This is a genomic window from Paraburkholderia ginsengiterrae, from assembly GCF_001645125.1.
Classification (GTDB): domain Bacteria; phylum Pseudomonadota; class Gammaproteobacteria; order Burkholderiales; family Burkholderiaceae; genus Paraburkholderia; species Paraburkholderia ginsengiterrae.
The window spans coordinates 1-56649 of the sequence record NZ_LXKA01000298.1 but is presented as its reverse complement, the minus strand read 5'-3'; the positions used below and the strand labels follow the sequence as shown (position 1 = coordinate 56649).

Sequence of the window (56649 nt, the reverse complement as noted above, 5' to 3'; positions counted from 1 at the left end):
CATAGGTGGACGTGGTGACCACGCCGCGGCCCGCGTATTCACGCAGTTTCGCAAAACGGCGGGTGCCGTCTTCGAGCGTTTGCGGCGCAGCATTGCGGCCGCCGCCGATCACCACCGCCTGGCCACGCAGTTCCGGATAGCGCAGCAGTTCGACGGACGCGTAGAACGCGTCCATGTCGAGGTGCGCGATGCGGCGGTTGGCGGAGCTCATGAATCGCGGAAACGGTGGCTAAACCGTCATATTACCGTGCGCCCTTTAAACGGACAGGCTAGGCTCGGGACGAGCCGAACAGTTCATGCCGCAACCGCTTGACGCACGCCTGGCTGAGCGCCTGTTACAGTTTGATGCCTTCAGCCTGGATGTGCAGCGTGGTTTGCATGTTAAAACCGTAGGCCTTGCCGAAGTCGACGCCGAAGTCGTCACGGTTAAACGTCGCGGTCGCTTCCGTGCCGCACACTTCGCGCTTGAGCATCGGATGCGTGATGCACTTGAACGAATCGAGCTTCAGATTGACCGGCTTGGTGATGCCGTGCATCGTCAGCGTGCCGATCACTTCCACCGGCTTGTCGCCGTCGAAGCGGATCTGCGTGCCCTTGTAGGTCGCATTCGGGTATTTCGCGGTGTCGAAGAATTTGTCCGAGGCCAGTTCCGCGTCGAGCTTGTCATTGCCGATATCCGCCGACTTCATGTCGATCGTGACGTCGACCGTGCCGGTCTTGGCCGCGCGGTCCAGCACCACGGTGCCGCTCGCCTTCGTGAACTTGCCGCGCCAGGTCGACACACCGCCCATGTGGTCGGTTTCGAAGCTCGGCGAAGTGTGCTGCGGGTCGAGTTGGTACGTGTCGGCTGCCATCGCGTTGAACGACAGGGCAGCGGCCATTGCGCCGGCGGCGATCAGAATGTTTTTCTTCAAGGTGTACTCCAGGTTGCAAAAAGTGCTGAGACGCTTCAGTAGTGAGTTATTTCTTCGAAGCGACGAGGTGAAATTTAATGACGACTTCGTCGGCGACCACCGACGTGTCTTTCCATTCGCCGGTGCCGACGTCGAACTGCGAGCGCTTGACCGGCAATGCACCGTCGAAGGTTTGCGTGGCGCCCTGGCTGGTAATGGTGACCGGCACCACGACGGTTTGCGACTTGCCCTTGATGGTGAGCTTGCCGGTGATCTTGTACTGGTTGCCGCCGGCCGGCGCGACCGCGCTGGAGACGAACGTCGCGGCCGGGTAGGTGGCGCTGTCGAACCATTCCTTGCCCTGGGCCTGCTTGTTGTAGTCGTCGGCGCCGAGGTCATAGCTGCCCGTGTCGATCGACACATTGGCGCTGCCCGCGGCCGGCCTGGCCGGATCGAAATTCAGCTGCGCCGAGAATTTCCGGAATTTGCCGTCTACCGGCACGTTCATCTGCTTCGTGGTGGCGACGACCGTGCTCTTGCTCGTGTCGATGTCGGCGTGCGCGAGGCTGGCGCCGGCCAGTGAGAGGGCCGCGATGCCTGCGAGCGTCACGCGATGAATGGAGTGGTAAAGGTTTGATTTCATGGTGGGACGCATCCTATCGAATCCGCGGGCGTTAATTGCGCACCGTTGGGAATTAGATTGGCAACATGCCGTAGTCAATGGCCCGCTGCCGGTTACGTGTTCATTCTTTCGGGTGCGAGGGTTGTCGCGTGTTGCGGGAGACCACGGATAGTAAGAAGGTCAACGGAAACTGACTAGGCCGCGAGGCGTGAACAGATCGTTCTGGCAGTGACGCTAATGTGACTGGATTAAAATGGCGCGGCGGCGGGAACGGGTGGCACGGATGCCTCCGGCAATCTGCAGAGAACATCGCACTCGCGCGCACTCAATTATTCAGGGCTCATGTTGTGACTTCCGTCTTTTTGTCTTGGGGTATTGCCGCTTTCGCCACCGCGGGCGTCATCGCCCGGCCGTTCAAATGGCCCGAGGCTGTCTGGGCCGTCGCCGGCGCGCTGCTGCTGGTGTCGCTGCGCCTCCTGCCGGTGCCGCTGGCGATCGAGGCCATCGGCAAAGGGACCGACGTCTATCTGTTTCTGTTCGGCATGATGCTGCTGTCGGAAGTGGGGCGCCGTGAAGGCCTGTTCGACTGGGTCGCCGTGTATGCCGTGAATCACGCGCAAGGGTCGCCTCGCAAGCTCTTTCTGCTCGTCTATCTGGTCGGCGTGGTCATTACCGCGTTTCTGTCAAACGACGCCACCGCTGTGGTCCTCACTCCGGCCGTGTTTGCCGCCGCCAAAAAAGCGAAGACGCATCCGCTGCCGTTGCTGTTCGTGTGCGCGTTCATCGCCAACGCCGCGAGCTTCGTGCTGCCAATCTCGAATCCGGCCAACATCGTGCTATACGGCAACCACACGCCCGCGCTCGGCGCCTGGCTGATGCGCTTCACGCTGCCTTCGCTGTTGTCGATTGTCGCCACGTATCTGATGCTGCGCTGGACCCAGCGTGACGCGCTCGCCGGCACCTGCGAGGCGAATCTCGAGCCGCTCGTCCTGTCGTCTAGCGGCCGCGTAGCCCTCGCGGGTATTGCAGTGACGGCGGTCGTGCTGCTGACCGTCTCCGCGTTCGATATCGCGCTCGGCCTGCCCACGGCGATACTCGGCACGCTGACCGCAGTGGTCGTGCTGATCCAGGAGCGCAAATCGCCGCTGCCGATGATCCGCGAAATCTCGTGGAGCGTGCTGCCGCTGGTCGCGGCGCTGTTCGTGCTGGTCGAAATGCTGGCGCATACCGGCGTTATTTCGGCTCTGGCCGAGCTGGCGCAGCGCGGCGCGCAACATGACGAGCTTGCGACCGCGGGCTGGGCGGGCAGCATCATCGCGCTCGGCAGCAATCTGATGAACAACCTGCCGGCGGGTCTGATCGCCAGTTCGACCGTGATGCAGGCGCATAGTCCGGAACGTGTGATCGACGCACTGCTGATCGGCGTCGACCTCGGCCCGAACCTGTCGATCACCGGCTCACTCGCCACGATCCTCTGGCTCAACGCGATTCGCCGCGAGGGCGAAGACGTGAGCTTCATGACGTTTCTGAAGGTGGGGGTAGTGGTGATGCTGCCGGCCCTGGTACTCGCGCTCGGCGCGCGGATGCTGACGGGTTGAGTGGGGGTGGTCGGGTTTCGACCGATACGATGAATCGGTAAATCGACCGTGGCGTATAAGGCCCGAACTGCTATCTTTGACTGACGAGTTAGCTGACCGTGGCGCCTTCGGACGCATCGTGACGAGCGAGCCGAAGCAAGTGCAGTACATGCGGAAAAACCGTGCCCGGAGGTACGTGATGAACGAAGTGACCTGGCTCGTCGTAGCTGACGGCGGCCGCGCACGTGTTTTCCAGACAGTTGGGCTCACGCTCGACTTGCAGGAAATCGAAGATATCACCAACACCGAATATACCGGCACCATGCTAACGGAGAAGGATCGCGAGAAGTTCGCGAAGCGCGTCGCCGACTATCTGGAGCGGGGCCGGTTGCATCAGGTCTATCATCGCTTGCGACTCGCCGTCGAACCCAAATTTCTCGGCATGCTGCGAGCGGATCTGAGCGGGGAGACCCGGCGGTTGATATTTGAACAGATTAGCGAAGATCTTTTGGCGCTCAACACGCGAGAGATCGAGGCGCACCTGCGGCGAGGCTGACAGACGAGGATGGGCCGGTGACCGGCGCGTCAAGTTGCGGTGTCGTCGCGGTGTTCGGCTTGTGTGGAACCGCGGGACTTCTCGATTTGACTGAACCATTGTTCCGCACGGGAACGGTCGGCGACCCACGAGCGGGACTGCTGCGAATTGAACTCACGGTCGATGAACCGGCATCCCCATTCCACCCCGTCTCTGATCGCCTCTTCTTCAGTTAGCCACTCTGGCTGAACAGTCTTCGGACGGATATCGACAATCGTTCGGGTTCCGAGACTCACGCTGACGCTTGCGACCCACGCACCGTACTCGTTGCGCTCGGGGTGCGCGACGATCTCGAATTCGCCGTACGAAACATGGCCTGCATGCATCGTGTTCTCCTTTCAATCGCGAAACCAATCGCGAAACGTCGATCTTCTGCGCAAGTGTCATCATGCCGCAATTTCGGCTGGCATGATCCGTGTCAGGATTTTAATGTTGCGTGAGTCGCCTATATTGTTCTGGTGGGTAGGCAACGGCGGCCGGCGTTCACGCTGCAACGCACTGAAAGCATACCTTGCGTGAGGGGGCAAAAATGCAGGAATTCGATTTCTACATCAACCTGAAGAAACCGACGCTCGGGCTCTACGTGCGCACGGGAGCAGGGCTCCCCGATATCGTTGACCAGGGTGACTGGCAACTCAACGGCCATGTCTGGCAAAGCGAGCTGTCCCCCGACATCCTCAAGGGACTCGAGGCCAATGGCCACGCATTTCAGGAGCTTGGCGCGTGATTGCGCGTCAGCCGTGGCGCAGGAGGGAACAATGTCAGCACAACAGGTCGCATTGAGTGATGAGTTCATCGCACAGCAACGCAAGCGCCTCGAGACAATGCGCCAGCAATTGCTGGGCGCAGAGGAAGACACGATCGCCGACCGGCGCGCGGATGAGGAGCAGCACGGCGGCGAGGCCGAGGAGTTCGAGGACGACGCGCAGGGCATGACGCAGGAAGAGGTTAACCAGTCGCTGCGTAACGTGAATGATCAGCGCATTAGCGATATCGAGCGGGCATTGCGGAAGATCGCGGAGGGCACCTATGGCCTCTCCGATGCCAGTGGCGAGCCGATACCGAAAGCCCGGCTCGAAGCCGTGCCTGAGGCCATCCTGACCGTTGCCGAGCAGGAGAGCCGCGAGGCCGGCAAGTAAAGGCTTGTCGCTGCCCAGGCGGTCATGGTGTGTCACCAATTCATATCATCGGAAAAACCAATATTTCTTTCTTCGTGACCCATCCATAGAATTCAAGGGCGTGTGTGGGGTTTCGTTATGCTAATCACGCTCGAGTTCCGTTCTGATCACGGTGAGAGATTACGATGCCAGCCCTCTGTGAAATCTGCCATGCCCGTCCCGCTGTCGCCCGTGTGACCGTTGTGCAGAACGGCGAGCGGAAATCCATGTCGATTTGCGACTACGACTACCGTCAGTTGATGCGGCACCAAAGCGCGCTCAACCCGTTCGATTCGCTACTGGGAGGCGGCGGCCTGTCGCGCTTCTTCGGCGGCGTGGGGCACGAGTCCGGGCACGACGACGAAGAGTTTGCCGCCGAGGTGCCGCGCGAATCGGTCGATGCCACCGACGCCTTCAGCGAACAGACGCTCGAATTGCTGCAGCGCGCCGCGGAGAAGGCGCACGAACTGCACCGCAATGAACTCGATACTCAGGATCTGCTTTACGTGCTCGCGGACACCGACGTGTGCACAGCGCTGCTGAAAGAACTCAAGCTCTCGCCGCAGGACATCAAGGGATACATCGATCAGCACGCGCAGACAGGAACCGCCGACCCCGACGCGCCGATCGACAGGATGACGATCTCGCCCCGCTTGAAAAAGGCGTTTCAATACGCGTTCCAGGCGTCGCGCGATCTGGGGCATTCCTATGTCGGTCCGGAGCATCTGCTCATCGGGCTCGCGGCCGTGCCGGACAGCATCGCGGGCACGCTGCTGAAGAAATATGGCGTGACGCCGGAGGCGTTGCGGCAGAAGGTCGTCAAGGTCGTGGGTAAAGGCGCGGAAGACGGTCGCGTCGACACGCCAAGCGGCACCCCCACACTCGATAAGTTCGGCCGCGACCTCACGGCCATGGCGCGGCAGGGCAAGCTCGACCCGGTGCTCGGCCGCGCGCAGGAAATCGAGAGCACGATCGAAGTGCTGGCGCGGCGCAAGAAAAACAACCCCGTGCTGATCGGCGAGCCGGGTGTCGGCAAGACCGCGATCGTCGAGGGGCTGGCGCAGCGCGTCGTCAACGGGGATGTGCCCGAAGTGCTGCGCGGCAAGCGGCTCATCGAGGTCAACATCAATTCGATGGTGGCGGGCGCGAAGTATCGTGGCGAATTCGAGGAACGCGCCAAGCAATTGATCGATGAAGTCACGGCGAAACAGGACGAACTGATTCTGTTCATCGACGAACTGCATACGATCGTGGGCGCGGGGCAAGGCGGCGGTGAAGGCGGCCTCGACATCGCGAACGTGCTTAAGCCGGCGCTCGCGCGTGGCGAGCTGAGCCTGATCGGCGCTACCACGCTCAACGAATATCAGAAGTACATTGAAAAGGACGCCGCGCTCGAGCGGCGCTTCCAGCCGGTTCTGGTGCCGGAGCCGACGGTCGAGCAGACCATTGTCATTCTGCGTGGCCTGCGCGACAAGCTCGAGGCGCACCACCAGGTGACGTTTGCCGACGATGCGTTCGTGGCCGCCGCCGAACTCTCGGACCGCTACATTACAACGCGCTTCTTGCCCGACAAGGCCATCGACCTGATCGACCAGGCGGCGGCGCGCGTGCGCATCGGCGCGACTTCGCGACCCGCGGAGATCCAGGAGCTCGAGGCCGAAATCGCCCAGCTCAAACGCGAGCAGGACTATGCATCGTCGCGCAAGCGCTTCGATGAGGCGAAGTCGTTCGAAGAACGGATCGGCGAGAAGCAGGCGAAGCTCGATGAGCAGACCGAGGCATGGCAGCGCAAGACCGGTTCGGAAACGCTCGAGGTGACCGTCGCGTCGATCGCCGAAGTCGTGTCGCGTCTCACCGGTATTCCGGTCACGGAGTTGACACAGGAAGAGCGCCAGAAGCTGATTGATATGGAGAACAAACTTCGTGAGCGCGTGGTCGGCCAGGATGACGCGGTGGTCGCCGTGAGCGATGCCGTGCGCCTGTCGCGTGCGGGGCTCGGCCAGGCAAACCGGCCTATCGCGACGCTCCTGTTCCTTGGACCCACCGGCGTCGGCAAGACCGAACTCGCGAAGGCGCTGGCCGAAACAGTGTTCGGCGACGAGCAGGCGGTGATCCGCATCGACATGTCGGAGTACATGGAGCGTCACGCGGTGGCGCGGCTGATCGGCGCGCCCCCTGGCTACGTGGGTTATGACGAGGGCGGCCAGCTGACCGAGCGCGTCCGGCGGCGCCCGTACAGCGTGATCCTGCTCGATGAGATCGAGAAGGCGCACCCCGACGTGAACAACGTGCTGCTCCAGGTGTTCGACGACGGACGCCTGACCGACGGCAAAGGCCGCGTGGTGGACTTCAGCAACACGATCATCATTGCGACGAGCAACCTCGGGGCGTCGATCATCATGGATAACCTCGAAAAGCCCGAGGCCGATCGCCAACCGGAGAAAGAGGTTCGCGAAGCATTGATGGGTGTGCTCAAGGGCCACTTCCGTCCTGAGTTCCTCAACCGCATCGACGAGATCATCGTCTTTCATGGGCTGTCGCGCGAGAATATCCGCTCGATCGTGTCGATCCAGCTCGAACGCGTGGTGCGTACCGCGGCTGCGCAGGACATTACGCTCAAGATCGACGCTACGCTGACCGATCACCTCGCCGACGCCGGTTATCGGCCGGAGTTCGGCGCACGCGAGTTGAAGCGTCAGATTCGCCAGGAACTGGAAACGCGGCTCGCGAAGGAGATTCTCGGCGATCGCCTGAAGTCTGGAGACACGGTGGAAGTAAGTTACGACAAGGAAAGCGGTGAAGTGAAGTTCAGCAGGAGCGAGGTGCCGCCCGAGGAAGCCCCCAAGACGAAAAGCGCCAAAGCCGGCAGCGGGCGTGCGACGAAGAAAGCGTCCAAAGAGACGGGCAGCGCTGGGTCGACTGCAACCGCCAACTCGAAGTAGTAATCTACGCAACAATCCGGGAGACACCGCTGCGCCAACGCTGGCGGCGTACGGACTCCCGGCCTGACCGATACACGTGTTACTGCACTGTGCTCTGCCGCCACGGGTCGATCTGTGCCTGTCGCGGTGTCTTGATCCCGCTAGACTGAAACGGCATTCAAGCTTTGCGCCGCCCACGCGGCGTAACCCCAGGCAAAACAGTCTCCAGGTCTCCTGGGGCAGTTTGTGGAGCCCACACTATGAGCACGCGACGCGAAGTTCCGGGAATCCGGCCGTATGATGCACCTGCCGGCGGTTGGGGTGCGCTCAAGGCGACAACCCAAGCCATCCGGCTGCAAATGGACAGCATCAAGGCTCCGCTCACTCTGCTGCGGACCAATCAGCCCGACGGCTTTGATTGCCCCGGGTGCGCGTGGCCCGACAAGGAGCACAAGTCCACCTTCCAGTTCTGCGAAAACGGCGCTAAAGCGGTCACCTGGGAAGCCACCAGCAAGCGGGTGCGCCCGGAGTTTTTCGCGGCGAATACCGTGTCGTCGCTGCTGGAGCGATCGGATTTCGAACTGGAGGACATGGGCCGGCTCACGCATCCGCTCGTCTACGACCGTGCAACGGACACGTTCCGCGCCGTCGAATGGGAGACGGCGTTTGGCCGGATCGGCGAAATCCTGCGCGGACTGTCGCCCGACCAGGTGGAGTTCTATACGTCCGGCCGGGCCTCGAACGAGGCTGCGTACCTCTATCAGCTGTTTGCGCGGGAACTGGGCACCAACAATTTCCCGGATTGCTCGAACATGTGCCATGAACCGACCAGCGTCGGCTTGCCGCAGTCTATCGGCATCGGCAAGGGCACCGTGTCGCTCGACGACTTCGAGAAGACCGATCTGATCATCTCGATCGGCCATAACCCGGGCACCAATCATCCGCGCATGATGGGCACGCTGTGGGAAGCGTCGCGCCGCGGCGTCCCGATCATCGTGTTCAATCCGCTGCGCGAGCGCGCGCTGGAACGCTTCCAGGACCCGCAGGCCATGCTGCAGATGGCGACCTTCGGCTCAACCCGGATCGCGTCGACCTATCATCAGGTGAAAGCCGGCGGCGACGCGGCTGCCCTCAAGGGCATTATCAAGGCGCTGCTCGCGCTCGACGCCGAGCGCGGCGACGTGCTCGACCGCGAATTCATCGACACTTATACGGAAGGATTCGACGCGCATGCCGCGGATATCGAGGCCACGTCCTGGGAGGACATCGAGGCGGAAAGCGGCCTGACCCGCGAGGAACTCGCGGACGTCGCCGACGCGTACGCGAAAGCGAAGTCGACGATCATCACGTACGGAATGGGCATCACGCAGCACAACAAGGGCACCGCGAACGTGCGCCTGATCTGCGACCTGCTGCTGATGCGCGGCAACATGGGCCGCGAAGGCGGCGGTATCTGCCCGCTGCGCGGCCACTCGAACGTGCAGGGTAACCGCACGGTCGGCATCACCGAGAAACCTTCGACGGAATTCCTCGAGAAGATCGAGGACGTGTTCGGCTTCAAGCCGCCCGCGGAGCATGGCCACGACGCAGTGGCGGCCATGCAGGCGATGGTCGCAGGCAAATCGAAGGCGCTGCTGTGCCTCGGCGGCAACTTCGCGGTCGCGCTGCCGGATTCGCAGCAGTGCTTCCCGGCCATGAAGGCGCTCGATCTGAGTGTGCATCTCGGCACCAAGCTCAACCGCTCGCACCTGCTGGTGGCGAAGGAAACGTACATTCTGCCGGTAATCGGCCGCACCGAACTCGACGTGCAGGACGGCATGGGCCAGTCGATCACCGTCGAGGATTCGATGTCGATGGTCCATGCCTCGGCCGGCAAGCTCACGCCCGCCTCCGAGTTCCTGCGCTCCGAGCCCGCCATTGTGGCCGGCATCGCGAAGGCGACGCTCCCGGACAGCAAGGTCAACTGGATGGAACTGGTCGCCGATTACGACAAGATCCGCGACCTGATCGAGAAGACGATTCCGGGCTTCGAGAACTACAACGCGCGCATTCGCGTGCCGGGCGGCTTCCGCATGCCGCTGCCGCCGACCGAGCGCATTTTCCCGACGCCGACCAGCAAGGCGATGTTCTCGGTGTACCACGGCGTGAAGGAAGACGCGCACGTGGACGGCGACGACGTACTGCGCCTCGTGACGCTGCGCAGCCACGACCAGTACAACACCACCATCTATGCGCTGGACGATCGTTACCGGGGCGTGTTCGGACGGCGTGACGTGCTGTTCATGAACGACGACGATCTGGCCGACCGTGGACTCGAACATGGCGATCTGGTGGACATCGAGACGGCGGTAGCGGGCAGGCCGCTGCGACTCGAGAAGATCACCGTGATTGCCTACGATATCGCGCCGGGTTCGGTCGGTGCCTACTACCCGGAAGCAAACGTGCTGGTGCCGCTCGACTACATCGACAAGGACAGTGGTACGCCTTCGTACAAGTCCGTGCCGGTTCGTGTGGCCCGCTCAGTGATAGTTTGATTCTGGAAGGGAGGGGCGGTCCGTCATGGAAATCTTCGATGCGTTTCACCTCGCCAGGTTGCAATTTGCGTTCACCGTTTCGTTTCATATCGTTTTCCCGGCGATCAGCATCGGCATGGCCAGTTTCCTGGCCGTGCTCGAATGGCGTTGGTTGCTAACCGGGGACGTCGCCTACAAGGACATGTTTCTGTTCTGGTCGAAGATCTTCGCGGTCGGCTTCGGCATGGGGGTGGTCTCGGGTGTGGTGATGGCCTATGAGTTCGGCACCAACTGGAGCGGATTTTCCACGGTCGCCGGCAACATCACGGGGCCGCTGCTGACCTATGAGGTGCTGACGGCGTTCTTTCTCGAGGCCGGTTTTCTCGGCGTCATGCTGTTCGGCTGGCAGCGCGTGAGTCCACGCGCGCACTTCTTCGCCACGCTGATGGTCGCGGTAGGCACCCTCATCTCGACGTTCTGGATTCTCGCGTCGAATAGCTTCATGCAGACGCCGCAAGGATACGCCGTCGAGAATGGCCGCATCGTACCGGTCGACTGGATGAAAGTGATTTTCAACCCCTCGTTTCCGTATCGCCTCGCGCACATGACTATCGCCGCGTTCATTGTCGCGGGCTTTATCGTGGCCGCCTGCGGTGCGTGGCATCTGTTGCACGGCCGGCGCGACAAACCGGTCACGCGCAGTTTCTCCATGGCGTTGTGGATGCTGCTGTTACTGACGCCGATACAGATTTTCATCGGTGACGCGCACGGACTCAACACGCGCGAATATCAGCCTGCGAAGATCGCGGCCATTGAAGGCCTATGGGAAACCGAGCATGGCGGCACCGCGCTGAACCTGGTCGGCCTGCCGGACATGAAGGCCGAGGTGACGCGATACGCGATCCAGATACCGCATTTGGGCAGCCTCATCCTGACTCATAGCTGGGACGGAGAAATTCGCGGACTGAAGGAATTTCCCGCGAAAGACCGCCCGTATTCGCCGATCGTGTTCTGGACGTTCCGGATCATGGCGGGTCTCGGCATGTTGATGCTGTTGACCGCGCTGCTCGGGCTGCTGCTGAGAGCGCGAGGGCGTCTCTACGAGACCCGGTGGTATCAGTGGTTCGTGCTGTGCATGGGGCCGTCTGGAATTATCGCGCTATTGGCCGGGTGGATCACGACGGAGGTCGGCCGCCAGCCCTGGACGGTGTATGGTGTCCTGCGTACTGAAGACTCGCTCTCGCCTATCAGCGCTCAGCAAGCAGGGGTTTCGCTGCTGATCTTCGTGCTGGTGTATTTCCTGGTGTTCGGCATGGGGATCTACTACATGTTGAAGATGATGAGGCGTGGACCGGAGGAGCACGTCAAGCGACGCGAATCCCGCAAGCATCCGGTGTTGCGCAATCGCGCCCTCGACGCACTGGGAGAGGAGTGACCGCCATGCAGATCGATCTTCCCGTGGTGTGGGCCGCGATTATCGGACTCGGTGTTTTCATTTACGTGATGCTGGACGGATTCGATCTCGGCATCGGCCTGCTGTTTCCATTTTTCGAGGAGAAGGGCGATCGGCAAGTGATGCTCAACACCATCGCGCCGGTGTGGGACGGTAACGAAACGTTCCTCGTACTCGGCGGCGCGGGGCTTTACGGGGCGTTCCCGGTGGTCTATTCGACGCTCCTGCCGGCGAACTATCTGCCGCTCATCCTGATGGTCGTGGGCCTGATCTTCCGCGGCGCCGCTTTCGAGTTGCGTGCCAAGGCCACCCGCACCCAGCATGCCTGGGATATGGCTTTTATCTGCGGTTCCGCGCTCGCGGCGCTATGCCAGGGCATTGTGCTGGGGTCGCTGCTGCAAGGCATCAAGATCGCCGATGACCGTTTCGTCGGCGGCCCGTTCGACTGGCTCTCGCCGTTCAGCCTGTTCTGCGGAATCGGCGTGCTGTTCACGTATGCGACGCTCGGCGCCGGCTGGCTCATCCTGAAGACGGAGGGCGAGCTGCAGCGCAAGATGCGTCAGGTAATGAAGCCGCTCGTGATCGTCCTGCTCGGCGTAATGGCCGTGGTGAGTCTCTGGACCGTGATTGGTTTGCCCGCGGTTGCGCATCGCTGGTTTGGAAGCGGCAATCTAGGATGGTTCCTGCCGGTGCCGATCCTCGTGGTCGCGTGTATCTGGGGCATCTTCCGGTCGCTGCGGATGCAGCATGAAGCGATCCCGTTCATCCTCTCGCTTGCGCTGTGTTTTCTCGGCTACAGCGGTTTGCTCATCAGCATCTGGCCGAACATCGTTCCGCCTTCGCTGACGATCTGGCAAGCCTCGTCGAGCCATTCGAGCCAGCTCTTTGCACTGGTTGGCACGGTGATCGTGCTGCCGGTCATCCTCGTCTACAACGCGATGCAGTACCGCGTTTTCCGGGGCAAAGTCCGGGAAGGGGACGCCGGCTATCGCTGATGGTGCCGGCGCGAACAGTACACTAGAAGAAACGGGCGCATCATGATTGTGAGGCCAGGGGAGAACTGGTTCCGGTTGCTGTTTATCTGGAACGGTTCAGTGTTGCAGTCGATTATTCCCCAGCTGGGTTTCATGGGGGCGGTCAGCTGCCTCGCGGTACTGACGCAGGGGCGCATTTTCGGCGAGAAGATTCCGCTGAATACAGCACCCTTCACGTTGTTCGGCCTCGCTCTCGCCATCTTTCTCGCGTTTCGCAACAACGCGAGCTACGAGCGCTTCAATGAGGCGCGTCATCTGTGGGGCAGCCTGTTGATTGCCGCACGCGCGCTGACGTCGCAGATGCTGTGCTACGCGCCGCACAACGATGAAAAGCTTCGCATCGCCCATACGGTGATTGCAAGTGTCTATGCGCTGAAACACCAGTTGCGCAAGACCGACCCGAGTCCGGACCTCGTTCGCCTGCTCGGCCGCACGCGAGCCGAAGCATTGCAGCACACCTGCTACAAACCGGTTGCGCTTCTCAATGAGATTCGCCGCGACTTCGCGGACCTGCACACGCGGGGACTGGCAACGGACACGAAACTCTGGATGTTCGACGCGCAGATCAACGAACTGGGCAAGACGATTGGCGGATGCGAGCGGATCGCGTCCACCCCCATTCCCTTTGCGTACAGCGTGTTGCTCCATCGCACTGTGTACGCTTATTGCGTGCTGCTGCCGTTCGGTCTCGTCGATTCGACAGAGTTCTTCACACCGCTTCTTTGTGTGTTCATTTCTTATACGCTCATTGCGCTGGAGGCGATCGCGAGTGAAGTCGCCGAACCGTTCACGACTGCGCCGAATGCGCTGGCGCTCGACGCCATGACCCGCAACATCGAGCGATCCATTCTCGAACTGTGCGGATGCGAACTTCCCGCCGAGGTCGAGCCGGTGCGCGCTTATCAGCTGACCTGATTGAGCGCACGCGATTCAGCCGCGGCCGGCGTGCCGCTAGCGGGCGCACATCGCGACGAGCTTGCCGACGGTGATTACCGCCTGCTCGATTTCACTCGACCAGGGGCTGCTGTAATTGAGGCGGATGAAGTTCCGGTAGGTCGTCTCCGAGATCGAGAACATGTAGCCGGGCCCGATGGTGATGCCCTGTTCGAGCGCCAGCTTGTAGAGCCGCATCGCATCGACCTTGGGCGGCAGTTCGACCCACAGCACGTATCCGCCCGCGGGGTTGGACATGCGCGTGCCATCGGGAAAGAACCGCGAGACGATCGCCTTCATGAGATTGGCCTGCTGCGCGTAGGCTTTGCGCACCTTTCGCAGATGATGCTCGTAGCCGTCGCGTTCGAGGTATTCCGCGATGGCCAGTTGCGGAATTGTCGGAGACGTCAGCGTGTTCAGAAACTTGAGCTTCTCGACCTGATCGCGATAGCGCCCCGGCAACGCCCAGCCGATCCGGTACGCCGCCGTCAGGCTCTTCGAGAACGACGCGCAATGCAGCACCAGCCCCTTCGTGTCGAAGGACTTCAACGTGCTGGGGTGAGCGCCGTCAAAATGTAGCTCGTTGTAGACGCCGTTCTCAATGACCGGAATGTCATGCTTCGTCAGGAGCTGGACCAGTTCGCGCTTGCGGTCGTCGGGCATCTGGAAACCCAGCGGATTCTGAAAGTTCGGCATGACCATGCAGGCGGTGACAGGCTGCGACTCCACGATCGCGGCCAGCGCCTCGATGTCGATACCGTGCTCCGGATGAGTCGACACCTCGATCGCCTTCATGCCCATCCGTTCGATCGCGTGGAACATCGCGTAGAAGGTCGGGGACTCGACAGCGATCACGTCGCCCGGTTTCGCCACGGCCTGAAGGCAAAGATTGATCGCCTCTGTCGCGCCGACCGTGATGATGATCTCGTTTGGATCGACCGCCATGCCGTTTTCCAGGTAGCGGCGCGCGATCTGGCGCACGAGCTTCGCGTTGCCGGGCGGTAGCGCGTCCGTCACGCCCCAGCGCGTCTTGCCGCGTCCCGCGTCGTAGACGTACCGGTTGAGCCGCTCGAATGGAAACATGCTGGCGTCGGGGTAGGGCGATCCGAGCGGGATGGCATCGTCGACGCCGATCGAGCGCAGCGTCGACAGCACCAGCCGGCTAATGTCGACCGGCGACGAAATCGGGATCGGTTTCGACGGCCGGAGTTCGAGCGTCTTGCGCTCGCCCTCGCCGCGAAAGTTGACGAAATAGCCGGATTGGGGCCGGCTCGTCAGCAAGCCGCGGCTTTCGAGCAGCAAATACGCGCGAATCACCGTGGTGACGCTGAGCCGGTGCTGCTGGCTGGTCTGCCGCACCGACGGCAGGCGCTCGCCGTGATGGTAGACGCCTTGCCGGATCATTCTTTCGATGTCGTCTGCCAGCTTCTCATAGAGATTCATCGGACGATTCCCCCGACCCTTCGCCGTGGCACGTGGTTCCGGCATTCCTTGCGCCTCGTGCGCCCCTGCGCCGGTATGCGGCCCCTCTGTGCCGGGATCGCGGCCGAACTGTACTGACCGGAGCCGGGTCGATCTGTGCACTCTGCAACGGGCGCTCCGGTCTTAATCTTTGCTCCATGGAATGCATGGTGGGAGGTCCGGACCTTGGGACCCCGCCACGCGTAAGGATTGGAGCTAGAGCATGCAAGAGGCAAAACCGAAGGGCCGCACCCGCGCGTGCCACCAGCCGTCCGCAAGACCGGCCGTGGAGGGGCATCACGGCGCAAAGGCAGGTGGGACACCGTGAATCTGCTAGAAGCCATGCGCATTTACGTTCGAGTGGTTGAGCGCGGGAGTATTTCCAGCGCGGCAAGGGACCTCAACATCGGACAGCCGGCCGCGAGCGAACGCATCGAGCGGCTCGAGAAAAAAAACAAAATCATTCAATTGCACCCCGGAAGAAGCCACGTTCTACGAGCGCAGCAAGGGGATTCTGCACGCGGTGGACGAGGCGCTCGCGGAGGTGTCGCATGACGAGCAGGTTCTCAAGGGGACGATTCGCATCGCGGCGCCGCACTGCTTCGGCGAGACGGTGGTACCGGAGCTTTTGGCGCTCATTCGCGTGGCTTATCCCCAGCTGGATCTGGAACTGGTGCTGAACGACAGGACCGTCGATCTCGTGACGGAGGGCGTGGACATTTCCTTTCGTCTCGGGCAGCTCGGAGAAGGGGCGTTCATTGCTCGCCACCTGGGGCAGGTAGGGCGCGTTCTCGTTGCCGCGCCAGGCTATCTGAAACGGCACGGTCCCATTGGCGCGCCGTCCGAACTGATCAAACATCCGTTTATTCGGGTTCAGGGCATGTTCGGCACGGACCAGCTGCCGCTCAGGCAAGCGGCGACCGTGGTGGAGAGCGTGCCGATTCATACCGCAATCAGGACGAGTCATTGGCGGCCCGTGTATGAAATGGTGATGTCCGGTGTCGGCATTGGCGTGCTGGAAGAGCCGGCTTGCGTCGATGCGCTCGCGGACGGCCGGCTGGTGCGCATCGTGCCGCAATTCGAGGTGCTGCCGTTCGATCTGAATATGCTGATCCAGGCCCAACGTCCAGTGCCTCCCCGTGTGCGGATGATCGTGGCGATGTTGAAGAACTGTACTCCCGAAATCCTGGAACGAGTGCGTGTCGAGTGCGGCAACGCGGCAAGCGTGTTTGAAGTACTTTCCGACGATAACGTTTCCGTCCTTCCAAAGCCATCGTTGCAGCCCAGTATCACGTAATTCGTAATCCGAATAAAAGTAGAGCAGATAAAGCACTCATTAATTCGGACCTAATGATGCATCGCGGCAGCGATCAGAAGATGAAACGGAAGTACGAGGAGTGCCGTTCCGCCGACTCCGAGCAGCCACAAGGCAATGAACCATAACAGGCGTTTGCGGGACGATTGACCGGACTCGTGGCTATTGTGTGACATGGCGGCGCTCTCCTGGCAAGCAGTGATGCTGATTCGCCGGTTGCAACGTATTGCCTTATCGCGCGGCGACCTTGGCCAGCGTATCACGCAACCACATGTTCGCGGGATCGGCGTCGCTGCGCGGGTGCCAGGCGGCAAACATCGTGAAGCCGCCCGCTTCGAACGGCAGTTCGAACGCATCGAGCTGACCGGCATGCCTTTCCACCACGCGCGACGGCAGCGTCGATACATAGTTCGTCCGCATGAGCACGTCGGGCACCAGCGTGAAATGCTGAACGGACAGCGCGACACGGCGTGCGCGCCCGAGCGCTTCGAGGTGTTCGTCGACGAAGCCAAAAAAACTGCCGCCGCTCGTGGAGACGAGCACGTGATCGAGCGCGCAGTACGTATCGAGATCGAGCGGCGCCGCGCCGCGCGGGTGGCCTTTGCGCTGCACGACGATGAAGCGTTCGTTATAGAGCCTGCGTGCCTTCATCGCAGGTGAAACCATCCGCTCGGAACCCAGCAGCAAGTCGACTTCGCCGCGTTCGAAGCGCTCCATGGGCGTGCTCTGCTCCGCGGCAACGAACGCGAGCTGCACCCCGGGGCCGGCGTGTTCAGGCCACGCCTCCATCAGCCGGAGACCGAGCACGGCGACCGCCTGGTCGCTCGCGGCAATCGTGAAGCGGTGCGAATCGGTGAACGGGTCGAACTCGGGCTGGCGCCGCACCACCGTTTCGAGCTGCTTCAGCACCGCGTTCAACGGCTCCATCAGCTCGACCGCCCGCGCGCTGCGCGTCATGCCGCGGCCATGCTGGGCGGGAATCAGCAGGGGATCGCCGAACATGTCGCGCAAGCGCGCGAGCTGGGTGGAGACGGCAGGTTGCGTCAGATGGAGCCGCTCTGCAGCCCGTGTGACGTTCGCCTCGGCCAGCAGGACGTCGAGCGAGACGAGCAGGTTGAGATCGATGCCTCTGAGATCAATCATATTGATAGGTGGAATTCGAGCAATTGATTTCCAGAATACGTGGCGGCTGTCTACAGTTCAAGCGTCCAACCACTTTGAAGGAAGCGACCATGAAAGCCTGGATGCTCGATGAACCCGGTAAGCCGCTGGTGCTGCGCGACGAACCGGCGCCCCAGCCGCGACGCGGTGCCGTGCTGATCCGCATGGAAGCCGTGCCGCTGCTCAGCTACACGCGCCAGTATGTCGAGGGCAAGCTGCCGTACGCTTATCCGCCAGGACCGTTCTCACCGGGAACCAATGGTGTTGGCCGCGTGGTGGCCGTAGGCGAGGGCGTGTTGTCCTGCCGATCCGGCCAGCGCGTGGCGGTGCATCCGTATTGGGTGTCGGACGAGGCGGTCGGCGACCCCGAGCAAATACTCATCGGCCTGACAGGTATCAGCGCGGGCAGTGCGCCGATGCTCGCCGAATATCCGCACGGCACGCTGCGCGAGCTGGCCGAGTTCCCGGCCTCGAATGTCATCGCGCTCGACGGGCTCGACGAGCTGCCCTCGACGCGGCTGGCTGCGCTCGGCAAGTTCTCCGTGCCATTCGGCGGCCTGCGGCGCGGCCGGCTGGCCGCCGGGGAGACGGTCGTCGTCAACGGCGCGACGGGCTACTTCGGTTCCGCCGCCGTGCTGGTCGCGCTGGCGCTGGGGGCGAGCAAGGTCGTGGCGATTGGGCGCCGTGCCGCGCCGTTGGCGGCTCTCGCGCAATTCGGCGAGGGGCGCGTCGTCCCCTATGCGTTGACGGGCGACAGCGCGAGCGACATCGCGGCGATCCGCGAAGCCGCGCATGGCGGCGCGAATCTCGCATTCGATATGGTCGGCCATGCGACCGAAGCGGACGCGACGCTCGTCGCATTGCGCAGCTTGCGGCGCAACGGGCGGCTCGTGCTGATGGGCAGCATGGAAGTCCCTTTGCCGGTGCCTTATCAGGAGCTGTTGCTGAACAACTGGGAGTTGATCGGCCATTTCATGTACACCGGCGCCGATTACCGGGCGCTCGTTGCACTGGCTGCGTCGGGTCAACTGGCGCTCGACGCGGTCGAACTGGCGGCGTATCCGTTTGCCCAGCTCGAAGCCGCGATTAATCGCGCCGGCTCGGTACAAGGGCTGCAATGCGCGTTGGTCTACGCGGATGGCGAAAGCGGCTGGGAGTGAATGCGGCCCATACCGATTCCAGCGTCCGTTCATCTACGGCAGCTGGGAAAGGGTTCGCTTCGCCTCCAGTAGCTGAATCAGCAGTTGATCGCGTTGGTGCAGCATTTCCGGAAAATCGTACGACTGCAATTCGGCATCGACGCCTTGCGCGATGGATTCGATGTAGTCGTCGGTTTCCGGATAGGTGCCCAGGTCTCTCGCCCACTCGCGCTGGGCCGGACCCAGATGTTGCAGCAGAAGCGTGATGCCGCCGGGGCCACCCGAAGCGTGAAGGTTGAGAAACGGACCGAGCAGCGCCCAGCGCAGGCCTGGTCCGTAGGAGATCGCCGCGTCGATGTCCGCCACAGAGGCGACCCCGCGCTGAACGAGACTAATCGCCTCTTGCCATAGCGCCACCTGCAGGCGGTTTGCAATATGTCCTTTGACTTCCTTGTTGATGCGGATGACCTTTTTGCCCGTCGACGCATAAAACGCCATCGTTCTCGCTATGTTTTCAGGCGATGTGAGATTGCCGCCACCCACCTCGACCAACGGGATGATGTGTGACGGATTGAATGGATGACCCAGAACAATCCGTTCCGGATGTCGTGCGCCTGCCTGAATTTCACTGATCGCCAACCCCGAAGACGACGATGCGATGATCGCATCGGCACGTGCCCCCGCTTCGATGCTCGCGATTAGCGAGTGTTTGATATCCAGCCGCTCGGGGCCGCTTTCCTGAATGAAGTCGGCATGGCGCACCGCTGCGTGCACGTCAGGGGTGAAGGTCAGGTTATCCCGCGAGGCGCCATCCGCGAGCCCGAGTCGCTCGACGACGGGCCAGCAGTTGTCGATCCAGTCGCGCAGGCGCGACTCGGCCCCGTCGGCAGGGTCCGTTGCCGTGACCGCGAAACCCCGCGCGAGGAAGTGTGCCGCCCAGCCCGCACCAATCACGCCCGTGCCGACAATGGCGATGTTGACGGTTGGCTTTGTCATGATCTAACTCGCGAGGCACGCGGCCTTGATGGTTTCGTGCAACGGCCGCAGTCCGATGATTTCCCGCGCCTCTGCCGGCGTGGCCGGCTCATAACCCATCTCGCGCACCAGCCGGACGAGCCGTTCGACCAGTTGCACGTTCGTGGCCAGCTCGCCGTGCTTGTAGTAAAGGTTGTCTTCAAGCCCGACGCGCACGTGCCCACCGAGCAACAGCGAATTCATCGCGGCGGGCAACTGCGCCGCGCCAATGGCGCTCACGTTGAATACGGTGTTGCGGGGCAGGTGGTCGACCATCGTCTGCAACAGGCGAGGCGTGTAGGGCAACGCGCCCTGGAAGGCATTGGCACCGATCACGATATTGATAAAGTGGGGGGCATCGTCGAGGCCTTCGTTGATGGCCCGCTGGACATCCTGAACGATGTCGGCAAGACCAAACACCTCCCACTCCGGTTTGATGCCGCGCGCTTTCATCATCGCGGCGATCTGGCGGATTCGCGAAGGGGGCGTCGCCACCAGTATTTCCTTGCCGCCGAAACTGGCGATCACGGTCTGTGCGTCGAGCGTGCACATCTCGACGCCGTCACCCTCCATGCCTTTCAGGCGCTCTTCCCACTGGATTTCCCACAGACCGTTGTCGAGTTCGCGGACCATGTCTCCGTTGATGCCACCGCCGGTGGAGTTGTTCAGAATAATGTCGCACTTGTCGCGAATCAGACGGTTGATGTGACTATAGATTGCCGGATCGCAGGTGGCCTCGTCGTCCGGACGCCGTGCATGGACCGCCACGACACTGGCGCCGGCGTTGTAGCAGCGGTAGGTGTCGTCGGCGATTTCCTGCGGCTGGGTCGGCAGGTTCGGGTTCATTATCTTGGTGGCCATGCCGCCCGTCGGGGCAACCGTCACGATGACTTTGGGCTTGCTCATGCTGGTTTCTTCCAGAAAAGAATGGGGTAATGGACAGGATGGGTTAGGGCTGCCGGATCAGTGTGTGCTCGTGTTTTCGCCCGGCCCCACGCGGACCGCGCTCTTCGGCAGGCCCAGCAGGATCGTCAGGCCGCCGCCAATGACAAGTGCGATCAGGCCCAGCAGGCCGATCTGGATGCTGCCCGTCGCGCTCTTGATCCAGCCGATCAGCGTCGGGCTGACGAAGCCGCCGAGAATGCCCAGCGAGCTGATCACCGCGATACCGGCTGCGGCTGCGTCGCGGCCGAGATAGGTCGGCGGGATCGACCAGAACAGTGAGCCGCCGCCAAAAATGCAGAACGAGGCAACCGACAGCAGGACCATCACCGGGACAACCGCGGCGCCGAGAAAGGACGTGGAGGCCAGTGCCACCGCGCCAAGGACCAGGGTGCCACCGACATGCCAGCGGCGCTCCTTGAAACGGTCCGAGCTGCGGCTGATGACGAGTACGCCAAGCGCGCCGAAGATATAGGGCACCGCCGTGTACCAGCCGATCGTCGCGATCGGGGCGATGCCGAGACCTTTGATCATGGTCGGCAGCCAGAACGTGAGCGTGTAGACGGCACAGGCGCAGCAGAAATAGACGAAGGCAAGCACGTAGGTTTTCGGGTCCGCCAGCGCCGCGGCGAGCCTGCCTTGGTGTCCAGCTTTTGCTTCGCCCCGGTGGTCGGCGTCGAGGACCGACTGCACCAGCACTTTTTCTGCGGTATTGAGCCAAGGCGCGCGCGCCGGACCGTTCGGCAGCATGCGGTACAGCACGAACCCCAGCAGAACGGTCGGCAAGCCTTCGACGAGGAAGAGCCACTGCCATCCGTGCATGCCGCCCAGGCCCTCCATGCCGCTCATGATCGTTCCCGACAGCGGGCCGCCGAGGACGCCCGTAATCGGCATGCCGAACAGGAACAGGCCCGTCACCCGGCCGCGCCGCTGGCTCGGGTACCAGTACGTCAGATACAGAATGATGCCGGGGAAGAAGCCTGCTTCGAATAGGCCCAGCAGCATCCGGATCACATAGAAATGCCACGGTGCCGTGACGAAGGCGGTCGCCGCGGACGCAATGCCCCACAGCACCATGATCCGCAGGAAAGTGAGCCGCGCGCCGATCTTTTCGAGCAGCAGATTGCTGGGCACCTCGAACAGCAGGTAGGTGACGAAGAAGATGCCCGCACCGAGTCCATATACGGCATCGGAGAAAGCAAGATCCTGCTTCATCTGCAACTGCGCGTAGCCGATATTGATTCGATCGAGGAACGCGAACACGTACGCGATCAGCACGAGCGGCATGACGCGCCAGCTGATCTTGCGAAAGACGGTATCTTCGACAACGTGGCCTGCCGCGCTGTCGACGGGCACGGCTGAAGCGGGCAGCGGACGAGCGGGAATCATGCGTGTCTCCTGGTCTTGTATGACACGCATTATTTCGAGCGAGCGCTTGCGCGACTGTCGATGGCGCGACAGTGTCGGTCAGCGTAAACACCAGGCAATGCGACCAGACCACGCAGCCAGGCCACGCGCGAACGCGGCCGAAGCGCGATGTACCGTGCTAGCGCGCCAGCGCGCGAAGTCCAGGCAGATCCAGCACGACGATGCCGCCGTACTCGGTGCGCACGAGACCGGCATTCTTGAAGCGGGTCATCGCCTTATTGCACGTTTGACGCGATACGGCCGCCAGGTTGGCGAGTTCTTCCTGAGACATCGTGAGATGTCCCACCCCGCCCGGATTGGACAATGGGTGCACCATGCCCACCAGCGCCCGCGCGACAAGGCTGTCGGTATCAAGCAAGCCGTGCGCGGCGACTGCGCCCATGAACCAGTGCAGACGTTCGTTGACCTGCAGCAGCAGAAACTCGTTGAACGACGGTTGGGTCTCGCGAAGCCAGTTGAACGTGGCGTGTGGAATCTGCGCGACGCGGCTGTCGCGCAACGCGATGAGATCGGACTCGCGTGGTGCGTTGCGAATCAGCGTGCCTTCTCCGAACCAGCTGCCTACCGACTGTCCGCCTAACGTCACCGACTGTCCGTCGCGCGCGGTGATCGACCACTTGATGATGCCTTCGAGCACGCCGAACCATACGTGTTGCCGTTCGCCATGGTGCCCGAGGGTTTGGCCCCCGGCGACCGAGCGCTCCGATGTGTCAGCGCGCACGCGAGCCTTCACGGGCTCGTCCAGCCGCGCGAACCACGGCGACTGTGCGAGCAATTCGTCGAGCGTCAGCGAAACGGTGACCAATCGCTTTTGTCTGGTCATTTCCCGCTCCCCGAAGCGCTCGCGCTGCGGCCGATGCGAACTGTCGCCGCGGTGACAGTGCTGCGAGTGCAATACACGCACAATGGTCGGACTGGAAACTGGAGCATAGGCCCGTGAGTAAAGAAACTGTCTATCGTGTCAACGTGCAATTCGGCGATTGCGACCCGGCCGGGATCGTCTTTTTCCCGAACTTCTCGAGCTGGATGGACGCCGCATCGCACGATTATTTTATACAGTGCGGCCTGCCGCCATGGCGGGAGATGCAAACGCTGCCCCACTGCGTCGGCGCGCCGCTGCTGGAAGTCGCCACCCGTTTCCACACCTCGGCGACCTACGGCGAAAGTCTCGAGGTGCATTCCCGCATCGAGGAATGGCGCGGCAAGGTCTTTATCCAGAGCCATCGAATCATGCGCGGCGATACGCTGGTTTGCGAGGGTCGTGCGACTCGTGCGTTGTGTATCAAGCAGGACGGCGGACGGTTGAAAGCGGTCCCTGTGCCGGACTTTATACGCGCCGCCTGCGACTGAGCGGCGAGCGTGATCCAACTCGGAAAAGAGGATTCCATGACCATATCGAAATGCTCCCGCGTGCTGGTCACGGCGGGTGCGGGCGGAATAGGGCGGGCCATCACGGAAGCGTTCGTTTCGGCGGGCGCGAGTGTCTTTGTTTGCGACATCGATGAAGCGGCGCTTCAGCAAATGCAGGCGCAGTGGCCAGGCGTCAGGACAGCGGTGTGCGACATCGCCGATCGCGCGGCGGCGTCGCGCATGGTCGCGGACGCCGCGTCCGCGCTCGGTGGCCTGGACGTCCTGATCAACAACGCGGGCATTGCGGGACCGACCGCAAGTGTCGAGGAATTGGATCCGGACGCGTGGGAGGCGGTGCTCCGTCTGAACCTCACGGGCACATTCACGGTCACGCAGCAGGCCATTCCTTTCCTGAAGCAATCGGGCTCTGGCGTGATTCTCATCATGTCCTCTCTTGCCGGCCGCTTCGGTTATCCAAACCGCAGTCCCTACGCAACGACCAAATGGGGGCTCATTGGCTTCGCCAAGACCTTGTCGCGTGAACTGGGCGAGTTCGGCATACGCGTCAATGCAATCCTGCCGGGCGCCGTGGAAGGTCCGCGTATTCAGCAGGTTCTGGCGGGACGCGCGTCAGCCAGCGGCCGCACCGTCGAGCAGGAAGAGGCGGCTGCGCTCGCGAACCAGTCCATCAAGCATTTCGTCGATCCGGCGGACATCGCGGCGCTCGCTGTTTTTCTGGCATCCGACGCCGGGCGCTCCATTTCCGGGCAGATGATCCCCATCGACGGAGATTCACAAAGCGCGTCCTGAACTCAGGGTAAACATCCATCAGGACATGTTGTGCTTTAAAATAGTTGGTGTACGGAGTATATTCGTCGCCAGGATGATCGAGACTGATTGGAGGAAGACATCATGCAATTTCATAACGACGGTTTTCGCGTCGGAGATCCCACGATCGAGCCGGCCGCCGACGGTGCGCCGCGCGCGGACATGCCCGCTACGGTCGACGTGCTGATCGCCGGAAGCGGCCCGGCCGGGCTAGTGCTGGCGGCCCAGTTGTCGCAGTTCCCGTCGATTACGACGCGTATCGTCGAGCGCCGCTCGGGCCCGCTGCTGATGGGGCAAGCGGATGGTGTCGCGTGCCGCACGGTCGAGATGTTCAATGCATTTGGCCTGAGCGAGCGCCTGCTGCGCGAAGCTTATTGGGTCAACGAGACGGTCTTCTGGCGGCCCGATGCAAACGACCGCGGCGCGATCGGGCGTACCGGCCGTGTTCAGGATACCGAAACAGGTATCTCGGAGTTTCCGCACGTCATCGTCAATCAGGCGCGCGTGCAGGACTACCTGCTCGACGTGATGCGCCGCTCCGCGCAGCGGCTCGAACCGGACTACGATCTCGAAGTCGTGGAGGTGCAGCGCGATAACGAGGGCGAGTATCCGGTGCGCGTTACGCTGCGCCGCACGGATGCGGCGCGCCTCGATGAAGTGATCGTCGTGCGCGCGCGCTATGTCGTGGGCTGCGATGGCTCGCGCAGTCGCGTGCGCACGTCCATTGGTCAAACCCTGCGCGGCGATGCGGCCAATCATGCATGGGGCGTGATGGATGTGCTCGCGGTGACGGACTTTCCCGACATCCGGCTCAAGGCTGCGATTCAATCCGCGAACCAGGGCAACCTGCTCATCATTCCGCGCGAAGGCGGCTATCTCGTGCGCTTTTACGTCGACCTTGGCGAGGTCACGCCTGAGAATCGCGACACCGTCAAGCAGGTCACGGCCGAGCGCATGATTCAGACCGCGCAACGGATTCTGCATCCCTATACGCTCGACGTGAAAGAGGTTGCGTGGTTCTCCGTCTATGAAGTGGGGCAGCGTTTGACTGATCGCTTCGACGACGCGATCGCCGCCGACGGAACGTCTCGCGAGCCACGCGTGTTTATTGCCGGCGACGCCTGCCATACGCATAGTGCGAAAGCGGGTCAGGGCATGAATGTGTCGATGCAGGACGGGTTCAATCTCGGCTGGAAACTCGGCGCGGTGCTGCAAGGACGGAGTGGCGCCGACCTGCTGCGTTCGTACTCGGATGAACGCCAGCCCGTCGCGCAGGAGCTGATCGACTTCGACAAGGCATGGTCCGCGATGATGGCCGCGCCGCCGAAAGATCCCAACCGGCCCGATGCAGGCGGTGTCGATCCCGCCGAACTGCAGGCTTACTTCGTGCGGGCGGGCCGCTATACGGCGGGCGTCGCGACGCGATACCGGCCGGGTGCATTGACGGGCGAACCGACGTATCAATCGCTCGCCACCGGCATTACCATCGGCACGCGCTTTCATTCGGCACCCGTCGTTCGTCTCGCCGACGCCAAGCCGATGCAACTCGGCCACGTTGCGCGCGCCGACGGTCGCTGGCGCCTGTACGCTTTTTCGGACGCGAGCGGCCGTGCGCTTCATGCGCTGTGCGACCATCTCGCCAGGTCGCCGGATTCTGTCTTGCGTCTCGTCACGCCAGAAAATGCTGACGTGGATAGCGTCTTTGATCTGCGCGCTGTGTTGCAGCAGCCTCATCGCGAAGTGCGACTTGAAGATGTGCACGCGTTGCTGCTTCCGCGCAAAGGGCGCTACGGCCTCATCGACTACGAGAAGGCGTTTACGAGCGACGCATCGGCTGATATCTTCACTGAGCGCGGCATCGACCGCGAGCGGGGCGCACTGGTCGTGGTCCGCCCGGACCAGTATGTCGCGCATCTGCTTCCGCTGGACGCGTACGCTGAATTGAATGCGTTTTTGCGGCCCATTTTCCGAACGAACCCGCCTTCTCCTTGAACGCCGAGAAATTGCCAACCAAACACGATTACCCCGAAGCGCTGTCGAGATTCACGGGCAGCCTGGTGCGCCGCGCCCAGCAGCGTCACGTTGCGGTATGGCTCAGCGAAGTCTCCACCGAGATCACGAGCGTCCAGTACGCGGCGCTCGAAATCTTGCAGCGGGCGCCCGGCATCAACCAGCGGCAGCTGGGCGATGAACTCGACGTGGACCGTTCGACCATCGCCGATCTCGTCGCGCGCATGGTTCGCAACGAGTTGATCGAACGCTCGGACGATCCCGTCGACAAACGTAGCTATGTGCTCTTCCTGACACCTGAAGGCAAGAAGAATCTTGCGGCGTTGCGTCCGCGTGTCGAGGAGGTCGAGCGCGTTCTCACCGCGCGGCTGACTCAGCGCGAAAGTGTGGAGTTGCGGCGCCTGCTTTTGGCACTGTTGCCGCCCGGCGAATAGTGCGTTTATTATTCGCGGTGGCGTTCTGGAAGAGGTCGTTGCAGTCGCGAGAAGGGTAGCGGCTGTTTCGGATCGCCTGCGTTCGATCGCGGCCCGCTAGGCGCGGAGGCTTCTATGCCAATTGAGTAGGGCAGCGATCGGCTAAAACCATAATGACGCATCCGGTACCCAGAGTCCAAGGGGAAGCATGAAATTCGATTTCCATGAGACGATCGCTCGACTTGTCCTCATGTTCCTGCTGGGAATTGCCCTATCGGTCATCCTGAAGAGACTGGATTGGCCCAGTACTTTCTGGAAAGATGTTCTGTCCGGCGGCGGCTCATTCGTGTTGACTGACGTCTTTTTCAACTTCTCGTCGAATCAAAAGAAGCAATGACCGGCGTCGCCTTATGCTGAAAAGAAGTGCATTCGCCACGTTGCTATGCTTCGCCTTGTTGACGGGCAGCAAAGCGGCCGAGCAACCACCAAGGCCGCCAGGACCGGTCATGATGGTCCATTTCGATTACTACCCCAAGGACCGCGCGCGAATTCGCGCGCTCGAGCATCGGCTGGCAAGCGCGATAACGCGAGCGGGCGTTGGCGAGCTCGGTGAGACCGAGATTCACATCGACGGCAACGATGGCTATTTGTATATGTACGGCCCCGATCCCGATCGACTGTATGAGGTGGTCGGTCCTATCCTGAAGTCATCCAGACTGATGACGGACTCCGAAGTCACGAAGCACTATGGTGTGCGCACAGAGACGTTCGTGACAAACCGGGACGGCGCGCGATAACGAACTTGCGCGCCTACGATCCCGGGGGCCGGCTATATTCCGTCGATCATTGAACCCGCTTACGAAGGTTCGGTGTCCAGAAAAACGTAGAGTGCCTCGATCTTCCCATCACGAACGATGATGATATCCACGCCCGTATAGTCGGCCGCCTCACCACGCGGACCGGAGCCCCAGTTGAGCCGGCCCGCGTTGTGGAGGGGTTGAGCGTCACCGAGTGGCGTATAAACAAAATGCGGATGCGTCGCGCGAAGCTCTCCCGAGAATTTATCGAGCGCGTCGTGCCCGACGATCTTGGCCGCCGGCGTGTAGACCACGCAATCGTCGGTATAGAGTTCCTTGATGGCTGCGCGACGGCGTTGTGCGTCGCCTTCGCCAAATACTTCCTGAAGGTTGCGATAGAGCAGTTCGTTGATACGGTCGTTCATCTGGATACTCCTTGGTGATGGATGGCGGGATGAGTCACGTTGCGTTGCGTAGATGCCTGAGAAATGCGGGCTCGCATCGCGTTAGCGGGCGAGTGCCGTGGTCTTCGCAATGGCGGTGACGACAGCGGGGCGCGTCGAGATTTCTTCGAACCAGCGAGAGACAAACGGGAATTCGTCGAGCGTCGCGCCGATGGCCTGATGGCGCCATATCCACCCGAAATGGGCGATGTCCGCAATGCTGTACTCGACGCCGGCCACGTACGGATGGTGCTCGAGGACCTGGTTGAGCACGCCCAGCGTCCGGTCGACCTCCGCCAGCGCACGCGCTTTTGCTTCGGGCTGCGGCGACGTCTGGATCGCGACCAGGAATAACTGCAGAAACGCCGGGCTGAGGCCGGACGCGTGGAAGAACAGCTGCTCGAAGACTTTGCCGCGCTCTGGGCCCTCCTTTGGCAGAAGGTGGCCGGTCTTCTCCGCGAGGTAGACCAGGATCGCGGCCGACTCGCCGAGCGTCACGGCGCCGTCTCCGGGAACCGACCGGTCGATGAGAACCGGGACCTTCGCGTTCGGATTCATCGCCTTGAATGCGTCCGTCTTCTGCTCACCCTCGCGCAGGTTGACGGGAACGAGGCGGTAGTCGAGCCCCATCTCTTCCAGCGCGATGGGCACCTTGATGCTGTTGGGTGTGGCGAATGCATGAACTTCGAGCGTTGTGGTCATGGGAATTTCCTTGGTCGATTGGTCGCCGGTGAAGGCGCCCGTAGAGCGGTTAAAAGCGCTGTTGAAAGCGCGATTGGAACTGCGACAGGACAAATTTATGGCAACGTGCTATTTTTCGAAATAGAAATGATTGAAAACCATCGTTGCAGGATTGTCGATGTCAAAACTGCCGGACTTCGAAGGGTTCGCGATGTTCGCGAAGGTCGCGGAAGAGGGGTCGTTCGCCGGCGCGGCGACGGCGATGGGCGTCTCGGTTGCCACGGTTTCACGGGCGGTCACCCGCCTGGAAGAGCGGCTGGGGGGCAGGCTGTTTAACCGTACCTCGCGGCGGCTTGCACTCACGGACTACGGCCACATGCTCGCCGAGCGAGCGGCAAAAATTTACGCGGACGCCGAGGAGGCTGAAGATTTCGCTCGTGAGACCTCGAGCCGGCCGCGTGGACTGGTCAAGCTCGCCGCGCCACTCTCCTTTGGCGCTCGCTGGGTCGCGCCGCTCCTGCCGGATTTCTTCCGGATTTATCCGGATATCTCGGTGGATCTTCATCTGACGGATGTTCATGCCGATCTGATCGGGGAGGGCTTCGACGCCGCACTGCGCATCGCCATTCTGGAAGACTCGTCGCTCGCGGCACGCCTCATTGCACCCGTGCGCCGGTTTGTCGTGGCATCGCCTGCGTATCTGTCCCGCTATGGCCGTCCGCGGCATCCGCAAGATCTGGATGCACACCAGTGCCTCACCTACGTTAACCGGACCCGGCGCGATGTTTGGCGCTTTACCCGCTCAAGTGGCGAGGAATGCACGGTCACGCCAGGCGGAGCATTGCGCGTGACGAGCGTGGAAGCGTTGCTGCCCATGCTCGTCGCGGGACTGGGCATCGCAGAACTACCCGAGTTTGTCGCGACTCAGTATTTTCCGGACGAGCGGCTCGAACCGATCCTGACTGACTGGCGACTGCCTGAAGGTGGCCTGTACTTCGTGACCCCCACGGCTCGCGCGCGGCCGGCAAAGGTTAGCGCGCTGGCCGATTTCTTCATCTCCAGACTTGCCGAAGCGCAATGGAGCGCGGAGACGCTGATGGGTTGGAAACCGTCAGGCTCTTAGTCCGACAGCCGCAATTCCCCATGCGTCATGGAACTGCTCCTGTCGGATGCCGGCGGTTCAGGACTGCGCAGCGGGGGCGAGTTTGAAGTTCGCTTTGGCCCACGCGGCAAACTTCGTCGGCTGCACACCGGCGACTTTGTTGGCGAGTTCGATCGCGACGCGCGACTCCGTGCCGAGATACGTGTGCGCTTCGAAGTAGGCGAGCATTGACGCAATGCCCTCGGCGCCCGGGAACAAGCCGGCAAAAACCTCGCGCGGGACGTGCTGGAACGAGAAGTTGTTTCCCCGACTATTCAGCGTGGCGATAATTTCGTTGAAGCTCAGAAAATCGCCGGCAAGCGGCAAATGCTCACCGTGCCCAACGCGTTCCGGTTGCGCGAATGCGCCCGCCACGATGCGGCCGAGTTCAGCAATATCGCCCATGTGGATGACCCGTCGCTTGGGATCGAGCGGCAGCGCCCAGCCCGTGTTGCCATCCGGCAGTTGCTTCGGGGCCATGACGCCGGTCAGATTTTGATAGTAGAACGGAGCGATCACGAACGTGTGGTAGGCAAATCCAGCTTCGCGTACCACGCGCTCGAACTTCGCCTTGTTCGTGAAGTGGGAAACACTGATCTTGCCGCCGCTGATCGTCTCTACGTCAGGCAGCGTCGACCAGATCAGGTGTTGCACGCCGGCGGCCTTCGCCGCATTGACGGCGGCGAGGGCTTGCTCCGATTCGCCCGCACCGGCTTCCCAGGAGTTGGTGACCAGGAAAACGCCGTGTGCTCCGGCAAACGCGGCTTTCAGCGTTTCCGGACGATTGACATCCGCCAGAACGACTTCGTCACCCAGATTCGGATGTTTGGCCGGGTTGCGCGTGAGCGCACGCACTTTGAATCGACCGCTCGCCTGCAGCGCGCGCACAACGGCGCCGCCTTGCTGACCGGTTGCGCCGACGACGGCGATGAGCTTCTGGGTGTTCGACATGGTAGTTCTCTAGCGGATATCGTGTTGGAACAATGCGACCTCATGCGGCAAGCGCGGCGGTCTCCTTCTTTGCCGAGGCCAAAGCATCACTGCGTGCCTCTTCGCCCATCGCCACGCCTTCCGCGCGAATAAAGGTGATATCCGTGATGCCCAGGAAGCCGAAGGCCGCTTTCAGATAGGTTTCCTGATGATCGTAGGCGGCGACCGGCGAGGCCCCGCTGTAGACGCCACCACGCGACGAAGAAATGACCAGCTTCTTGCCGCCGCACAGTCCGACCGGGCCATGCTCGCCGTAGCGGAACGTCTTTCCGGCAACGGAGATGCGGTCGATCCAGGCCTTCAGTTGGGAGGGCACGCCAAGGTTGTACATCGGCGCGCCGAGGACCACGATATCGGCGGCGAGGAAGTCGTCGAGCGCGAGCTGGCCCAGCGCAACGTCGGCCTTCAACGCATCGTCGACGGGAGCGCCTTGCGCGGCCGCGAGGTGAGCAGCCGTCAGATGGCCGATCGGCGTGGCGGCGAGATCGAGACGCGTGACCGTCAGGTCGGGATGGCGAGCCTTGAAGGTCGCGACGACATCCGCCGACAGATCACGGCTGACAGAACCCTGCCCGAGGATGCTGGAATCAATGTGTAAGAGTTTCATGAGACTGATCTCCGGAGGGAATTACTGCTTGAGTGCTTCGGCCGAGATGAGCAGCTTGGTCTTCATGCCGAAGCCGTATGTCTTGCCAAAGTCGACGCCGAAATCGCTGCGATCGAATTCGCCCACCGCGTCCACGCCACAGACTTCACGCTTGAGCATCGGATGCGGCATGCACTTGAACGAGTCGATGGTCAGCGTCAGCGGCTTGGTCACGCCGTGCATGGTCAGGGTGCCGACCACCGAGTCCGGCTTGTCGCCTTTGAACTTGATCGTGCCCTTGTAGGTCGCGTCCGGGAACTTGGTCGCGTCGAAGAACTGATCCGTCTGCAGCATCTGGTCGAGCTTCGGGCTACCCGTGTTGACCGACGCAATAGTGGTCGTCACGTCAACGGTGCCGGTCTTTGCCGCGGCGTCGAGCGTCACCGTGCCCTGCGATTTGTTGAACTTGCCGCGCCAGACCGACAGGCCGCCGATGTGGTCGGCCTCGAAGCTCGGGTAGGTGTGGTCCGGATCGAACTGGTACGTCGTCACGCCGGCGAATGCCGAAATCGACAGGGTGGCGGCGAGTGCGCCCGCCGCGATCATCAGATGCTTCTTCAATTCAAACTCCTTGAAACGTTAAGTTGCCGCGCCCGTGCGCGGTATCGGTTGATGCAACGCCGCCGCGCTTACTTGTTGGCAACGATATGAAACTTGATCTGCACGTCGTCTGCGACGATCGACGTATCCTTCCACTCGCCGGTGCCGACGTTGAACGCAGAGCGCTTGACCGGCAGCACGCCGTCGAAGGTTTGCGTCGCGCCGCTCTGCGCAATCGTGACCGGTACCGTGATGGTCTCGGCACGGCCCTTGATCGTCAGCTTGCCGGTCACGTTGTACTTGTTGCCGCCGGCGGGCGCGATCGCCGACGACACAAAGGTCGCCTGCGGATACGTCTTGGCGTCGAACCAGTCCTTGCCGGCCACCTGGTCGTTGTACATCTTGTCGCCGAGGTCGAAGCTGGCGATGTCGATCGACACCTGCGCGCTGCCTTGCGTGGCATTCGCCGGGTCGAACTTGATCTGCGCCGCGAACTTCTTGAACACGCCCTCGGTCGGCACGTTCATCTGCTTCGAGATCGCGGACACTTTGCTCTTCGACAGGTCGGCGTCGGCCAGCGCCGCGCCCGACGCGACGAGCGAGGCGGCCACGAGCGTTGCCGCCATGAAGCGGGAGAATGACTTTTTCATTGGGTCCTTCATCTGGAAAAGGGGAGCATGCGTGACAGCAGGCCGTCGCGGTCGAGCACCTGATGCTTGACCACCGCGAGCAGGTGCAGCACGACAAGGGAAAGCAGAACGAAATTCAGACTCACATGAAGTGTCTTGAAGGCTTCCTTCAACACGGGATCGGGATCGATCAGACGCGGCAGCGGCACGACGCCGAGGTACACGACCGGGATGTTCGACGCCGAGCTGTAGAGGTAGCCGGTCATGGGAATCGCGAGCATCAGCACATACAGCAGGACGTGCACCGCGTGTGCGCCGAAGCGCTGCAGCGGCGGCAAGTCGGCCGGCAAGGGCGGCGGCATGTGGGTTGCGCGCCACAACACCCGCACGATGGCGAGCGCGAACACCGTGACGCCGATCCACTTGTGCCATGAGAAGTACCTGAGCTTCGTCGGCGTGAAGCCAGGGATGCTGGTCATCACCCAGCCGAGTGCGAAGCCGCAGATGATTAGCAGTGCGATAAGCCAGTGCAGCGCTATCGCGGTCCGCGTGTAGCCGGTCGGCGTGACCGGCACGGAATTCGAAGCCATGTGTTCCTCAAATTGACAAAAGGTCGGGGTCGCGGTCGGCCGGGCGATCAGTACACCTTGATGGCGTGCGGCGGCGAGCTCGATCGCAATTCGACCTGGCCTGCCGGCAGTCTGGAAACAGATGCCTACTGTGCGACACCTGAAGTATGGGGATGTAAGGCGTTTTGCACTAGATGGTAGAATAGGATTTGATTAATCCATTTTTGGAGGAATCCAATGCTCGATCTGAATGATCTCGCGATGTTCGTGCAGGTCGTGCGCGCCGGCAGCTTCTCCGAGGCGGCACGGCGCCTGCATATGCCGGCGAATACACTGAGCCGGCGCATCGATCAACTCGAAGTGCAGCTTGGCACACGTCTGCTGCATCGCTCTACACGCAAACTCGCGCTGAGCACGGAAGGGGAGGTGCTGTTCGAGCGCTATGCGCCGGCGCTTGACCAGATCCTCGAGATCGGGCGGCTCCATGCGGACAAGCAGGCACCGTCCGGCTCGGTTCGCGTCACCGCAATGGCCGGCCTGTTCGAATTCTTCCGCATGGAATGGCTGGCCGAGTTCTACGCGCGCTATCCGCAGGTTAGCGTCGACTTCCTGCTCGACGATTTGCCGTCCGATCTGATCGCCGAGCGTATCGACCTGGCCTTGCGCATGGGTGTCGAGACCAGTAGCGGTTTTAGAGTACGCCGGCTCGCGCCGAGTGCAATGATCCTCGCGGCGAGTCCCGCCTATCTGGCGCGGCGTTCTTCTCCACGCACGCTGCGCGAACTGGCCGACCACGACTGCCTCACCATTTCCACTCGCCAGGGCCGCAACACGTGGCGTCTGCAGGGGCCGCGCGGTACTCAGGAAGTGTCGATCAATAGCCGGTTTGCGGTCAACGATATGCGCGTGCTGACGCAGGCGTGTGTCGCGGGGCTCGGTATTGCGCTGTTGCCGCAGCTGATCGTTGAGGCCATCATCGCGCAAGGGAGGTTGATCCATTTGCTGCCGGCCTATCGGCGATCGAGCGCCGGACTCGGCCTGCAGCTCGTCTACACGAGCCGGCCGCCGGTGCCGCCCGCGGTCGCGGCTTTTGCTGATTTTCTGTTGGAGAAACTGGGCGAGGCGCTGGCACTTCCCGCAGAGAAGCCTGCGAGCCGATAATTAGGCCGCCGGGCCGCCCAACGAACCGCGAACGCGGCAATGACGCGGGGCAGTTACTCTTCCACGCACTGACGCGTTTCAAGCCTGCTCAGCATCGCTTCAAAACCCTCGATGGGAAGCGGGCGGCAGAAATAGAAACCCTGATACGCGTAGCATCCCGCGGCAGCGAGGAAGTCGCGCTGAGCCTCGGTCTCGACGCCTTCGGCGATGACACCCAGGCCGAGGCTGCGCGCCAGCGCCACAATGGTCCTTGCGATCACGGCGTCGTTGAGATCGACCAGCACGTCGCGCACGAAAGAGCGGTCGATTTTCAGTTGATCCAGTGGCAGGCGTTTCAGATAGGACAACGACGAATACCCAATGCCAAAGTCGTCGAGCGAAAAGACGATGCCCTTGGCCTTGAGCGCGCTCATCTTCTGGATGATGTCCTGCACGTTGTCGACCAGCACGCTTTCCGTCAACTCCAGCTTCAGCCGGTCGGGCCTTGCGCCCGTGCGGCTGAGAATGGCGAAGATCTTGTTGACAAAGTCGGGTTCGCCGAACTGCTGGGCGCTGACATTGACCGCAATGGAAAGATGCGCCGTTTCCGGCCGCCTGGCCCAGCGCGCCAGTTGCGCACAGGCGGTTTCGAGAACCCAACTGCCCAGCGCGAGGATCAGCCCAGTTTCCTCCGCCAGCGGAATGAATTCGGCGGGCGGCACGATGCCGCGCGTAGGATGCTGCCAGCGCACCAGGGCTTCGGCGCCCGTGATGCGGTTGTGTTCGATCTGTGCCTGGTAATGGAGCAGGAACTGATTTTCCTCGATGGCGTTGCGCAATCCCGCTTCGAGCGCGGCCCGCTCCACCACGACGGTCTGCATGTCCGGATCGAAGAAACGCACCGCGTTGCGTCCGCGTTCCTTGGACTTGTACATGGCGAGGTCGGCCTGTTTCAGGAGTTCGTCGATCGAGGCCTGATGCCCCCTGAACACCGTGGCGCCGATGCTCGCGGTGCTGCGGTACTCGATCTCGCCGAGTTGATACGGACTGCCGAGGACGGCGAGGATTTTCTCGCCCATGGCCTCGGTTTGATTGGCTGCCTCCTGCCGGTCCTTGTGCAGGTTCCCCAGCACCACGACGAACTCGTCGCCTCCCACGCGGGCCACGGTGTCGCTCTCGAGCACGCTGTCCGCCAGACGTTGCGCCACCTGCTTGAGCAGCAGATCGCCTTTGTCGTGACCCAGTGTGTCGTTCAGCGTCTTGAAGTGATCCAGATCGATGAAGAGCAGGGCGCCGCAGTCTTCGCTGCGGGCACTGGCCGTAATGGCCTGCCTCAGCCGATCCAGCAGCAGCGTGCGGTTGGGCAGGCGCGTCAGCGCGTCGAAGAAGGCCAGTTCCTTGATTTTCTCTTCGGCGATCTTGCGTTCGGTAATGTCCTGATGGGTGCCGACATAGTGGCTGACGATACCGTCGTCGCCCGTCACGGCGGAGATCGTGAGCCACTTCGGATACACTTCGCCGTTCTTGCGGCAGTCCCAGATTTCACCTTGCCATCCACCGGCATGATGGATCGCTTCCCACATCGCCTTGAAGAAGGCGGTGTCGTGGCGGCCCGACTGAAGCACGCGTGGCGTCTTGCCCACGATTTCCTCGGCCGTATAGCCGGTGCATTCGGTGAACGCCGAATTGACGCGCAGGATTTTGCCGGCGGCATCGGTGATCATCATCGGCTCCATCGAATCGAACGCGACCGCGGCAATGCGCAGTTCGGCCTCGGCGTGCTTGCGCTCCGTGATGTCGCGGCTGCTCGTGCGAAAGCCGATGAAATCGCCCCTCGAACTGGCGATCGGAACGTAGGACGCGGACAGCCACATGAGGGAGCCGTCCTTGCGAACGCAGCGGAACTCCAGGTCGTCGCCGCGAAAACCGTTCAGCGCTTTCTTGAACTCGGGTGAAACGCGCGGAATATCCTCCGGATAGATCACGGTGCCGCTGAAGTCGGACATCGCCATGCACTCGTCGACCGTGTAGCCGATGTACTGCTCCACCGCCGAATTGATCCAGCGTGGCTTGCCGTCGGTTCCCCACCAGATTTCCCAGTTGACCGTACAGTCGGCAATCGCGCGGAATTTCTCCTCGCTTTCGCGCAATTCCCGGGTCATTGCAGAGGCGAGCCGCATCGTGCGGCCGCGGCCCGTCATGATCAGCCAGGTGAGCAGCCCCAGCAGCAGGCTGAGACCCGTGCCGGTGCCGGCGATCGCCAGCGAGGCGTTACGGCCAAAACGTGCCTTGAAGTCGTCCTGGGCGCTCATGGACAGCGTCCAGTCGTGGCCGCCGACCACCAGATATTCATTGGCCGACATGTCCGTCGCCTGATGATGCCCGGCCGTTTCCGGCGTCTTGTGCAGGAGTGCCGCGGGCGACGGCTCCACGCCGTCGTAGATGGCGATCGTGAGGCCGGGCAACTGCTCGCCATACAGGCTGGCGACCACGTCGTGCATGCTGAACGAGGCGTAGACCCAGCCGACCAGATGCGCGCGGCGCTGGGCGGCGCTATCCTGCGGCTGCCCGCGGGCATAGATCGGCAGGTACATGATGAACCCCGTGCGAGAGCGGGATTCGTTGTCCACCAACAGGCTGACCTTGCCGGACACGGTCGCCATGCCGGAGTCGCGCGCCTGTTCCATGGCGCGCCGCCGTACCGGGTCCGCCCACGCGTCGTAGCCGAACGCCGGGCGATCGACGCCGTTATGCGGCTCGCGCTCAATGATGAGCGCGTGGTCCTCGTGCGGGACGGATGGCGGCAACGTGAAGCCGCGCAACGCCTGCTGGCGCAGGGTGGCTTCGCGGCCGTCCGTTTGCGCCGCCGGCACCCACGCGGCGACGCCGATGGCCCGGATGCCGGAAAAGTTGGCGTCGACATTGAGCGTGTCGACGTAGCCGCGAAAGCGCTCCGGGTCCATCTCCGCGCTGGCGGCAAAGAGGCTCTGCACGCCGCGCAGCATGAGTTCGTAGGTGCCCATGCGCTGCTCGATCCGGCTGACTGCATCGCCCAGCGCGAAGTCGAACTGGGCCTGCAACTCATGACGGGCAGCTTGCCGCTCGTGGTCCCAAAGCGTCCACGTCACGCTGAGCGCAGCGGACAGGACCAGTAGCGGGAGCAGGACAAGGCGCGTCCAGTTCACGGCGGCGTCTGGAAGTCGACCATCGAATCGGCGAGGTCGGGTTTGAAATACTTTTCGAAGATCCGCCGGACGGTGCCGTCCGCGCGCATGTCGTTCACCAGAGCGCGCCATTTTTCCCGCTCGGCCGGCGGCAGCGCCTTCTTCGACATGATGAGACCGTGAGGTATCGCGGGGTCGTCGAACTCCACGATGGTGGTCACGTCGCGGATGCGCTTTTCGTCGATCGCAGGGTAATCGAAAGGCTCGATGATCATGCCCTGGATGCGCCGGAGAATCAGCGCCTGATACAGCGGATCCAGCCCGCCGGCCTGGCTGACGCGGTTTTCGGCCGAGAGCGTGTCCACCAGCCGGTTGGCGGATTCGCTGTAGCGGAAGCTGCGGATCACGCCGAGCTGAAACTGGTCGTTGTGCTCGAAATCGGACATTCGATGGATGCCCGCATCCTTGCGCACCAGCAAATAGTATTTGTTGCTGAAATACCAGGCGAAATCCGCGTATTGATTACGCTCGTCGTTGGCAATGCCCGACAGGCTGAAATCGAGTGCGCCGGATTCGATCAGCTTCCAGATTCGAGCCCGTGACATGAGGCTGACTCTGATCTGGCAACCGCTGCGGCGGCTCAATTCTTCGGCGAAGTCCTTGTCGATCCCGGTGTCAGTGTCGGCCGAATAGAGCAGGCCATGATCGTGCAACGCCAGCGTATACGAACGCGAACAGTCGGGGCCCGCGGCCATGGCGCTGCCAAGACAGCTCAGCGCAAGCAGCAGACCACCCAGGCCATGTCGAATCACAATCTCTCCATCCTGCGAAGGTGACTTGAGTACCGCATTTCGTTATTTCAGCCATGCGTTGATGACAGATGCCACCGTGTCATCACATTGAATCTGGCAGATGAGCGCGCGTATTTCCGGACTGGCCAGCATACACCGGACAGATTGACCGGTGGAACATTCTGCCGATAAGCGCTCGTTACGCAATATCGGCGGCAGCCTGCAGTTCTTTAGGGCAAGGCAGTTATTTTTTTGCAATGGCCAGTGGGGCTTACGCGTTGGCGATTTGTCAGCCTGCACTACACGTTCTGCGAATTTGTTATCCCGGAGGATCGACGCTAATAAGTACTTTGGCTGCCTGAATTATTCGGCCTCACTCAGAACAACTGCCTTTGCCCGGACATCAAGGTCGTGAAATCATCGCGCAGCAGCGGCAGGATCGCGTCGGCAACGGGCTGCAATTGCCGCGTCAGATAGTGTTCGTAGTCGATGGCCGAGCGCAGCGTTTCCAGCGGTTCGGGTCCGGCTACCGTCATCACGTAGCTGATCCAGCCGCCGTTCTGGTATTGCAGCGGGCGCCCCTGGCTGCGGTTGAATTCATCCGCGACGCGCGCGGCCCTGACATGGGGCGGCACGTTGCGCTCGTATTCGCCGAGCGGCCGGCGCAGGCGCTTGCGATACACGAGTTGCTCGTCGAGCTTGCCTTCCAGCGTGTCGCGCACGTAGTCGCGCACGTAATCCTGATACGGCTGCTGCTTGAAGATGCGCCGGTATAGCTCCTGCTGAAATTGCTGCGCGAGCGGCGTCCAGTCGGTGCGTACCGTTTCGAGTCCTTTGTAGACGATGTCTTCGCTGCCGTCCGGCAAAACCGTGAGGCCCGCATAGCGCTTCTTGCTGCCTTCCTCCGCGCCGCGAATGGTCGGCATGAAGAAGCGCCGGTAGTGCCGCTCGAATTGCAGTTCGAGCGCGCTGTCGAGGCCGAACCGCTCCTGCAGATTCTGCCGCCACCACGCGTTGATATGCTCGACCAGCGCGCGGCCGATGCGGCTCGCGTCCTCTTCGCTGTGCGCGTGCTTGAGCCACACGAAGGTCGAATCGGTGTCGCCGTAAATCACTTCGTAGCCTTCGCCCTGAATCAGCCTGCGCGTGGCGTGCATGATTTCATGGCCGCGCATGGTGATCGACGACGCGAGACGCGGATCGAAGAAACGGCAGCCGGTCGATCCGAGCACGCCATAGAAGGCGTTCATGATGATCTTCAGGGCTTGCGAAAGTGGCTTGTTGTGCTCGCGTTTCGCCGTTTCGCGGCCCTGCCAGACCTGTGCGACGATCGACGGCAGACAATGGCGCGTGCGCGAGAAGCGTGCACCGAGAAAGCCTGGCACCGAGTGTTCGTCGGCGGGATTTCGCATGCCTTCCACCAGCCCCACGGGGTCGATCAGAAACGTGCGGATGATCGACGGATACAGGCTCTTGTAGTCGAGCACCAGCACCGAATCGTAGAGGCCTGGGCGCGAGTCCATCACGAAGCCGCCGGGACTCGCGGCGCCGGCCACATCGCCGACATTCGGCGCGACATAGCCTTGCCGGTGCATGCGCGGCATGTACAGATGCGTGAATGCCGCCACCGATCCGCCGCTGCGATCCGCGGGCAGGCCGGTGACGCTGGCGCGTTCCAGCAGGAACGGCAGCAACTCCGTCTTCGCGAAGATGCGCGTGACGAGTTCGCAGTCCTTGAGGTTGTACCGCGCGAGCGCGGGCTTGTCCTCGTCAAAGCGGCGCTGGATTTCGTCCATGCGCTGATACGGATTGTCGATCGCTTTGCCTTCGCCCAACACCGAGCGCGCGACATGTTCGAGACTGAACGATGGAAAACTCCACGTCGCCGAGCGCAGCGCCTCGATGCCGTCGATAATCAGGCGTCCCGCGGCGCCCGCAAAAAAATGATTCTTGTGGATACCGTGTTCGCGCCAGTCCATCACTGCGCCGCCGCGGCCGAGCCGCAGCGGCACGCGAAACTGTTCGGCGTGCTGCTGCAGCACACGCAGATCGAACTGCACGAGATTCCAGCCGATGATCGCATCGGGGTCGTGCCGCGCGAGCCATAGGTTCAGCTTTTCGAGCAACTGGGCGCGGGTTTCGCAGTATTCGAGCGCGAAGTCGAGCGCACCCGCTTCTCCGTCGCCGTCGCCGCCGTCACCATTAGGCGGCCCCAGCATATACACTTGGCGCTGCCCGCAGCCTTCCAGCGCGATCGAGTAAAGCTCGGCGCGAGCGCTCGTTTCGATGTCGAGCGAAACCGTCTTCAATGCAGGGCGATAGCCGATGGCCGGCTTGAGGTCGCCGTTCAGCAGCGGGCCGCTGCTGCCGGCGCCCCCGCCATCGCCGCCGAACCACACCGGTGCGGTGATGAAGCGCTCCATCATGTAGCGCTCGGGCGGAAAGATGTCCGCTTCGTAGACGTCGACGCCGCCTTGCTTGAGACGCTTTTCAAAGCCGGTTAGTTGCCGGTATTGCGGGCAGTAGAGCCCCATGACCGGCCGATGCTGAAAGTCGCTCAGTTCGAGCGGACGGAGATCGAGCGGTGCTTCGCGGCGCAGGATCGTTTCGGCGCGCTCGCGCTGCTCGGCGGGAATGAACGCCACTGAAGGCTGAGGGCGCAGACGGATGTGACGGGGCCCGCCGTCGGTTGCCAGCCAGAAATCGACTTCGGTGCCCGCGGGCGTGTCCCGCCAATGCCGGGTCAGAATGAAACCCTGTTCAAGCTCAGTCAAACGTCCACCTCTAAAGCAGGCGCCATCGCCTCAGGCGATTTTAACGCCATGCGCTTCGAGCCGGGACGCCGTCTCCTGGCGCGACCGGGCAGGCGCAGGGGCTGCCCGCATGAGGCCTTCGCGTGCCAAGGCTGCAGCCATGCTGCTCAGTCTGTATCATCCGGGTGGAGCGTTTCCTTCGGCGCGGTCCATGCGCCGGTCAAGTCTACTAACAACGGAGTGAACGAAATGACGTTGAGCAAACTCGTGGTGGTCGTCGCAGTGGCTGCAACCAGCCTGGGTGCGCAGGCGCAAGTTGCCGGCACGCAGCCGCTGAGTGTCACGGTCGAACAGTCGAACGCGCTGTTGAGCGGCTGGAGTGTCAAGAAGAGCATTCTCGGCAAGGCCGTCTACAACGACCAGAACGAGAAAATCGGCACGGTTCGTGATCTCGTGGTCGCACCGGATGGCTCGCTGTCCGCCGCAATCGTCTCGGCAGGGGGCTTCCTCGGCGTGGCGTCGCACGACGTCGCGGTGCCGATCGCCGCGCTGGATATCCGCCAGGGCAACTTCTATCTGGCCGGCGCCACTAAAGACGCTTTGAAGGCGACGCCTGAGTTCCAGTACAACAAGGTTCAAGCGCCGCCGAAGCCCAAGAAGCTGACGGCGCAGTAAGTGGGATAGGGCCGGCGAGGCGACCGGCCCTTCAGACCGTCACAGGCCATCAGGCCTCGAGAGCCAGCGTGGCGAACGTGCCCAGCCAATGTTCGCCCATGTAGTCGCCAGCCACGTGCGGCAGCGCGCTTTGCAAATGCCGCTCGGCCGAGTCGAATAGCACCGCCCGGCGCACGTCGCCAGTGGGCAGCGCGCGCGCCAGCGAGCGCTGGCACCATGCGCGGCTGAGATTCAAGCCGTCGAGATGCGCGATCTTGCCGTCGGTGCGATCCGTCACGGTGACCGGCTCGAACAGCGTGGCGGGCTTTTTCGCGCCGAGATCCGGCAGAAAGCGCCCGAACCAGTCGACGAATTGCGCGGGCGGCAGCACGCGCCGCATCAGCTCCGCCTCCATTAACGCGGGCGAGAGGAATTCGTCGCCCGCGGGCTCCCATGCCTGACACGCGACGTCGTTCAGGAACCAGCGCTCCGCGGTATTCACGATCAGCGCTTCAAGCGATTCACGCGACGTTTGCCGGGCGAAATCCAGCGTGAGCGCCAGCGCGAACGCCATGTTGAAGTGCGTCCCCACGCGCAACGGATAGGTTGCTTTCGGCAGAAACTCCTCGAAGCGTTCGACAAAGGCCGCGGTGAGCGGTGCAAAGGTTCTGGACCAGCGTGCCGCGTCCGAGAGTTTCAGCGACTCGAGCTGGGCGCTGAGCGCGAGCAGCCACGCCCAGCCATACGGACGCTCGAAACCACGGTTGTGCGGCAGATCGAGATACGCGCGCTCGCCGGCCACATTGGCATCGGTGAAATGCTCGTCGACCACCGCGACGATGCGTGCCGCTTCAGGCAGATCGGGAAAGCGCTCGAGCAGATGCAGGATCAACCAGTAGCCGTGCACGCACGAATGCCAGTCGTAGCTGCCGTAAAAAATCGGATGCAGCGCGCGCGGTCCTTGCACGTCCTGCGGCCCGGCGAGCGAATGCGTCAGCTTGTTCGGGTATTCGCGTGTGAGATGGGCAAGCGCGAGATTGGCGAATCGGGATGCGAATTCGGGCGTGAGTTGAGTTGTCATCGGCGCCTCCTCAAAAGCGGCAAGCAAATAGTATGACAGTATGGTACCCGATGACGCCGGCGGGATTGCGCGGGACTTTAAGAGACTAGATGCCCCGTCCGACAGTGCGCAAAAGATCGTTGACTGATGCCCGCGTATTGATCGCATTGATGATATCGGTGAGGAACCACGGCAGGATAAGCTGCGTGTTGGGATCGCTCACCCCGACGCTAATGACCGGCGCATTCGCGGGCGGTGCGATGGAGTTCCGATCGTTCACGGCGACGGGTGTGGGTGCACGCGTATCGGGTTGCGCCGTTTGCGCGAGATGAACATTGGCGTCCGGCCACGCTGGCGAACACGCGGCAGTGAGCAGGATAAGGGGCACTGCAAAACGAAGGGCGCTCATAAGGAGATCTCCAAAGAAGGGACGGGGTTTGCTTTCCCCGGACGACCACCGGCATTGGTCATTTCAAGGCGTGCACCGGCGAAAGGGTTGCGTGGCGATTGGAAAGCGTCGTCGCTGATCGGGCGTAATACGGGGTGCAATGCCCAGCAACTCTGTCGCGGCATCTATTACCCGGGCGGCGTCAAGCGTCAACAGGCAATCGCTCCCGCTATCGACGTGGCCTTCGCAGCCCTCCAGCTTGCAGGGCACGCATGCGCCGGCGCCCTGAAGCAGATAGACGTTGCCGCGCCGCCCGGACCCGGAAGTTATCCAGGGACTGCTGCCGGTCCAGCCCTTTGGCCACGGTCCCCAGCGAACCGGATTCGACGGGCCGAACAGAGCGAGGGTCGGGGTGCCCGTGGCAGCGGCGATATGCGAGGCCGAGGTGTCAGGTCCGAGGAAGAGCCGCGCGCGTCGAATCACTTCGGCGGTTGCCGCGAGGCTCAGCTTGCCGACCACATCGACTGTTTCGATTCCGGCACGCTCACGAATAGTGCGTGCATACGTCACTTCGGCTGCGGCAGGGCCGCCTGTCAGCACAACGGCATAGCCGCGTGCGTGCAGGAACGCCAGCACGGCGATCCAACCTTCGGCGTGCCACATCTTGTAGGCATACCGCGGATACATGTGCACTACTGCGTAGGGCTTGCCGGCAATTGATGCGAGCGACTGCTCGAGATGCGCGAGCTGCGCCGGCTGGCTGCGCACCGCGGGCGGCACGACTTCAAAGCAGGGCGTGATGCCCAGCAAGGTCGTCAGCAAGACACCGCTTTGGACGGCATGGAGGTCGTGATCGCGATCGACTATGAACCGGTGCAGCATCCATTTCTTAAGGCAGCTTTTGCGCAGCGAAGCGACGATGCCGATTCGCTTTCTCCCTGCCATCCAGCAAAGAAAACTGGCGAGGCTGGAGGTCCGCAGCGAACATCCGAGGTCATATTGGCGCCAGATCTTGCGTGCGTCGTTGAGGCGCTGGGCAAGCCCCGCACGGGGCGAGATGGGAATCACTCGGCGTATATCGGGGTTGCTCTCCAGCACGCCATCGGTGCCCTCGAAAACCAGCATGTCGATTTGCGCATTGGGCCAGTGCGATTTCAGGGAACGCGCAACCGGCGTGCTGAGCAACACGTCTCCAATACGCCCCGTGCAGACGATGAGGACCGACCGGGGCGGGGCAGCATCAGGGAAGAGTTCGGCCATGTAGCGCTCGATTGGCGGATATGCACCAGTGGATCGACCCGTCAAGTATTGTAAGTGCGTTTCACGAAGTTGGCTCAATGGTGCACACAGCATTGCCAATCCGCACACAGTCGAGGCGGTTAAACGTCGTCAGGCATACGCCGGCTTGCATGATCCAATCCCTGGAATTCAGTAGACCGCTGGTGTACCTGCCGGGCGATGTTTGAAGCGTCTGTGTACCCAGTAGTACTGGTCGGGAAGGCGCCGGATCTGCTTTTCAAGAAAGGCGTTCATTGTGCGTGCGTCGTGGCTTTCGCTATAGGTGGGATAGTTTTCGAGCGGCTCGAAGATGGTCAGCTTGTAGCCGCGAAATTCGGGCAACACCTCGGTCACAAAGGGTACGACGCGCGCGCCGGCCAACTTCGCAAGTCGTGACACGGAAGTCAGCGTGCAGGCCGGCACACCAAAGAGCGGCGCGAACACCGAACCCTTTGTGCCGTGATCCATGTCCGCTGCCAGCATCACGGGAATGCCCGAGCGCAGGAGTCTGACGACATGCTTCGCACTCGCGCTGCGTTCGATCATGTGAGCGCCGAACCGTCCGCGCTGATGCCGCGCGAGCTCGCAGACACGCGCGCTCGACATTCGCGTATAGAGCGCGGCGACTGGCAGACGCGAGGAATACAGCATGCAACCTACTTCGATTCCGACGAAGTGAAAGCCCATGAAGATCGTCGGTGGCGCATCCGGGTTGTACAGATCGATGCGACTGTCCAACTCGACCAGCCGCTCTATCGTGCGCAAACTGCCGAACCACTGAAAGCCCCGCTCCAGGTAACTGCGTACAACGTGCTGAAAATGCGCGAGCGCGAGTTCTTCGCGCTTGCGCTCGGTCTTCAGTGGAAAGCACAGGCGGAGGTTGACTAGCACCACGTGCTTGCGGTGGCTCGGCAGCATGTACAGCATGGCGCCAAGCGCATTGCCGGCTCTTGCAACCAGCGCGTACGGCAGAACCGACAGCAGACGCAGCAAACCGAGCAGCAGCCAATAACCGAGACTTTTCATGCGGACGTCCGTTGTTAATGGATACATTGATGGCCACGCAGTTCAAGGTGCAATTGAACCAGCCACGCAAAAGGGCAGTCATCGTCTATCGATGCTTCAAGACCCTGCTTGCCGATCAGCTGAACCTTATGCGCCTGTCTCGCTGCATCGAACGCCCGCCGCGCTCGCCAGCGCAGCACCAGCATGATCAGGGCGGCGAGCAGAAAAATGCTGCCCTGGTACGGCCATATAGGCGCACCGTCGTCGAGCAGGCCGAGCACCGATACAAGGCTGACGCAAGGGACGATCGCGATAGCGATCGAAACCAGACAGAGCACGAAGTTGGCGCGCAGTGCGGTCGCGGTACTGGCTTTCATGGACACGCTCCTACAATCAGATGATCCAGGTTCCCATGTTGGACGCGCATGGCTTACCCGACACTTACCGGTGCGCTGCGCAGACCGTCATGCGTCGGCTCTGCAGTTATTGAGGAGAGGGATCCGCGTAGTCCGGCAATTTGTCGGCGTCAGCGGATTTCGTCGAGAGCATGCGGCGCCTCTGCAGGTAGAGGTCCCGAGTGAACGAATAGGGATCGATCGCCGCCTGTGAAAGCAGATTGGACGCGCTTAGCAGATCGGCGCGGGTGCTGACCAAGCGGGTACCGGCCACCGATGCCTGGACAGCAACCGGTGCAGCCGCGAACGGGTTGAGGAAGCTGTCGACGGCGACGTTACTCACATCCCGCACGCTGCTCGGTCCGAACAGAGGCATCACCAGATACGGCCCGATCGGTACGCCATAGTGAGCGAGTGTCAGCCCGAAGTCCTGGTGGTGCTTGGGCAACCCCGCGGGCGTGGCCCAGTCGATCAAACCGCCGATCCCCAGCGTGGAGTTGAACGCGAAACGCACCACATCTTCGCTCGCGTCCGTTGCTTTCAGTTGCAGCAGGTCATTGGCAAAGTTGCCGATGTCGCCAAGGTTGGAGAAGAAATTGCGCACAGCGGTTTGCACCGGTGACGGCATCACTTTCTGATAGGCCTTCGCGGTCGGTTTGACCACATAGGTGTCGACCTTGTCGTTGAACGAGTAAATGCTCCGGTTCATCGGTTCGAGCGGGTCGCCGGCGGTGCGCCCTGGCCCGGTGGCACATCCGGATGAAAGAAGCACCGTGACGATGAGTGCCAGGGTATTCAGATCGCGCCTTTTCATCGCGGGACTCCCGGTACAGGAATGACAAAAGGGGTACTAACCATGCCGCGCTGCTGCCGTGGCGAAGGAAGGTCGATGCGATGGTGCGACCGGAAGACTTACCGGCGACTTACCGCTCAATGCGCGCTCACTGAACGATCACCTTGCAGTCCCTTACCGCTAATTCGGCGTGAATCGTTCGGAACCAGGCAGGCTGCGCGAGCCGGATGGCAAGTGTCGGGTAAGTCACGCGGCTGCACGATTGCGGCACGTACTGCAGCGGTGCGGCGTATGGGGGCGCACGGATCCGGCTCCGCCGAGCTCGAATCTCACTTCCGCGATTTGGGGCCATAGCGTCAACAGATCAGTTCTGGTGGTTCACCATGGTTTGAGTAAGTAACGAGTAAGTCGGCCGGTCCTAAAGTCGAGTTCGCCTCATCCCTCTACTTCAGGAACGACTGTGAAAAAGACTTCTCGCCGTGGGTCCCCTTTGCTGCTGGCCATTGTGTCAGTCCTGCTTCATTCGGGTAGCGTACGGGCAGACAGCGGCAGCGAAGATTCAGCCGAGGCGAATGATTCGGGCTTCACGGTGCTCAGCAACGCCACGAATGTGACCCACTGGGGTCTTGGCGTGGGAGCCGGCGTTGAGGCGTCGCCTTACAAAAGCGGCAAGACCAAATTCTCGCCGATTCCGCTGGTATCCCTGGATAACAAATGGGTGCATGCTTTTGGCACGACCGTCGACCTGAAGATCGGAAAGTGGGACAACGTAAGCGTTGCGTTGCGCGGCAGTTTTGCAATCGGCGACGGCTACAAGAATAATGATGCGTCCATCCTCAACGGTATGGAAAATCGCAACGGTGCGTTCTGGTACGGCCCGGCGCTCGCCTGGAAGACGGCATTCGGCACCTTGGAGGGCGACTATCTGCTGGGAGGGAATAAGGGCGAGCGCGCTAAAATCGACTTCAGCAAATCCTTCGACTATGGCAATTTTTCCTTTGAGCCGCACGCCGGTGTCGAATGGCTGAGTGCCAAGTACGTCAATTACTATTACGGCGTGCGGTCGTCGGAGGTGAGAGCGGGGCGCCCCGAGTACACTGGCAAGGCAGCCTACGACGTGTCGGTCGGCACGCGTGTGGACTACAAATTCACGCGCCATCAGATAGTGATTCTGGACCTGGGCGTGTCGCACGCCACCAGCGGCATCACCAACAGCCCGATCGTAGGACGGAGTTACATTCCGGGAGCCCGGATCGGCTACCTGTATCAATTCAATTGAGCACTGCGTTATGTCGCGAGTTGCAATTGTCGAGGATCACGAACGTTTGGCAGAGATGGTGCGCCAGGCCCTGGTGGCGGCAGGAATCGAGGCCGATCTGTTTCACAACATCTCCGAGGCCAGATATGGCGTGAGCCGAGCCGACTATGCGGTACTGATCGTGGACCGCGGCTTGCCGGATGGCGACGGGCTCACCTTTCTGCGCACGCTGCGCGCCGCTGGCCAGATGACGCCGTGTCTTATGCTGACTGCGCGCGATGCGCTGCACGACCGCGTGGACGGACTCGAGAGCGGCGCCGACGACTATGTGACCAAGCCGTTCGCCATGAGCGAGCTGGTGGCGCGTGTGCGCACCTTGATGCGCCGTCCGGCGGCGCTGACGGCACTGGTTGCGTCGTACGCCGATATCACGGTCGATCCCCAGCAACGTGCGTTGCGCTGCACCACTCACTCGGTTTCACTCGCTCCGGCGGAACTTCAGATCCTGCTGAGCCTGATCAGCGCGGCCGGCCAGACGGTGCGGCATTCGGCGCTGGAGCATGCCGCGTGGGGGTTGGGTGAGGCAGTGACGCCCAACGCGCTGGAGGTGACCGTACACCGGCTGCGCAAGAAACTGCTCGCGGTGGGCGCGACCACCCGGCTGGCGAACATCCGCGGCGCCGGCTTCGTGCTGCAGCCGGGCTCCGGGTCAACCGGTGCGCGCGGTGAGCACGGGTCGTAAGGGAGTGGCATATGAAGAAGCTGATCCTGGTAGTCGACGGCGACGTTGCCTGCGGTGATGCAGCCGTGCCGGAATTGATCCACACAGTACATGCTAAGGGATACGTGTTTCGTCCGCTACCTGATGAGAAGGTTCACAAGGCGTCGCGCTCATTGACGCCAGCCGTTAGCCCGCAGTGAGAACGATGCGGACTCACATCAGGTGACCTGCTAGCCGGCCTGGACCCTGGATACACGCAGGGAAGTCAATTAACGGTAACTCATCTGACATGCTCAATCACTGGATTCGAAGTCTGTCCGCGCGCCTGTGGGTGACTAGCATCGTTGCGCTCGCGGTGTGCCTGACTGCGTTGGCCATGGGCATCACCTACATGTTCAATCATTTTCCGGAGCAGATGCTCGGGCGGCACGAACAGAAGGAAGGTGCCCAGGACGTCGCGGACGGAATCACCTTTGACGGCACTGGCCGTCCGATCTCCGTCAAGCTTCCCCCGGAGCGCGCATGGCTGTTCACAGCGGCGCCCACTGAGGCCGGCTATCGTGTGCTCGACGCGCGGGGAAGCGTGTTGCTCGCATCAGTTGACGCATGGGACGATAAACCGTGGGTTCAGGGCGATCTCACCGAGATGGTGAACAAGAGTGAGAGGGTGAAGATCCGCGGCAAGCCATTCGACATTACGACGCTTGCGGTTCGGCACGGACAGGCGGTCTTCTATGCCCAGACTGCAACAAGCGCACGCCTCCTCGAAGCGATGATTGGCTCGAAGGTCAAGCAGATTCCGGCCACCGTCAGAATCGTCGTATTCCTGGCGGCGATCATTTTCGGCGTGACGCTGAGGTTTACCGTGCATCGCGTGCTGAAGCCGCTAAGAGAGGCGTCGAGCGCCGCTGCGCTGATTACGCCGCGAAATCTGAGGACACGCTTGCCGTTAGAGGGTGTGCCGACTGAGATCAAACCGCTGATTCACGCGTTCAACGAAGCGTTGGGAAGACTGGAAAACGGCTTCTCTGTGCAACAGCAATTTCTTGCGTCGGCTGCGCACGAGCTCCAGACGCCGCTTACCTTGATTCGCGCACAGATTGAACTGCAGCCTGAAATCAATGGAAAGGAACTGCTGTTTCGCGAGATCGATCTGATGGCGCGACAGGTTCGGCAGCTGCTGCATCTGGCCGAAGTCAGCGAATCGCAGAACTTCAGCTTCGGCGATGTGAACCTCGTGGAGGTCGCACGGGACGTCCTCGCGTATCTCGGGCGCAAAGCGGACATGAAACACGTGAAGCTGGAACTCGAGACTACCGATCCGCCGGCATCGATATGGGCGGACAGGAGTGCGCTATTCATTCTCCTGAAAAACGTCGTCGAAAACGCCATCAACGTTTCGCAGCCCGATAGTGCCGTATGGCTCATTGTCGGCGCGGGCTCAATCGAGGTGCGCGACGAAGGACCAGGTATCCGGCAGGAGTACATGCCGTTCCTGTTCAAGCGTTTCTGGCGCGCGCCGGATGCGAGGCATGATGGCGCCGGTTTGGGACTGGCGATCTGTAAGGAAATCGCCACTGCTCATGAATGGCGGTTGACTGTCAACAGTTCGTTCTCTGGAACTGGATTTATTGTCTGGCTGTAGCGGCAGCCTCACGCATCACATTGTGTGTGGCGACGACTTCTTTGTACAGCTACGGACTTTTCGTGCGTCATCAAGTACCAGGAAGAGGCAGGTTTAAAACAACTCGAGAATCCGGTGATACATCATGCCGAGTTCCAGCGCCGGCCCACGCAAGGCCGGGCCGCCGGGAAAGCGCGCATGCCGCAACCGGGCGAACAGGTCGAAGGCCGCCGTCTCGCCGGCCATGGCCTTCGCAATGACGCGTCCGGCAATGCCGGTCAGCGCCACGCCGTGCCCCGAAAACCCTTGCACGTAAAAGTAGTTGGGATCGATCGAGCCAAAGTCGGGCGCGCGATTACGCGTGACGTCGACAAAACCGCCCCAAGCATAGTCGACGCGCACGTCGCCGAGTTGCGGGAACACGCCGATCATGCGCTTGCGAATCTCTTCGCCCAGTTGCACCGGTGAAGCCCCGGTCGAACTGGCGCGCCCGCCGAACAGCACGCGATGATCCGCCGACAAGCGGAAATAATCGAGGAAGAAGTTGTTGTCGCAAATCGCCTCACGCCCTTTGATCAGCGCGTTGGCGCGCGCCTCGCCGAGCGGTTCGGTGGCGACGATATACGACGCGATCGGTGCGATGCGCGCGGCTACCGGCGCCGGCAGCACGTCGCCGATCGTCGCATTGCCGCACGCCGCGACGAAGCGGCAGCGCACTTCGCCGCGGGCGGTGCGCACGACAGGCCGCGCGCCGCGCACGACCTCGATCACCGGCGAATGCGCGAACAGTTGCGCGCCTTCGCGGCGAGCCGCTTCGGCGAGGCCGAGGCAGTACTTGAGCGGATGCAGGTGGCCGGAAAAAGGATCGTAGACGCCGGCCAGATAGCGCTTCGATGCGACGCGCGCACGGACCTCGTCGGTATCGAGCCACGAGAGTTTCGTATAGCCCCAGCGTTGCGAGGCCGATTCCATCCACGCGCGCAAATCCGGCACACGTTTCGGTTTGGTGGCGACCGTCAGATAGCCGGATGTGAAATCGCAATCAATGCCGTAACGCTCGATGCGCTCGCGCACCAGCGCCACGCCTTCCACCGACATGGCCCACGCGGCGCGCGCGCCGTCGAGTCCGAGCTGGCGCTCCATGATCTCGTCTTTCGCGAAACCCACCAGCGTCTGCCCGCCGTTGCGGCCCGACGCACCCCAGCCGGGGCGGTGCGCGTCGAGCACGACCACCGACAAGCCGCGTGCCCGGCACTCCAGCGCCACCGACAAGCCGGAGAAGCCCGCGCCGATCACGCAGACGTCGGCCTCCAGCGCGCCGTCGAGCGCAGGGTCGTCGACGGGCGGGCGGGGCGCGCTCGCTTCATAGTAGGAGTTGGCGATCAGCGCGTCGGCGCGAAGGTCGAGCGGGTTGAAACCGGGAGTCGGCGCATTCATCAAAGCAGATCCTTCATTCGATACCAGGCCATGGCGAGCACGAGGGCAGGGGTGCGCAGTGTAGCGCCGCCAGGAAAGTCGCGGTGGCGAATCTTGCCGAACAGATCGAAGCGCGACGCCTGGCCATCGATGGCCTCGGCGATCAGTTTACCCGCGAGTCCCGTCGTGTTCACGCCGTGGCCCGAGAAGCCTTGCGCGAAATACACGGTAGGCGACAGCCGGCCGAAATGCGGCGCGCGGTTCATGGTGATGTCGACGTAACCGCCCCACGCGTAGTCGACTTTGACGTCGTCGAGTTGCGGGAAAGTTTTCAGCATATCGCGGCGCATCGCTTCGCCGAGATTGCGCGGCGCGAATGTCGAATAGCTGACCTTGCCGCCCCAGAGCAGCCGGTTGTCGGGCGCGGGGCGGAAGTAATCGAGCACGAAGCGGCTGTCGCAGACGGCCGCCTTGGCGGGCATCAGCGCTTCGGCACGGTCGGGGTCGAGCGGTTCGGTGGCGATCACGTAGGTGCCCACGGGCATGATCTTGCTCGCGATATCCGGCGCGAGCTTGCCAAGATAGGTGTTGCAGGCGAGCACGACGAAGCGTGCCTGCACTTTGCCGCGCTCAGTTTCGGCGACATGTCCGCCGTTTTCCGCACGCAGCGCCGTGACGCAGCTATCTTCGAAAATCCGCACGCCGGCCTCGCGCGCCGCGCGCGCCAGCCCCAGCGTGTAGTTCAACGGATGCAGATGGCCGCTGTCCGCGTCGAACAGGCCGCCGAGGTAGCGTTGCGATTGCACGTATTGGCCGACGCCGTCAGCGTCGACGTAACTGAAGCGGTCATAGCCGAAGCGCTGGTGCGCTTCGTCACGCCATTTTTGCAGCGCGTCGGTATCGCGCGGCTTGTTTGCCGCGGTCAGATAACCGATGGTGAGATCGCAGTCGATGTTGTGCTTCGCGACGCGTTCCTTGACGATGTCGAGCGTTTCGATCCCCATGTCCCAAACACGCTTCACGTCGTCCGCCGGCATGAACTTCGCGAACGTGTCGATATCGCACGCGAAACCGCCGATCAACTGGCCGCCGTTGCGGCCGCTCGCCGCCCATCCGACTTTGGAGGCTTCGAGCACCGCGACCGAATGGCCGCGTTCGGCCAGATTCAACGCGGTGGAAATGCCGGTCAACCCGGCGCCGATCACGCACACGTCGACGTGAATCGTTTCGTCGAGCGTGGGATAGCGGGTCGTGTCGTTGGCAGTGGCGGCGTAATACGAGGCGACGTGAGGCTGGTTCGAGAATCGGAGCATAGGCAGGGTATGCAGAAGATGCCTGCGCGTGGCCTCTCTGGAGCCAGGCCACGCGCGGGCAGTACGGATTAGAACGAGTAGATGAACTGGGTCGCGAGCAGGTCGTTGGACTTGCCGTACGAACCGTCGTTCTTCAGGAACACCTGTTTGTTGGCCCAGTCGTGGCGGTATTCCACCTTGACCGTGATCTGCTGGGTCGGGAAGAACAGCAGGTCGAGCGCCACGTCCTGACGGGTCGCGCCCTTGCACTCGAAGCCGACACCACCGTTCGCCTTCGAATTGGCGAGACAGTCCGCGCCGATACCGAAGCCGTCGGCCGTGTCCATGCCGTTCGAGTTCAGCGCGATGCCACCGCCACCGCCGCCGTTCTTGCTGTCGACCAGCAGGTCATAACGCACGGTTGCACCCATGCGGCCCACCACCGGCAGATTGAACTTGCGGTGCGCGAGCAGCGAGAGGCCGTACCATTGCGCCTGGCCGCCGTTGAACGCGCCGTTCTGCTGCTGGCCGTAGTCCAGTTCGGCGTTGTACTGCACGTCCGCGAGCGTGTAGGTCAGGTCGGCTTCCGTGAAGAAGAACGTACCGCCCGCGCTCGGCGAGTTGCCGCCGACGCCGTACACGAACGAACCCGGAATCGGGGCGCCGGTGGCATCGGTTGCCTGCGCACTAGGCAAAGTCTGACGGCCGATGTTGAACGAGCCACCCACGTCGAGCGCGCTAGACCACGTGTAGTCGACCCGCGACGTGAAGGTCGGAATCTTGTTGCTGGTCGTGATCGGATCGCCCAGTGCATTGGTGCCGACCTGCGTCGTCGCGCCATACGTGCGGTACTGCTCGTTGCCGAGGAAGAACTTCCACGCCCAGTCGCCCTTCGTGTAGTTCGCGCCGATGCCGATGTAGCTGCCCGGATCCGAGAAGTCATACAGCAGGTTGTGCGTGAGCGTGAGCATCTGGTTCGACTGCTGCACCTCATAGCCGCCGAAGCTCGGAATCAGACCGGCCACGAGCGTCGTGGTCGCGTTCAACGGCACGTTCACCACGGCCGTGTTCAGGATGTTGTTGCCGATATTGCCGTGCTCGTTCTGCAGCAGCGTAATGCCGTTGCCGCGGTTCGGCATCAGCGTGATCTCGGCCGACGGCGCCATCGGGCCGACACCGAAGGTCTTCTTGATGTCGAGGTACAGGTCGCCGAACGTGCTGTTGAAGTAGTTGTAGGCGCTCTCGTGGTTCGCGAACAGGAACGACGAGCTGCTCTGCGCGCGGTTATAGATGTAGGTCGGATCGATATAGCCGGTCACCGACAGGCCCGCGATCGGGCCGGTATTGGCCGCATCCACCAGCGAGTCGACCTTTAGCTGCTGGTTGGCGATCTGCTGCTTCATCGAATCGACCTGATCGTTGGTCAGCGTGGCTTGTGCCTTGCCGTAGTCAGGCGACGAGATGTCCACCGGCGCGGCCACCACTGCCGGAGCAGGGGCTGCGGCGGCGGCTGCCTTCGGTTTGGTGGCGACTTCCGCCCGCAGCTGCTTGACCTCCTTTTGCAGCGCGTTGAGTTGGGCTTGCAGCGCCTTGATCTGGTCGCTGGTGGCATCTGCCATGGCCATGCCAGGCAGACTCCCCGCCACCAACAGACAGATGAGCTTCTTTCTCATGCAAATTCTCCTTATTGGTCGTATTGCAAAAGGACTTCTTATGCGCGCGCCGTACCGAGCGACTTGCGTGCCACTGCCTGGGGTGCTGCCGGCAACGGGTCGGCAGCAGCCTCTGCATCGGCAATCGCGAACGCCATCTGCATGTCGCGGGTGCGCTTGCGTTCACGCAACTGCATCCAGCGGTTCACCGCGATCACGCCGATCGTCACCGTGGTGATGAAGATCGTGGCAAGCGCGTTCATTTCCGGATTCAGACCCAGGCGCACCCGCGAGAACACGACGAGCGGCAGGGTGGTCGAGCCCGGACCCGACAGGAACGCGGAGAGCACCAGGTCGTCGAATGAGAGCGTGAACGAGAGCAGCCAGCCAGACATCAGCGCCTGCGAGATCAGCGGCAGGGTGATCAGGAAGAACACCTTGAACGGCGTGGCACCCAGATCGAGCGCGGCTTCCTCGATCGACTTGTTCAGTTCCTTCACCCGCGACTGCACGATGATCGCCACGTACGACACGCACAGCATCACGTGGCCGATCCAGATCGTGAAGAGCCCGCGCCCCTTCGGCCAGCCGAGCATCTGTTCGAGCGCAACGAACAGCAGCAGCAGCGAGATGCCCTGAATCACTTCGGGAATCACCAGCGGCGCGTTGATCATGCCGGCGAACAGCGTGAAGCCCTGAAAGCGCCCGAAGCGCGCCAGCACGAAACCCGCCCATGTGCCGATCACGACCGAAGCGCACGCGGTCAGCAGACCAATCTTCAGCGAAAGCCACGCAGCGTTCAGCAGTTCGCCGTCCTGCAACAGCGCCCCGTACCACTTGAGCGAGAAGCCGGACCAGACCGTGACGAGCTTTGATTCGTTAAACGAATAGACGATGAGGCTGATGATCGGGATATACAGAAACAGGAATCCGAACGTCAGCACGCTATTGGAAAGCGTTCTGTTTGGCTTGATCATTTTGTACCTTCTAGTTCCTTGACCTGGTAATACTGGAACACGGCCATCGGCACGAGCAGCAGCACCACCATCGCGACCGTCACGGCTGACGCCATCGGCCAGTCCATGTCGTTGAAGAATTCATCCCACATCACGCGGCCGATCATCAGCGTGTCGGCGCCGCCGAGCAGTTCCGGGATCACGTACTCGCCCACCGCCGGAATGAACACCAGCAGGCTGCCGGCGATAATCCCGTTCTTCGAGAGCGGCAACGTGATGCGCGTGAACGCGGTCCACGGTTTGCAGCCCAGGTCGTAAGCGGCTTCGAGCAGCGTCAGGTCCATCTTCACGAGGTGCGCGTACAGCGGCATCACCATGAACGGCAGGTACGAATAGACCATGCCGATATACACGCCAATATCCGTGTGGTAGAGACGCAACGGTGAATGGATCAGGCCGATCGCCATCAGCGTGTGATTGAGCAGACCGTCGTCCTTCAGGATGCCGATCCATGCATAGACGCGGATCAGGAACGACGTCCAGAACGGCAGCATCACGCCCATCATCAGCAGGTTGCGCTTCGTGGGTTCCGAGCGGGCGATGTAGTACGCAATCGGAAAGCCGATCAGCAGGCAGAAGAAGGTCGAAATCGCCGCCATCTTCAGCGAGCTGATATACGTGGCGATATACAGATCGTCCTGCAGCAGGAACGCGTAGTGGCTCAGCTGCATGGCGAAATGCACCATGCCGTCCTTGACCGTCACCAGATCGGTGTAGGGCGGAATGCCCAGGCGCAGATCGGCGAAGCTGATCTTCAGCACCAGCACGAACGGCACGGCGAAGAACAGCGTGAGCCACAGGAACGGCACACCGATCACCGTGCTGCGGCCCGAGGGCAGCAGCATGGCAAGGCGCTTCTTCAGCAGACCCAACAAACGGCTGCCGGACGGCGCGCCGAGCGCCGCGGGGGAGGAGGTAGTGGGATTGCTCATTGCGTCAGCACCACGCCGCTAGCCGGCGACCAGTAGACGAACACGTCGTCGTTGTACGAGGGCGCACCTTCGCTCATCAGGTGCGAGCTGGACAGATTCGACACCACCGTCTTGCCGCTCGG

The 56649-nt window shown here is 62.0% G+C and carries 54 protein-coding genes and 2 pseudogenes (1 of these 56 only partly in view); 24 read left to right on the top strand and 32 right to left on the bottom strand.

The genetic code is table 11. The features are described from left to right. The 3 genes from dinB to A6V37_RS21150 all read right to left on the bottom strand — a co-directional run. Positions 1 to 211: the 5' end (the start) of a DNA polymerase IV gene (dinB, locus tag A6V37_RS21160; protein ID WP_064269179.1), read on the bottom strand. It extends 956 nt beyond the left edge of the window; only the first 211 of its 1167 coding nucleotides appear in the window; it begins with the start codon at positions 209 to 211; its stop codon lies beyond the left edge, outside the window. A 124-nt stretch (positions 212 to 335) separates the two neighbouring features. Beyond that, complete coding sequence (locus tag A6V37_RS21155; RefSeq protein WP_064269177.1) at positions 336 to 914, bottom strand: YceI family protein; 579 nt, start codon at positions 912 to 914, stop codon at positions 336 to 338. Positions 915 to 960: 46 nt separating this feature from the next. Further along, positions 961 to 1536 carry a YceI family protein gene (locus A6V37_RS21150; RefSeq protein ID WP_064269175.1) on the bottom strand — a complete coding sequence of 192 codons (576 nt, stop codon included), beginning with the start codon at positions 1534 to 1536 and terminating at the stop codon, positions 961 to 963. A 326-nt stretch (positions 1537 to 1862) separates the two neighbouring features. Here A6V37_RS21150 and A6V37_RS21145 point away from each other — a divergent pair, with 326 nt between their 5' ends. Both A6V37_RS21145 and A6V37_RS21140 read left to right on the top strand, forming a co-directional pair. Then, positions 1863 to 3113 (top strand): arsenic transporter, encoded by a 1251-nt coding sequence (locus tag A6V37_RS21145; RefSeq protein WP_064286312.1) that lies wholly within the window; start codon positions 1863 to 1865, stop codon positions 3111 to 3113. Positions 3114 to 3291: 178 nt separating this feature from the next. Then, entirely contained in the window at positions 3292 to 3648 is a 357-nt protein-coding gene (locus A6V37_RS21140; RefSeq protein ID WP_064269171.1) for a host attachment protein, read from the top strand. Positions 3649 to 3677: 29 nt separating this feature from the next. Here the strand turns inward: A6V37_RS21140 and A6V37_RS21135 are convergent, their stop codons facing one another. Continuing rightward, a complete protein-coding gene (locus A6V37_RS21135; RefSeq protein WP_064269169.1) occupies positions 3678 to 4013 on the bottom strand; it encodes a DUF6566 family protein in 336 nt (111 codons plus the stop codon). 203 nt (positions 4014 to 4216) lie between these two features. On the opposite strand from A6V37_RS21135, the gene A6V37_RS21130 reads away from it, so the two are divergent. From A6V37_RS21130 to A6V37_RS21100, 7 genes are all read left to right on the top strand, one after another. After that, the gene (locus tag A6V37_RS21130; RefSeq protein WP_064269167.1) at positions 4217 to 4414 is read left to right on the top strand and encodes a hypothetical protein; all 198 of its coding nucleotides are present in this window, start codon (positions 4217 to 4219) and stop codon (positions 4412 to 4414) included. 31 nt (positions 4415 to 4445) lie between these two features. Then, entirely contained in the window at positions 4446 to 4826 is a 381-nt protein-coding gene (locus A6V37_RS21125; RefSeq protein ID WP_064269165.1) for a TraR/DksA family transcriptional regulator, read from the top strand. Positions 4827 to 4990: 164 nt separating this feature from the next. Beyond that, positions 4991 to 7786 carry an ATP-dependent Clp protease ATP-binding subunit gene (locus tag A6V37_RS21120; protein ID WP_064269162.1) on the top strand — a complete coding sequence of 932 codons (2796 nt, stop codon included), beginning with the start codon at positions 4991 to 4993 and terminating at the stop codon, positions 7784 to 7786. Positions 7787 to 8025: 239 nt separating this feature from the next. Next, positions 8026 to 10299 (top strand): FdhF/YdeP family oxidoreductase, encoded by a 2274-nt coding sequence (locus A6V37_RS21115; RefSeq protein ID WP_064269159.1) that lies wholly within the window; start codon positions 8026 to 8028, stop codon positions 10297 to 10299. A 25-nt stretch (positions 10300 to 10324) separates the two neighbouring features. Further along, positions 10325 to 11713 (top strand): cytochrome ubiquinol oxidase subunit I, encoded by a 1389-nt coding sequence (locus tag A6V37_RS21110; protein WP_064269156.1) that lies wholly within the window; start codon positions 10325 to 10327, stop codon positions 11711 to 11713. 5 nt (positions 11714 to 11718) lie between these two features. Then, positions 11719 to 12726, top strand: coding sequence for a cytochrome d ubiquinol oxidase subunit II (gene cydB, locus A6V37_RS21105; RefSeq protein ID WP_064269153.1), 1008 nt, complete (start codon positions 11719 to 11721; stop codon positions 12724 to 12726). A 42-nt stretch (positions 12727 to 12768) separates the two neighbouring features. Next, positions 12769 to 13680, top strand: coding sequence for a bestrophin family protein (locus A6V37_RS21100; protein WP_064269150.1), 912 nt, complete (start codon positions 12769 to 12771; stop codon positions 13678 to 13680). Between the two features lie 36 nt (positions 13681 to 13716). Here the strand turns inward: A6V37_RS21100 and A6V37_RS21095 are convergent, their stop codons facing one another. Continuing rightward, a complete protein-coding gene (locus tag A6V37_RS21095; RefSeq protein WP_064269147.1) occupies positions 13717 to 15141 on the bottom strand; it encodes an aminotransferase-like domain-containing protein in 1425 nt (474 codons plus the stop codon). 342 nt (positions 15142 to 15483) lie between these two features. Here A6V37_RS21095 and A6V37_RS21090 point away from each other — a divergent pair. Continuing rightward, positions 15484 to 16456 (top strand): annotated as a pseudogene (locus A6V37_RS21090) (LysR family transcriptional regulator). 249 nt (positions 16457 to 16705) lie between these two features. On the opposite strand, the gene A6V37_RS21085 reads toward A6V37_RS21090, so the two are convergent. Further along, entirely contained in the window at positions 16706 to 17617 is a 912-nt protein-coding gene (locus A6V37_RS21085) for a LysR family transcriptional regulator (protein ID WP_064269141.1), read from the bottom strand. 89 nt (positions 17618 to 17706) lie between these two features. Here A6V37_RS21085 and A6V37_RS21080 point away from each other — a divergent pair, with 89 nt between their 5' ends. After that, positions 17707 to 18795 carry a zinc-binding dehydrogenase gene (locus tag A6V37_RS21080; RefSeq protein ID WP_064286311.1) on the top strand — a complete coding sequence of 363 codons (1089 nt, stop codon included), beginning with the start codon at positions 17707 to 17709 and terminating at the stop codon, positions 18793 to 18795. A gap of 33 nt (positions 18796 to 18828) precedes the next feature. On the opposite strand, the gene A6V37_RS21075 is transcribed toward A6V37_RS21080, so the two are convergent. The 4 genes from A6V37_RS21075 to A6V37_RS21060 form a co-directional block, all read right to left on the bottom strand. Then, entirely contained in the window at positions 18829 to 19770 is a 942-nt protein-coding gene (locus tag A6V37_RS21075) for a 3-hydroxyacyl-CoA dehydrogenase NAD-binding domain-containing protein (protein ID WP_064286310.1), read from the bottom strand. A 3-nt stretch (positions 19771 to 19773) separates the two neighbouring features. Continuing rightward, positions 19774 to 20694 (bottom strand): beta-keto acid cleavage family enzyme, encoded by a 921-nt coding sequence (locus A6V37_RS21070; RefSeq protein WP_064269132.1) that lies wholly within the window; start codon positions 20692 to 20694, stop codon positions 19774 to 19776. A gap of 57 nt (positions 20695 to 20751) precedes the next feature. Further along, positions 20752 to 22119 carry an MFS transporter gene (locus A6V37_RS21065; RefSeq protein ID WP_064269129.1) on the bottom strand — a complete coding sequence of 456 codons (1368 nt, stop codon included), beginning with the start codon at positions 22117 to 22119 and terminating at the stop codon, positions 20752 to 20754. Positions 22120 to 22276: 157 nt separating this feature from the next. Then, positions 22277 to 22981: a Crp/Fnr family transcriptional regulator gene (locus A6V37_RS21060; protein ID WP_064269126.1), complete on the bottom strand. Its 705-nt coding sequence runs from the start codon at positions 22979 to 22981 to the stop codon at positions 22277 to 22279. Between the two features lie 113 nt (positions 22982 to 23094). On the opposite strand from A6V37_RS21060, the gene A6V37_RS21055 reads away from it, so the two are divergent. From A6V37_RS21055 to A6V37_RS21030, 6 genes are all read left to right on the top strand, one after another. Continuing rightward, positions 23095 to 23508, top strand: coding sequence for an acyl-CoA thioesterase (locus A6V37_RS21055; RefSeq protein ID WP_064269124.1), 414 nt, complete (start codon positions 23095 to 23097; stop codon positions 23506 to 23508). A 36-nt stretch (positions 23509 to 23544) separates the two neighbouring features. Next, complete coding sequence (locus A6V37_RS21050) at positions 23545 to 24318, top strand: SDR family oxidoreductase (RefSeq protein ID WP_064269122.1); 774 nt, start codon at positions 23545 to 23547, stop codon at positions 24316 to 24318. Between the two features lie 102 nt (positions 24319 to 24420). After that, the gene (locus tag A6V37_RS21045) at positions 24421 to 26328 is read left to right on the top strand and encodes an FAD-binding monooxygenase (protein ID WP_064269204.1); all 1908 of its coding nucleotides are present in this window, start codon (positions 24421 to 24423) and stop codon (positions 26326 to 26328) included. A gap of 11 nt (positions 26329 to 26339) precedes the next feature. Then, positions 26340 to 26780, top strand: a complete 441-nt coding sequence (locus A6V37_RS21040) for a MarR family winged helix-turn-helix transcriptional regulator (protein ID WP_064269203.1) — start codon at positions 26340 to 26342, stop codon at positions 26778 to 26780. A gap of 187 nt (positions 26781 to 26967) precedes the next feature. Then, a complete protein-coding gene (locus A6V37_RS21035) occupies positions 26968 to 27156 on the top strand; it encodes a hypothetical protein (protein ID WP_064269120.1) in 189 nt (62 codons plus the stop codon). Between the two features lie 109 nt (positions 27157 to 27265). Beyond that, positions 27266 to 27556 carry a hypothetical protein gene (locus tag A6V37_RS21030; RefSeq protein ID WP_064269118.1) on the top strand — a complete coding sequence of 97 codons (291 nt, stop codon included), beginning with the start codon at positions 27266 to 27268 and terminating at the stop codon, positions 27554 to 27556. A gap of 59 nt (positions 27557 to 27615) precedes the next feature. Here A6V37_RS21030 and A6V37_RS21025 read toward each other — a convergent pair whose 3' ends face one another. Together A6V37_RS21025 and A6V37_RS21020 are read right to left on the bottom strand one after the other, a co-directional pair. After that, complete coding sequence (locus A6V37_RS21025) at positions 27616 to 27981, bottom strand: nuclear transport factor 2 family protein (RefSeq protein WP_064269116.1); 366 nt, start codon at positions 27979 to 27981, stop codon at positions 27616 to 27618. Between the two features lie 81 nt (positions 27982 to 28062). Continuing rightward, complete coding sequence (locus tag A6V37_RS21020) at positions 28063 to 28701, bottom strand: glutathione S-transferase family protein (RefSeq protein WP_064269114.1); 639 nt, start codon at positions 28699 to 28701, stop codon at positions 28063 to 28065. A gap of 157 nt (positions 28702 to 28858) precedes the next feature. Here A6V37_RS21020 and A6V37_RS21015 point away from each other — a divergent pair, with 157 nt between their 5' ends. Next, positions 28859 to 29803 carry a LysR family transcriptional regulator gene (locus A6V37_RS21015; protein WP_064269112.1) on the top strand — a complete coding sequence of 315 codons (945 nt, stop codon included), beginning with the start codon at positions 28859 to 28861 and terminating at the stop codon, positions 29801 to 29803. A gap of 57 nt (positions 29804 to 29860) precedes the next feature. Here A6V37_RS21015 and A6V37_RS21010 read toward each other — a convergent pair whose 3' ends face one another. The 5 genes from A6V37_RS21010 to A6V37_RS20990 form a co-directional block, all read right to left on the bottom strand. Next, a complete protein-coding gene (locus A6V37_RS21010) occupies positions 29861 to 30772 on the bottom strand; it encodes an NmrA/HSCARG family protein (protein ID WP_064269110.1) in 912 nt (303 codons plus the stop codon). Positions 30773 to 30812: 40 nt separating this feature from the next. Continuing rightward, positions 30813 to 31418, bottom strand: coding sequence for an FMN-dependent NADH-azoreductase (locus A6V37_RS21005; RefSeq protein WP_064269108.1), 606 nt, complete (start codon positions 31416 to 31418; stop codon positions 30813 to 30815). A 21-nt stretch (positions 31419 to 31439) separates the two neighbouring features. Beyond that, positions 31440 to 32018 (bottom strand): YceI family protein, encoded by a 579-nt coding sequence (locus A6V37_RS21000; protein WP_064269106.1) that lies wholly within the window; start codon positions 32016 to 32018, stop codon positions 31440 to 31442. Positions 32019 to 32086: 68 nt separating this feature from the next. Next, on the bottom strand, positions 32087 to 32647 hold the full coding sequence (locus A6V37_RS20995) for a YceI family protein (protein WP_064269103.1): 561 nt from the start codon (positions 32645 to 32647) through the stop codon (positions 32087 to 32089). Positions 32648 to 32655: 8 nt separating this feature from the next. Then, positions 32656 to 33216, bottom strand: coding sequence for a cytochrome b (locus A6V37_RS20990; protein WP_064269102.1), 561 nt, complete (start codon positions 33214 to 33216; stop codon positions 32656 to 32658). A 216-nt stretch (positions 33217 to 33432) separates the two neighbouring features. Here A6V37_RS20990 and A6V37_RS20985 point away from each other — a divergent pair, with 216 nt between their 5' ends. Further along, positions 33433 to 34356 carry a LysR family transcriptional regulator gene (locus tag A6V37_RS20985; protein ID WP_064269100.1) on the top strand — a complete coding sequence of 308 codons (924 nt, stop codon included), beginning with the start codon at positions 33433 to 33435 and terminating at the stop codon, positions 34354 to 34356. 53 nt (positions 34357 to 34409) lie between these two features. Here the strand turns inward: A6V37_RS20985 and A6V37_RS20980 are convergent, their stop codons facing one another. The 3 genes from A6V37_RS20980 to A6V37_RS20970 all read right to left on the bottom strand — a co-directional run bounded on the left by A6V37_RS20980 (position 34410) and on the right by A6V37_RS20970 (position 41064). Then, the gene (locus tag A6V37_RS20980; protein ID WP_064269098.1) at positions 34410 to 37520 is read right to left on the bottom strand and encodes a bifunctional diguanylate cyclase/phosphodiesterase; all 3111 of its coding nucleotides are present in this window, start codon (positions 37518 to 37520) and stop codon (positions 34410 to 34412) included. Further along, positions 37517 to 38311, bottom strand: a complete 795-nt coding sequence (locus tag A6V37_RS20975) for a substrate-binding periplasmic protein (RefSeq protein WP_064269096.1) — start codon at positions 38309 to 38311, stop codon at positions 37517 to 37519. The genes A6V37_RS20980 and A6V37_RS20975 overlap by 4 nt, the downstream gene beginning before the upstream one ends. Before the next feature lie 356 nt (positions 38312 to 38667). Beyond that, positions 38668 to 41064 carry a DNA polymerase II gene (locus A6V37_RS20970; protein WP_064286309.1) on the bottom strand — a complete coding sequence of 799 codons (2397 nt, stop codon included), beginning with the start codon at positions 41062 to 41064 and terminating at the stop codon, positions 38668 to 38670. A gap of 228 nt (positions 41065 to 41292) precedes the next feature. Between A6V37_RS20970 and A6V37_RS20965 the strand changes: the two genes are divergently transcribed. Next, complete coding sequence (locus tag A6V37_RS20965; RefSeq protein ID WP_064269092.1) at positions 41293 to 41718, top strand: PRC-barrel domain-containing protein; 426 nt, start codon at positions 41293 to 41295, stop codon at positions 41716 to 41718. Positions 41719 to 41767: 49 nt separating this feature from the next. Here the strand turns inward: A6V37_RS20965 and A6V37_RS20960 are convergent, their stop codons facing one another. From A6V37_RS20960 to A6V37_RS20935, 6 genes are all read right to left on the bottom strand, one after another. Further along, positions 41768 to 42778 (bottom strand): DUF2891 domain-containing protein, encoded by a 1011-nt coding sequence (locus tag A6V37_RS20960; RefSeq protein ID WP_064269090.1) that lies wholly within the window; start codon positions 42776 to 42778, stop codon positions 41768 to 41770. 85 nt (positions 42779 to 42863) lie between these two features. Beyond that, complete coding sequence (locus A6V37_RS20955) at positions 42864 to 43166, bottom strand: hypothetical protein (RefSeq protein WP_064269088.1); 303 nt, start codon at positions 43164 to 43166, stop codon at positions 42864 to 42866. Between the two features lie 63 nt (positions 43167 to 43229). After that, positions 43230 to 44405, bottom strand: a complete 1176-nt coding sequence (locus tag A6V37_RS20950) for a glycosyltransferase family 9 protein (RefSeq protein ID WP_064269086.1) — start codon at positions 44403 to 44405, stop codon at positions 43230 to 43232. Positions 44406 to 44573: 168 nt separating this feature from the next. After that, positions 44574 to 45449 (bottom strand): lipid A biosynthesis lauroyl acyltransferase, encoded by an 876-nt coding sequence (locus A6V37_RS20945; RefSeq protein ID WP_064269084.1) that lies wholly within the window; start codon positions 45447 to 45449, stop codon positions 44574 to 44576. A gap of 14 nt (positions 45450 to 45463) precedes the next feature. After that, positions 45464 to 45805, bottom strand: coding sequence for a hypothetical protein (locus tag A6V37_RS20940; RefSeq protein ID WP_064269082.1), 342 nt, complete (start codon positions 45803 to 45805; stop codon positions 45464 to 45466). Positions 45806 to 45911: 106 nt separating this feature from the next. Continuing rightward, positions 45912 to 46637, bottom strand: a complete 726-nt coding sequence (locus A6V37_RS20935; RefSeq protein WP_064269080.1) for an MlaA family lipoprotein — start codon at positions 46635 to 46637, stop codon at positions 45912 to 45914. 439 nt (positions 46638 to 47076) lie between these two features. Here A6V37_RS20935 and A6V37_RS20930 point away from each other — a divergent pair, with 439 nt between their 5' ends. The 4 genes from A6V37_RS20930 to A6V37_RS20920 all read left to right on the top strand — a co-directional run bounded on the left by A6V37_RS20930 (position 47077) and on the right by A6V37_RS20920 (position 50240). Further along, positions 47077 to 47895, top strand: coding sequence for a MipA/OmpV family protein (locus A6V37_RS20930; protein ID WP_064269078.1), 819 nt, complete (start codon positions 47077 to 47079; stop codon positions 47893 to 47895). 10 nt (positions 47896 to 47905) lie between these two features. Then, on the top strand, positions 47906 to 48616 hold the full coding sequence (locus tag A6V37_RS20925; protein WP_064269077.1) for a response regulator transcription factor: 711 nt from the start codon (positions 47906 to 47908) through the stop codon (positions 48614 to 48616). 11 nt (positions 48617 to 48627) lie between these two features. Next, on the top strand, positions 48628 to 48795 hold the full coding sequence (locus A6V37_RS40880; protein ID WP_157447896.1) for a hypothetical protein: 168 nt from the start codon (positions 48628 to 48630) through the stop codon (positions 48793 to 48795). Between the two features lie 131 nt (positions 48796 to 48926). Further along, the gene (locus A6V37_RS20920; RefSeq protein ID WP_341272023.1) at positions 48927 to 50240 is read left to right on the top strand and encodes a sensor histidine kinase; all 1314 of its coding nucleotides are present in this window, start codon (positions 48927 to 48929) and stop codon (positions 50238 to 50240) included. Positions 50241 to 50333: 93 nt separating this feature from the next. On the opposite strand, the gene A6V37_RS20915 is transcribed toward A6V37_RS20920, so the two are convergent. The 6 genes and pseudogenes from A6V37_RS20915 to A6V37_RS39340 all read right to left on the bottom strand — a co-directional run. Further along, entirely contained in the window at positions 50334 to 51656 is a 1323-nt protein-coding gene (locus A6V37_RS20915) for an NAD(P)/FAD-dependent oxidoreductase (protein WP_064269073.1), read from the bottom strand. Next, on the bottom strand, positions 51656 to 52948 hold the full coding sequence (locus tag A6V37_RS20910) for an NAD(P)/FAD-dependent oxidoreductase (RefSeq protein WP_064269071.1): 1293 nt from the start codon (positions 52946 to 52948) through the stop codon (positions 51656 to 51658). Before A6V37_RS20910 ends, A6V37_RS20915 begins: the two co-directional genes overlap by 1 nt. A gap of 68 nt (positions 52949 to 53016) precedes the next feature. After that, positions 53017 to 54600 carry a DUF3138 family protein gene (locus A6V37_RS20905; RefSeq protein ID WP_064286308.1) on the bottom strand — a complete coding sequence of 528 codons (1584 nt, stop codon included), beginning with the start codon at positions 54598 to 54600 and terminating at the stop codon, positions 53017 to 53019. Positions 54601 to 54638: 38 nt separating this feature from the next. Next, on the bottom strand, positions 54639 to 55556 hold the full coding sequence (locus A6V37_RS20900) for an ABC transporter permease subunit (protein ID WP_064269067.1): 918 nt from the start codon (positions 55554 to 55556) through the stop codon (positions 54639 to 54641). After that, positions 55553 to 56527 carry an ABC transporter permease subunit gene (locus A6V37_RS20895; protein ID WP_064269066.1) on the bottom strand — a complete coding sequence of 325 codons (975 nt, stop codon included), beginning with the start codon at positions 56525 to 56527 and terminating at the stop codon, positions 55553 to 55555. Before A6V37_RS20895 ends, A6V37_RS20900 begins: the two co-directional genes overlap by 4 nt. Next, positions 56524 to 56649 (bottom strand): annotated as a pseudogene (locus A6V37_RS39340) (polyamine ABC transporter ATP-binding protein); the annotation flags it as partial. The gene A6V37_RS20895 and the pseudogene A6V37_RS39340, both read right to left, overlap by 4 nt.

Bases quoted from the DNA above. Each gene is read 5' to 3' on its own strand.
- A6V37_RS20945 (WP_064269084.1), bottom strand. From the start codon at position 45,449: ATGAAAAGTCTCGGTTATTGGCTGCTGCTCGGTTTGCTGCGTCTGCTG.
- A6V37_RS20895 (WP_064269066.1), bottom strand. From the start codon at position 56,527: ATGAGCAATCCCACTACCTCCTCCCCCGCGGCGCTCGGCGCGCCGTCC.
- A6V37_RS21095 (WP_064269147.1), bottom strand. From the start codon at position 15,141: ATGAATCTCTATGAGAAGCTGGCAGACGACATCGAAAGAATGATCCGG.
- A6V37_RS20950 (WP_064269086.1), bottom strand. From the start codon at position 44,405: ATGGCCGAACTCTTCCCTGATGCTGCCCCGCCCCGGTCGGTCCTCATC.
- A6V37_RS21070 (WP_064269132.1), bottom strand. From the start codon at position 20,694: ATGAGCAAGCCCAAAGTCATCGTGACGGTTGCCCCGACGGGCGGCATG.
- A6V37_RS21025 (WP_064269116.1), bottom strand. From the start codon at position 27,981: ATGAACGACCGTATCAACGAACTGCTCTATCGCAACCTTCAGGAAGTA.
- A6V37_RS40880 (WP_157447896.1), top strand. From the start codon at position 48,628: ATGAAGAAGCTGATCCTGGTAGTCGACGGCGACGTTGCCTGCGGTGAT.
- A6V37_RS21140 (WP_064269171.1), top strand. From the start codon at position 3,292: ATGAACGAAGTGACCTGGCTCGTCGTAGCTGACGGCGGCCGCGCACGT.
- A6V37_RS21150 (WP_064269175.1), bottom strand. From the start codon at position 1,536: ATGAAATCAAACCTTTACCACTCCATTCATCGCGTGACGCTCGCAGGC.
- A6V37_RS21035 (WP_064269120.1), top strand. From the start codon at position 26,968: ATGAAATTCGATTTCCATGAGACGATCGCTCGACTTGTCCTCATGTTC.
- A6V37_RS20940 (WP_064269082.1), bottom strand. From the start codon at position 45,805: ATGAAAGCCAGTACCGCGACCGCACTGCGCGCCAACTTCGTGCTCTGT.
- A6V37_RS21020 (WP_064269114.1), bottom strand. From the start codon at position 28,701: ATGACCACAACGCTCGAAGTTCATGCATTCGCCACACCCAACAGCATC.
- A6V37_RS21110 (WP_064269156.1), top strand. From the start codon at position 10,325: ATGGAAATCTTCGATGCGTTTCACCTCGCCAGGTTGCAATTTGCGTTC.
- A6V37_RS21030 (WP_064269118.1), top strand. From the start codon at position 27,266: ATGATGGTCCATTTCGATTACTACCCCAAGGACCGCGCGCGAATTCGC.
- A6V37_RS21045 (WP_064269204.1), top strand. From the start codon at position 24,421: ATGCAATTTCATAACGACGGTTTTCGCGTCGGAGATCCCACGATCGAG.
- A6V37_RS21050 (WP_064269122.1), top strand. From the start codon at position 23,545: ATGACCATATCGAAATGCTCCCGCGTGCTGGTCACGGCGGGTGCGGGC.
- A6V37_RS21065 (WP_064269129.1), bottom strand. From the start codon at position 22,119: ATGATTCCCGCTCGTCCGCTGCCCGCTTCAGCCGTGCCCGTCGACAGC.
- cydB (WP_064269153.1), top strand. From the start codon at position 11,719: ATGCAGATCGATCTTCCCGTGGTGTGGGCCGCGATTATCGGACTCGGT.
- A6V37_RS20985 (WP_064269100.1), top strand. From the start codon at position 33,433: ATGCTCGATCTGAATGATCTCGCGATGTTCGTGCAGGTCGTGCGCGCC.
- A6V37_RS21010 (WP_064269110.1), bottom strand. From the start codon at position 30,772: ATGTCGAACACCCAGAAGCTCATCGCCGTCGTCGGCGCAACCGGTCAG.
- A6V37_RS20910 (WP_064269071.1), bottom strand. From the start codon at position 52,948: ATGCTCCGATTCTCGAACCAGCCTCACGTCGCCTCGTATTACGCCGCC.
- A6V37_RS21115 (WP_064269159.1), top strand. From the start codon at position 8,026: ATGAGCACGCGACGCGAAGTTCCGGGAATCCGGCCGTATGATGCACCT.
- A6V37_RS20965 (WP_064269092.1), top strand. From the start codon at position 41,293: ATGACGTTGAGCAAACTCGTGGTGGTCGTCGCAGTGGCTGCAACCAGC.
- A6V37_RS21085 (WP_064269141.1), bottom strand. From the start codon at position 17,617: ATGATTGATCTCAGAGGCATCGATCTCAACCTGCTCGTCTCGCTCGAC.
- A6V37_RS21100 (WP_064269150.1), top strand. From the start codon at position 12,769: ATGATTGTGAGGCCAGGGGAGAACTGGTTCCGGTTGCTGTTTATCTGG.
- A6V37_RS20955 (WP_064269088.1), bottom strand. From the start codon at position 43,166: ATGAGCGCCCTTCGTTTTGCAGTGCCCCTTATCCTGCTCACTGCCGCG.
- A6V37_RS21075 (WP_064286310.1), bottom strand. From the start codon at position 19,770: ATGACAAAGCCAACCGTCAACATCGCCATTGTCGGCACGGGCGTGATT.
- A6V37_RS20935 (WP_064269080.1), bottom strand. From the start codon at position 46,637: ATGAAAAGGCGCGATCTGAATACCCTGGCACTCATCGTCACGGTGCTT.
- A6V37_RS20900 (WP_064269067.1), bottom strand. From the start codon at position 55,556: ATGATCAAGCCAAACAGAACGCTTTCCAATAGCGTGCTGACGTTCGGA.
- A6V37_RS21135 (WP_064269169.1), bottom strand. From the start codon at position 4,013: ATGCATGCAGGCCATGTTTCGTACGGCGAATTCGAGATCGTCGCGCAC.
- A6V37_RS21130 (WP_064269167.1), top strand. From the start codon at position 4,217: ATGCAGGAATTCGATTTCTACATCAACCTGAAGAAACCGACGCTCGGG.
- A6V37_RS20990 (WP_064269102.1), bottom strand. From the start codon at position 33,216: ATGGCTTCGAATTCCGTGCCGGTCACGCCGACCGGCTACACGCGGACC.
- A6V37_RS20925 (WP_064269077.1), top strand. From the start codon at position 47,906: ATGTCGCGAGTTGCAATTGTCGAGGATCACGAACGTTTGGCAGAGATG.
- A6V37_RS21005 (WP_064269108.1), bottom strand. From the start codon at position 31,418: ATGAAACTCTTACACATTGATTCCAGCATCCTCGGGCAGGGTTCTGTC.
- A6V37_RS20960 (WP_064269090.1), bottom strand. From the start codon at position 42,778: ATGACAACTCAACTCACGCCCGAATTCGCATCCCGATTCGCCAATCTC.
- A6V37_RS21015 (WP_064269112.1), top strand. From the start codon at position 28,859: ATGTCAAAACTGCCGGACTTCGAAGGGTTCGCGATGTTCGCGAAGGTC.
- A6V37_RS21125 (WP_064269165.1), top strand. From the start codon at position 4,446: ATGTCAGCACAACAGGTCGCATTGAGTGATGAGTTCATCGCACAGCAA.
- A6V37_RS21060 (WP_064269126.1), bottom strand. From the start codon at position 22,981: ATGACCAGACAAAAGCGATTGGTCACCGTTTCGCTGACGCTCGACGAA.
- A6V37_RS20995 (WP_064269103.1), bottom strand. From the start codon at position 32,647: ATGAAAAAGTCATTCTCCCGCTTCATGGCGGCAACGCTCGTGGCCGCC.
- A6V37_RS20905 (WP_064286308.1), bottom strand. From the start codon at position 54,600: ATGAGAAAGAAGCTCATCTGTCTGTTGGTGGCGGGGAGTCTGCCTGGC.
- A6V37_RS21120 (WP_064269162.1), top strand. From the start codon at position 4,991: ATGCCAGCCCTCTGTGAAATCTGCCATGCCCGTCCCGCTGTCGCCCGT.
- A6V37_RS21080 (WP_064286311.1), top strand. From the start codon at position 17,707: ATGAAAGCCTGGATGCTCGATGAACCCGGTAAGCCGCTGGTGCTGCGC.
- A6V37_RS20915 (WP_064269073.1), bottom strand. From the start codon at position 51,656: ATGAATGCGCCGACTCCCGGTTTCAACCCGCTCGACCTTCGCGCCGAC.